This window comes from Streptomyces sp. WMMB303, from assembly GCF_029351045.1.
Taxonomy (GTDB): domain Bacteria; phylum Actinomycetota; class Actinomycetes; order Streptomycetales; family Streptomycetaceae; genus Streptomyces.
In genome coordinates, this window is sequence record NZ_JARKIN010000001.1 from 1,195,638 (window position 1) to 1,252,219 (window position 56,582).

The following is a 56,582-nucleotide window of genomic DNA, read 5'->3' on the forward strand; positions in this document are numbered from 1 at the left end:
TCCTGGGCTGCCGCTCCGGCCGTGTCCCGCACCCGGGTGGCCATCGCGATCAGGAAAACGGCGCCGACGAGGCTGGTGACGACGCCGGTCGGCACCGCGACCGCGGTGTCCGCGGGCACGAGGGCACGCAGCAGCACGTCCGAACCGAGCACCAGCGCCGCTCCGGCCAGCCCCGCCGCGGGAATGCGGGCACGCGCCCGGGCGAAGGCGCGGTACCGGCGGGTGAGGGGGCGGACGAGGGCGGGGGCGCACAGTCCGACGAAGCCGATCGGCCCCGCGAGGGTGACGGCCGCGGCGGACAGCAGCGTCGCGAGGACGACGCCGGTGACGCGGGTGGCGCGGACGGGGACACCGAGGCCGCGGGCCGCGTCGTCGCCGAGGGCCAGGGCGTCGACCCGGCGCGCGGCCAGCAGCAGCCCGAGGAAGGCGACCAGGCCGATGGGCGCCAGTTGCAGCACACCGTCGAACCCGTGCTGTGCGATGCTGCCCTGCTTCCACTGGTAGAGGCCGTGGGTCTCCTCGGGGTAGAGCAGCAGCAGCGCCTGGGTGACGGCGGTCAGGCCGAGCGTCAGGGCGCTTCCGGCGAGCACGAGCCGTACGGTGCCCGCGCCCAGGCCGGACAGCCCGAGCACGACGGCGGCCGCCGCGAGGCCCCCGGCGAACGCGATGCCGGAGGAGGCGAACAGCGGGAGCGAGATGCCGGTGGCGGCGGCCAGCCCGAGCGCCAGGTAGGAACCCGCGTTGACCGCGAGGGTGTCGGGGGAGCTGAGCACGTTGCGGCTGACCGCCTGCAGGGCGGCACCGGCCGCGCCCAGTACGGCGCCGACGAGCAGCCCCGCGGTCATCCGCGGCAGCCGGGAGGCGATCACGACGGAGGCGTCGGCGGGGTCCGCCCGGCCGGTCAGCGCCTTCCAGACCTCGGGGGCGCCGACCGAGGCGGTGCCCTGGGTGATGTCGACGAGCGCGAGGCCCGCCACGAGCAGGAGCAGAGCGGCCGCCACCGCGGCCGCGCCCTTCCGGGCCGGGCCCTCCCGGGTTCCGGCCTCGGGGGGCGCGGCCGGCGTAGGAGGGCCGGAGGGGGTCGCGGTGACGGTCATGCGCTACTCCGCCAGAGCTTCGACGACCGCGTCGACGTACTGGTTCATCGACTCGGGACCGCCGAACATCCAGATGCCGTCGGGCAGCCGGTGCACGTTGCCCTTCTTGACGAAGGGCAACGACTTCCACACGGAGTCGTCGGCGAGGGCGCCGGTGAACGGTGTGCTGCTCTTGTCGTCGTCGTTGCCGATGTAGGCGAAGTGGACGTCGTCGTCGAGTTCGGTGAGACCCTCGACGTCGGTGCTGCCGAGGCCGTACGTCTTGTCGCCCTTGACCTTCCAGCCGTTCCTCAGGCCGAGCTTCTCGTTGACGGCTCCGGTGAGCGAGCCGCTGGTGAAGGGCCTGATGGAGACCTGGTTGGAGTTGACGTAGCCGTCGGCGAAGGCGTACTCGGCGCCCTCCAGACCGGCGTCGGCGAGGGCCTTCCTGCCGTCGGCGAGGTGCGCGTCGAAGTCCTTCTCGATCTTCTCGGCCCGCTTCGTGGTGCCGGTGGCCTTGGCGATCAGGTCGAGGTTGTCCTTCATGTGCCCGATCGGGTCGGAGGCGTCGGCGGACTGCACCTCCAGCACCGGGGCGATTCTGCGCAGCTGCTTGACGGCCTTGGGCGGCAGGTCGGTGCTGGCGACGACGAGGTCGGGCTTCAGGGCTGCGACGGTGTCCATGCTGGGCTCGCCGCGGGTGCCGATGTCCCTGGGCTCGTTCTTCAGCGGTGCCGCGGTGTCCCAGGTCCGGTAGCCCTTGACGTCGGCGACGCCGACCGGGTCGACGCCCAGCGACACCAAGAGTTCGACCTCGTGCCACTCGGTTCCGACGACCCTCTTGGCGGGCGCGTCGAGTTCGACCTTCTTGCCGGAGGCGCCGGTGAGGGTGACGGGGTCGCTCTTCTTCCCGTCGTCGTCGGCCGCCGGCTCGGTGGTGCCGCAGGCGGTCAGGGTGAGTGCCGCGGCGACGGCCGCGGCGGTCAGGAGGAGGTGTCTCATGCGGTGCGGAGCCTCTCGTTTCGCGAGTGGTGCCGGCCGATCGCGCGGGTGCGCAGCCGGCCGGTGCGGGGATCGGTGTCGACGTCGATGCGGATGCCGTAGATGTCGGTGAGCCGCTGGGGCGTCAGCACGTCCTCGGGGAGGCCGTCGGCGGCGATCCGCCCCGCGTCCAGCAGGACGATCCGGTCGGCGACGGCTGCGGCCTGGTCGAGGTCGTGCAGGACGGCGCCGACGGCGACACCGTGGTCGTCGGCCAGGTCCCGGACGAGGTCGAGGAGTTCGACCTGGTACCGCAGGTCGAGGTAGGTGGTCGGCTCGTCGAGGAGCAGCAGTCCGGTGTCCTGGGCGAGGCAGCTCGCCAGCCACACCCGCTGGAGCTGGCCTCCGGAGAGGTGCTCGGCGCCCCGTTCGGACAGGTCCGCGAGGCCCGCCAGGGCCAGCGCGCGGTCCACGGCGGCCCGGCCGTCCGGATCCGCCTTGCCCCAGCGGCCGCGGTAGGGGTAGCGGCCGAACTCGACGACGTCCCGTACGGTCAGTCCGCTGGGGGTGGGCCGCCCCTGGGTCAGCAGCGTGACCCGGCGGGAGAACTCGCGCGGGGTCAGGGCCATGCCGTCGGTTCCGCCGTCGAGGGTGAGCGTCGCGCTCCGCGGCCGCTGCAGCCGGGCGAGGGTGCGCAGCAGCGTCGACTTCCCGCTGCCGTTCGGCCCCACCAGGACGGTCACGACGCCGGGGCGCAGCGTCAACGAGGCGTCATGGACGACGTCGACGCCGTCGTAGGCCACGGTGACGCCCGTGGCGGACAGCTCATGACCGCGGGGGCGCCGCGCCTTCGGGGTCTCTTCACCGGCATTCACCCGGCAAAGGTTAGCCTACCCTTACCACCCCTTCGGAGCGGGGTACTCCGTATACGCCGGACGACAACGCGCCGATCCCGGACCGAGCGGTACCGGGCCCGGGGACCCCGCCGCCCCGGCGGACCGGTCGACGCGGTGCGCGGGCAGCCGCTGCCCGAACGGATTCTCCCCGCCGCCCGGTCGGTCCAACCACCGCAGCGGACTACCGCTCCCGCGCCGCCTCTCGGCCCCCGCCGGCGCCGTCCGCGGCCCCCCGGGCGTCGCCCCGCTCCGCTGGCACGCCCGGCGCCGGGCCCACCACACCCCGGACCACGCCCAGTTCGACGGCGTCCTGCGGGCGCAGCCGCAACTCCTCGGCGGTCCGCCCGACCTGGTCGGGGCCGCGTTTGAGGATGGCGGCGGCCGACTCCGGGGCGATGACCGAGAAGTAGCTGTCGGGCGTGGCCCACAGGCTGCCGGGCGCCGCCAGGGCGAGGGCGCCGCCCGAGCCGCCCTCGCCGATCAGGAGGGAGGTGAGGGGGACGGTGGCTTCGGCGACGGCGGAGAACACCTCGGCGATGGCGGGGCCCGCGCCGGCGCGCTCGTCCTCCGGCCCGTTCGCGGCACCGGGGGTGTCGACCAGCGTCAGGACCGGGATACGCAGCCGGTCGGCCAGCCTGATCAGCCGTGCCGCGGTGCGGTAGCCGGCCGGACGGGTGGGGGTGCCGCACTGCGCCGCGTAGGCGACCGTGCGACCCGCGAGCCGCCCGAATCCGCACAGCACTCCCGGATCGGTACCGCCGCAGCGGTCCCCGCTGATCTCCTCGCGTCCGGTGAGGCAGGCGTCCAGATAGGCGGCGGCGCGGGGGCGGCCCGCCGCACGGGCCCGCGTGACGGCTTCGGCACCGCTTGCGGGCAGCCGCCCGCCGGACGGTCCGGGCAGGGCGCCCGGCACCGGAACGGGCTCGGGCCGGGGCCGGCCGCCCGATACCGGGGCGAGCAGGGTGAGCCAGCGGGCGAGCACCCCGGGAAGCTCCGCCTCCGGCACGATCCGGTCGAGATGCCCGGCCGCGCGCTGGGCCTCCGCGGTGTACGCGGCGGGATCGGCCCCGGCGGGCCGTACCCGCGAGCCCGCGAACGCGGCCTGCGCTCCGGGCAGCGCGAGCACCACGTCGGCGCCCGCGGCCAGGGTGGCCCAGCCGCCGCCGGTCGTCGGGTCGCGGACGACCGCGAACTGCGGCAGTTCGGCCGCGCGGGTCAGCGCGCTCTGCCGGGCCACCCGCTGGAGCTGGACGAGAGCCCGCATCCCCTCCTGCATCCGGCTGCCGCCGGTGGCGACCAGGGTGACGAGAGGCAGCCGCAGCTCTCGCGCCCGGGTGTGGGCCGCCTCGATCCGGTCGCCGGTGCGCTCCCCCAGGGAGCCACCGAGGTAGCCGAACTCGAAGCAGAGCAGTACGGCGTCCCGCCCGCCGATCCGCCCGGTGCCGCACACCACCGACTCGTGCTCCCCGGTGCGCTCGTGCGCCCGCGCACGCATCGCGTCGTAACCGGGCCAGCCCAGCGGGCCGTCGGCCAAGGGCGGGTCGGCGCCGGCCGACGGCCCGCCGGGGTGGCACTCGCGGAAGCCGGTCGCCAGCCGGCCGAGCAGCGTCCGCGCACTGGTTCCGGGTCCGGTGGAGCTCATGCGTCCAGGCTGGGGCACGCACGCCCGTCTGTCAGCGGGGCCTGCCGCGCATCGGGTCCGGTCCCGGGTCAGCGCACCACGCGCCCCCGCAGCACGACGTGGCTCGGGGCCTGCAGGACGCGGACGTCGGCGCGCGGGTCCGCCTCGTAGAGGACGAAGTCGGCGGGCGCCCCCTCGGCGAGGCCGGGGCGACCCAGCCAGTCCCGGGCGGCCCAGGTGCTCGCGGCAAGCGCGTCCAGCACCGGTATACCCGCCGTCACCAGTTCGGCGACCTCCTGGCCGACCAGCCCGTGCGCCAGCGAGCCCCCGGCGTCGGTACCGGTGAAGACGGGGATCCCCGCGTCCCAGGCGGCCCGTACGGTGTCGTAGCGGCGGGCGTGCAGGGAGCGCATGTGGGCGGCCCAGCGGGGGAACTTCTCCTCGCCACCCGCGGCGAGAGCCGGGAAGGTGGCGATGTTGACCAGGGTGGGCACGATGGCGACGCCGCGCTCGGCGAAGAGCGGGATGGTCTCCTCGGTCAGTCCGGTGGCGTGCTCGATGCAGTCGATCCCGGCCTCCACCAGGTCGCGCAGCGAGTCCTCCGCGAAGCAGTGCGCGGTGACCCGGGCGCCTTCCTGGTGCGCGGCCGCGATGGCCTCCTCGACGGCCCAGCGCGGCCAGCAGGAGGTCAGATCGCCCTCGTCCCGGTCGATCCAGTCGCCGACGAGCTTGACCCAGCCGTCGCCGCGCCGCGCCTCCCGGCGCACGTACGCCGCCAGGTCTCCGGGCTCGATCTCGTGCGCGTAGTTGCGGATGTAGCGGCGTGTACGGGCGATGTGGCGGCCGGCGCGGATGATGCGGGGCAGTTCGTCACGCTCGTCGATCCAGCGGGTGTCGGAGGGCGACCCGGCGTCGCGCAGCAGCAGCGCGCCCGCCTCCCGGTCGGTGAGCGCCTGCTTCTCGCTGGTCGAGTCGTCCACCGGGCCGTGCGCGTCCAGCCCGACATGGCAGTGCGCGTCCACCAGCCCCGGGAGCACCCAGCCGGTCAGCACGTCGGGCCCGGTGCCGGCGGACGCGGCGGGCCGCCGGTAGGTGACGTGCCCGTCCACCACCCACAGCTCGTCCCGTACGTCCTCGGGTCCGACCAGCACCCGCCCCTTGATATGCAGACTCGCGCGCTCGCTCATGCCCGCACTGTACGAGTGCGGGGCACCTCGGCGTCCAGAGCACCCGGAGCCGAGCGGTCCGACGGGAGACGGGGGCGTGAACATCGGCGGGCCCGAAAGCGAAGAATGCGAGCGACGGATCCGCCGAAAAGGCAGACACACCGCCGGCTCCAGCCTTACGATGCAATCCGGGCTACATTTCCGATGAAGCCGTCCTTATTCTTCTGCCCGCTTTCCGCAAGCTCAAACGCTAAGATTTTGTTACTTGCGACTCGCCAATCCCGGGTCCGCACCGACGACGTTATAGCACTGTGACGTACTCCACAGGTCGACTGCTATATGCGGACACATCCGCTTAAATTCGGGCCGATCCCGGCGGGTCTGCGCGCCCGCACGCCCGTGCGCGATAACATACGGACCCCCTTCCGCGTAACCCCTCTCCCCCGTGCAGTTTCAGATTCTGCTGGGTAAATTGAATTCACATGACCGCCGCACAAGCAGACCATGCAGGTGCCCACAGAGACTTTCTCGAAATGCCGGAGGGACTGAAGCTCGACACACCCCGTGTGGACGACGGAGCCGCGATCTGGCGCATCGCCCGCGACTCGCAGACCCTCGACCTGAACTCCTCGTACAGCTACCTGCTGTGGTGCCGCGACTTCGCCGCCACCTCGGTGGTCGCCCGCGATGGCGCGGGCGAGCCGGTCGGTTTCATCACCGGCTATGTGCGCCCCCAGCAGCCGCGCACCCTCCTCGTCTGGCAGGTCGCCGTCGACGAGGCCGCCCGCGGCCGCGGACTCGCCGCCGCGATGCTGGACGGACTGACGCTCCGCGTCGCCGAGGAGCTCGGCATCGACACCGTCGAGACCACGGTCACCCCGGACAACACCCCCTCCAACCGGCTGTTCACCTCCTACGCACAGCGCCACTCGGCCGCGGTCGCCAAGGACGTGCTGTTCGACGCCGCCCTCTTCCCGGAGGACGGCCACCTGCCGGAAGTGCTGTACCGGATCGGCCCGGTCGTGTTTCCCGGCGCATCGAAGCGCTGACGTATACGGCCGCACCCCGGCGGGTAGGCACCGTCGCCGACCGCCCATAACCAGACTTTCTTCGCACACGACTCACTCCCTGGAGCAAGCTGTGACCATCACCCCGCCCGACCTCAGCGTCTTCGAAACCGTGGAGTCGGAGGTGCGCAGCTACTGCCGTGGCTGGCCGACCGTCTTCGACCGCGCGCAGGGTGCGCACATGTACGACGAGGACGGCCACACCTACCTGGACTTCTTCGCCGGAGCGGGCACCCTCAACTACGGCCACAACAACCCGGTGCTCAAACGGGCGCTGCTGGACTACCTCGAGCGCGACGGCGTGGTGCACGGGCTGGACATGTCCACCAGCGCCAAGCGCGCGTTCCTGGAGACCTTCCAGGAGCTGATCCTCAAGCCGCGCGGCATGGACCACAAGGTGATGTTCCCCGGCCCGACCGGCACCAACGCCGTGGAAGCGGCGCTGAAGCTGGCCCGCAAGGTCAAGGGCCGCGAGTCGATCGTCTCCTTCACCAACGCCTTCCACGGCATGTCGCTGGGCTCGCTCGCGGTCACCGGCAACGCGTTCAAGCGCGCGGGCGCCGGCATCCCGCTGGTGCACGGCACCCCGATGCCGTTCGACGACTACCTCAACGGCACCACCGAGGACTTCGTCTGGTTCGAGCGGCTGCTGGAGGACCAGGGCTCCGGCCTGAACAAGCCCGCCGCCGTGATCGTCGAGTCGGTGCAGGGCGAGGGCGGCATCAACGTCGCCCGCGCGGAGTGGCTGCGGGCCCTGTCCGAGCTGTGCGAGCGGCACGACATGCTGCTGATCCTCGACGACATCCAGATGGGCTGCGGCCGCACCGGTGCCTTCTTCTCCTTCGAGGAGGCGGGCATCAAGCCGGACATCATCACCCTGTCGAAGTCCATCGGCGGCTACGGCATGCCGCTGGCGCTCACCCTGTTCAAGCCGGAGCTGGACATCTGGGAGCCGGGCGAGCACAACGGCACCTTCCGCGGCAACAACCCGGCCTTCGTGACCGCGACCGCCGCCCTGCAGACCTACTGGGCGGACGGCCAGATGGAGAAGCAGACGCTCTCCCGCGGCGAGCAGGTCGAGGCGCAGCTGAAGGCCATCGCCGAGGAGCACCCCGAGGAGGTGGCCGACTACCGCGGCCGCGGCCTGGTGTGGGGCCTGGAGTTCCACAACAAGAGCCGCGCCAACGCGGTGGCCAAGCGCGCCTTCGACCTGGGGCTGCTGATCGAGACCTCGGGGCCGCAGAGCGAGGTGGTCAAGCTCCTGCCCTCGCTGACCGTCAGCCCCGACGAACTGGACGAAGGGCTGCGCATCCTGGCCCGGGCAGTCCGCGAAACCGCCTGACCCGCATGGATCGGCCCGTCCTGGCTACCCGCCGGGACGGGCCTCTTCCGTAGTGGACACCGCCGGAAGAGCGTTCCGCCGGAATGGACACAAGGAGGCTCTTCCGTCTGCACACAGAGAAAGGCACCATCACGCCGTGATCATTCGTTCCTTCAAAGACATCGAGAACACCGACCGACACGTCAAAGCGGCGTCAGGCACCTGGGAGAGCAAGCGCATCGTGCTCGCCAAGGAGAAGGTGGGCTTCTCCCTGCACGAGACCGTGCTCTACGCGGGCACCGAGACCTCGATGTGGTACGCCAACCACATCGAGGCCGTGCTCTGCGTCGAGGGCGAGGCGGAACTGACCAACGACGAGACCGGCGAGAAGCACTGGATCAGCCCGGGCACGATGTACCTGCTCAACGGGCACGAGAAGCACACGATGCGTCCGAAGACCGATTTCCGGTGCGTGTGCGTCTTCAACCCTCCGGTCACCGGCCGGGAGGACCACGACGAGAACGGTGTCTACCCGCTGCTGACCGAGCCCGACGAGGGCTGATTCCGGGGCAGAGCGGCGACGCGCCGCAGTACGGCGGGGCACCTGCCCCGCCGTACTGACACGCTGAGGCACAGCCCCACCGTGCTGGGGGACCGTTCGCCGGTCCACTTCGGCCGTCCCGGCCGTTTCGCCATGAACAGGGCCGTACGAGAGGAGAGGAAGGCACCACCATGACCACCGCACCCGAGCGCACCGCCGACCTGTACCCGACCCGTGGAACCACCGAGGTGGCCATCCCGCGGATGGACCCCGTCGTGTGGTCCGAACCGGGTACTCCGGGGCCGATCGAGGCCGCGGAGCTGGCGTGCTTCGAGCGGGACGGGTTCCTCGCCGACGATCAGCTCGTCGGCCCTGACGAGGTCGACGTGTTGCGCGGGGAACTGGAACGGCTCACCTCGGATCCGGAGATGCGGTCCGACGAACGCTCCATCGTGGAGCCGAAGTCGAACGAGATCCGGACCGTGTTCGAGGTGCACAAGATCAGCGAGGTCTTCGCCCGTCTGGTGCGGGACCCGCGAGTCGTGGGCAGGGCACGGCAGATCCTGGGCTCGGACGTCTATGTCCACCAGTCCCGGATCAACGTCAAGCCGGGCTTCGGCGCCACGGGATTCTACTGGCACTCCGACTTCGAGACCTGGCACGCGGAGGACGGCATGCCGCACATGCGGGCCGTGTCGGTCTCGATCGCGCTGACGGAGAACTACGACACCAACGGCGGTCTGATGATCATGCCGGGGTCGCACCAGACCTTCCTCGGCTGCTCGGGCGAGACGCCGAAGGACAACTACAAGAAGTCGCTGCAGATGCAGGACGCGGGGACGCCCTCCGACGAGTCCCTGACCAAGTTCGCCGAGGCCCACAGCATCAAGCTGTTCACGGGCAAGCCCGGCTCGGCCACCTGGTTCGACTGCAACTGCATGCACGGCAGCGGTGACAACATCACTCCGTACCCGCGGAGCAATGTGTTCATCGTCTTCAACAGCGTCGAGAACGAGGCAGTGGAGCCGTTCGCCGCACCCGTCCGCCGCCCCGAGTTCATCGGGGCGCGGGACTTCACTCCGGTGAAGTGACGCGGCCGGTGCCCTGATGGTGCGGGGGCGGGACCCGCGGGTCCCGCCCCCGCACCATGCGGGTACGGGCCGCTGCGGCGCGGGGCCGTACGAACAGCCGGGGCATACGGGTGCCGGCTCCGGGTCAGCCCGCCAGCAGATCGAGCAGCCGGTCCACATCCGCTTCGGTGTTGTGCAGATGGAAACTGGCGCGCAGATTGCCCTCCCGGGCCGCGACCGCCACCCCGGCAGCGGCCAGCTTCTCGACGGCGTGCCCGAGACCGGGTACCGCGACGATCGCCGAATCCCCCGGCACGGGTTCGTATCCGCCGGGCAGTCCGGCGACCCCCGCGCGGAACCGGGCGGCGAGCGCCCGGTCGTGGGCGCCGATCGCCGCAGGGCCGCCCAGCTCCTCGACGAGGGCGAGCGAGGGCACCGCGCCGAGGTACGGCAGGAAGGCGATCGACTCCGTGTACGCCCGGGCGTCCGGGGCCAGCCGGGCGATCGGGCCGTAGCAGTCGTCCCACGGCGAGGCTCCCGCCACCCAGCCCGCGTGCAGCGGCAGCAGCGCTCCTTCCTCCTGCGCCTGCGCGGAGACGACCAGGAACGACGCGCCCCGCGGGCACAGCAGCCACTTGTAGGCGTTGCACACGACGTAGTCGTAGTCGTCGGCCTCGACGGGGAACCAGCCCGCGGCCTGTGTGGCGTCCAGCAGCACTCGCGCGCCGTGCGCGCGGGCGGCGGCCCGGACGGCGGGCAGGTCGGCGATCCGGCCGTCCGCCGACTGCACCGCGCTGAGGGCCACCAGCGTGGTGGAGGCGTCCACCGCCTCGGGCAGGTCCGCCAGGGGCGCGGTGCGCAGCGTCACGTCGTCCCGCACCGTGAACGGGTTGACGACGGAGCTGAAGTCGCCTTCCGGGGCGAGCACTTCCGCACCGGCGGGGAGCGAGGCGGCGACCAGTCCGGTGTGGGTGGAGACCGCGCTGCCGGCCGCGACGCGGGCCGGCGTCGTCCCGGCGAGCCGCGCGAAGGCGGCTCGCGCCGCGTCGGCCGCGGCGTAGTAGGCGGCATGGTCGATCCGGCCGGCCGCCATGTCGGCGGTGGCCGTCGTGAGCGCGGCTGCGGTACGGGCGGGGAGGAGTCCCTGGGACGCGGTGTTGCAGTAGGTGACCTCGGGCTGGAACTCGGCGGCGAGTACACGTTGGTCCATCCGCCCAGTGTCCCGGGCCCGGTCGGCGGGGTCCACCGGTTACCCGGCGGCGGCCCCGCGCGCGGCCCCGTCCGCCGCCGGCCGCTCCCGTACGCCGTCGACCCGGCGGGGCAGCCCCAGCGGATTGGCGTCGCGCAACTCGGGTGGGAGCAGCGCCTCGGGGGTGTCCTGGAAGACGACCGGCCGCAGCCAGCGCTCCAGCGCGGTGGCCCCCACCGAGGTCGAGGTCGAGGTGGTGGCGGGGTACGGCCCCCCGTGGTGCTGCGCCGGGGCGACGGCGACACCGGTGGGCCACCCGTTCACCAGCACACGCCCGGCCAGCGCGGTGAGCCGCGCGACCAGCCGGGCGGCACCGCCGCCGCCGGCGGCGGCCTCGTCGGCGCCGAGGTGCACGGTGGCGGTGAGGCTCCCCTCGATCCGGCCGAGTACGGCCTCGGTCTCGGTCTCGGTCTCGGTCTCGCCGGCGTACCGGACGGCGACGGTCACCGGGCCGAAGCACTCCTCGAACAGCAGCTCGTGCTCCGCGCCCAGGTCGGCGGCGGCGACGGCGAACAGTCCGGGCCGCACGGTCCGCTCGTCCTCGCCGGTCCCGGCGGCGACCGGCGTCGCGACGGAGGCGAGGCCGGCCCGCCCGGCGATGCCCGCCAGGAACGCGTCCCGCATCCGGTCGTCGAGCAGATGGCCGGGCGCGGTGGCGCGCAGCGTGGCGGAGAGCGCCGCCAGCAGTCGGTCGCCGTCGGCGCCTTCGGGCACCAGCACCAGGCCGGGCTTGACGCAGAACTGGCCGGTGCCCAGGGTCATGGAGCCGCCGAGCCCCTCGCCGATCTGCTCGGCACGCTCGGCGGCCGCCGCGGGGGTGACCACGACGGGGTTGAGCGAGCCGAGTTCGCCGTGGAACGGGATCGGGCGGGGCCGGGCGGCGGCCGCGTCGAAGAGGGCACGGCCGCCCTTGACCGAACCGGTGAACCCGGCGGCCGACACCCGGGGGTGCCGCACCAGTTCGACGCCCGCCTCGAACCCGTGCACGACGGAGACGACGTCCTCGGGGAGCTGTGTGTCGGCGGCGGCGGCGCGCAGTGCCGCCGCGCACAGCTGGGAGGTGGCCGGGTGGTCGGGGTGCGCCTTGACCACGACGGGGCAGCCGGCGGCGAGGGCGCTGGCGGTGTCGCCGCCGGGGACGGAGAAGGCCAGCGGGAAGTTGGAGGCGGCATAGACCGCGACGACGCCGATCGGCAGCTTGTAGCGGCGCAGATCGGGACGCGGCGGAGTGTGTGCGGGGTCGGCGCGGTCGATGATGACGTCGAGGTGTCCGCCGTCCTCGACCTCGTCGGCGAAGGCCCGCAACTGTCCGGTGGTACGGCCCAGTTCACCGGTCAGCCGGGGCAGACCCAGGGCGCTCTCGGCGTCCGCGGCGGCGACGATCCGCTCGCCGTCGGCCTCCAGGCGCTGCGCCGCGGCGCGCAGGAAGGCCGCGCGGGCGGCCCGGTCGGCCAGCGCCGGGAGCGCCCGGTGCGCGGCTTGCACGGCCGCGTCCACATCGGCCGCCGTGGCCTCCTCGGCGACCCGTTCGCGCTGCTTTCCGGTACGGGGGTCGACGCTCCACACTGGTGCTGCTGCCACCGGGGTCCTCCTGGTCTGGCGGATCGGCTCCCCCGCGGGCGCCCGGCGCGTGCCGCCCCCCGCAGAGTGTGTTCGGTATGCTGAACGAAATCCCTGTGGATGAATTCCTTCCGGACTGTAGAGCTGCGCGAACAGAGGGGTCAAGGTCGATGCCGGGTACCGAAGCCGGGGGATCGCAGGTCAAGTCGGCCGTACGGACGGTGGAACTGCTGGAGTTCTTCGCGGAGCGGCCGGGGATGCACACCCTCGCCGCCGTCCAGACCGCGGTCGGCTACCCCAAGTCGAGCCTCTACATGCTGCTGCGCACTCTGGCCGACCTCGGCTGGGTCGAGACGGACGCCACCGGCACCCGGTACGGCATCGGGGTGCGGGCGCTGCTCGTGGGCACGTCGTACATCGACGGCGACGAGGCGGTGGCCGCGGCCAAGCCCGCGCTCGACCACCTCCTGGCCGACACCACCGAGACCGTCCACCTGGCCCGGCTGGACGGCACCGACGTCGTCCACCTCGCCGTCCGGCAGTCCCCGCACCATCTGCGCCCGGTCGCCAGGGTCGGCCGCCGGCTGCCCGCGCACTCGACCGCGTCGGGCAAGGCGCTGCTGGCGACGCACTCGGACGAACAGGTACGCGCACTGCTCCCGGAGACGCTGGAGCGGATCACCGCACACACCCGCACCGACCGCGAACACCTGCTGGCGGAGCTGCGGCTGGTGCGCGAACAGGGGTACGCGCTGGACCGCGAGGAGAACACGCCGGGGCTGCGCTGCTACGGCGTCGCCATCCCCTACCGCACCCCGGCCCGGGACGCCCTCAGCTGCTCGGTGCCGGTGGCCCGGCTGACACCCGAGCACGAACAGACGGTCAAGCATGCGCTGTTCGACGCCCGCGACCGGCTGGTGTACGCCACCCGCACCCTCTGACGGGCCGGCCGGCCCGCCGGGCGACTACCCCGGTCCCGCGGACTCCCCCTGTGCGACGAGCCGGGTCAGCCGTCCGGGGGAGCCGGTTCGCCGCCCGGGCGGATGCCCGGCCGCCGCCGTGCCCGGAATCGTGACGGCCATGACGCACGCCAGACCCGTCCTCGCCACCGTCGCGGTGACCGCCTGCCTGCCCTATCTGACGCTGAAGCTGAGCTGGCTGTCGGGCGGCAGCACCGGCATCCCGGAAGGCAGCCCGCTGCATGACGGCGGCACCGCCATGTGGCTCGTCAACGCGCTGACCGTCGCCATGGACGGCACCGTCGTCCTGCTGGTGCTCGCGCTCACCCGGCCCTGGGGACGGCGGCTCCCCGCCCCCGTCCCCGCCCTGCCCCTGTGGATCGCCTGCGGACTGCTGGGCCCGATCGTGGTGGCCTTCCCGGTCCAGGCGCTGTCCGGACTGCTGGGCGTCGCCCCCGGCGGGGACGGTGACACCGACGGGAGCGACGCGGTGCTGGAGAGCTGGGTGTGGACGGTCGTCTACTCCGGCTTCGTCGTCCAGGCGCTCGCCCTGGGAGCCCTGTTCGCCCGCTACGTACGCGACCGCTGGGGACCGCTGCTGCGCTCCCCGCTGCACCGGCATGTACGCGGCCGGCGGTCCGGTACGCGGAGCGGGTGCGCGTTCGCGGCGGCGGTCGCGGTCTCGCTGCCCGTTCTGGCGGGACACGCTGCGCGGCTGGCCGACGAACACGCCGACAACCGCGTCACGGACGCGACGTTCCTGCTGTACACGGTGACGGCACTCGCCGCGGTGGCGAGACTGCTGCGGGCGGGCGGCTCGGAGCGCCCCGCCGGGGCCGCGCTGTGGCCGACCCTGGCCGCGGCCTGGCTCGGCTCCGGGGTACTGGCCTGCTGGGGCGGCTGGCTGCTGCTCGGCGCCCTCTCCGGCGGCGGCCGGGCGCTGGGGCAGCAGGCGAGCGGCGCGGCCCTGCTCACCTATGCTTGCCAAGCGCTCGCCGGGCTGCTCCTCGCAGCCCTGGCGGCCCGGCAGGTACACCACCGCGCGCACCTGCCGGCAGCCGGAGCCGCAGACACGGCGGTGCGGGGCTGAAGCCGGTACGGACGGCGGGGGGAGCGAGGATGGCCGGACCGCCCGGGGGCCGAGTGCGGGTCCTGGCACTGCGCTGGGTACATCTGCTGCAGGGCGGCGCGCTGCTGATGCCGTTCTTCCTGCTGGTGAACGTGGGCATCGGAGTCGTGCGGCCCGGCTCGGCCCGCCTCCTCGACGGTGCGCTCGGCCCGCAGTTCCTGACCTTCGGCCTCTGCCTGCCGCTGGTGGCGGCGGCCGGACTGCTCCCCGTCGTCCGGGCGCTGGAGTCCGCGGCCGCGCGCACGCTGTGCGGGCTGCCGGACGGGGCACTCGCCCACGGCCCGGCCGGCTCGTGGGCGGCGCGACGCCGCTGCGCGGGCTGGTTCACGCTGCACGCCGGCGTCGGGGGCCTGCTGAGCGGGGCTTCGCTGGCCGTCCCGCCGATGGCCCTGGTGCTGCTCGCCCACCCGCTCTTCCCGGTACTGCGCAGCGAGCGGTGGGCCTGGCCGTGGGCGCACGCGGGCAGCGCGCTGTGGACGGCTCCGGTCGCCGGCCTCGCGCTGCTCGCCGCCCTGGCGGCAGCCGTGCACGGCGCCGGGGCGCTGCTGGCGCGCTGCGCTCCGCCGCTGCTGGGGCCGACACCCGCCGACCGGCTGGCCGCCGCCGAACGGCGCGCAGCCGACCTGGCGGCCCGCAACCGGCTCGCCCGCGACCTGCACGATTCCGTCGGGCACGCGCTGAGCGCGGTCGCGCTCCAGGCGGCCGCGGCGCGCCGGGTGCTGGACAGCGATCCACAGTTCGTCCGGACCGCGCTGGCCGCGATCGAGGAGACCGGCCGGAGCGCGGTGGCGGAACTGGACGGCGTGCTCGGCGTGCTGCGGGCCGGGGAGAGCGGACCGGCGCCGGGGCCCGGACTGGACACCGGTCTGGAGGCCCTGATCGCCCGCTCCCGGGCCACCGGCACCCGGATCGAGCTGCGGGTGGACGAGTCGCTCGGCCCGCTGGCCGGGCTGGACGCCCAGGTGTCCGCCGAGTCCTTCCGGGTGCTGCAGGAGGGGCTGAGCAACGCGCTGCGGCACGCGCCGGGCGCCACGGTGTCCGTGCGGCTGGAACGGCAGCGCGCCCCGGAGGGCGAGATGCTGACGGTGACGGTCGAGAACGCGGCGCGTACGGTGCGGGAACCGCACCGTACGGGCGGACGGGGCCTGGCCGGGATCTCCGAGCGCGCCGCGCTGCTGGGCGGCACCGCGCAGGCGGAGGACGCGGACGGCGTGTGGCGGCTGACGGCCCGCCTCCCCCTGGCCCACGCGGCCGGCGGAGAGCACCGGCGGGCGGACGTCCCGGGGAACGGCACGGAACGGGAGAGCACTCCATGACATCGGCGGCATCGGCACCCCTGCGGGTCCTGCTCGCGGACGACGAGCACATGGTGCGCACGGCGCTGCGGGCGATCCTGGCCGCCGAGCCGGGGATCGAGCCGGTGGGCGAGGCGACGGACGGCGACGAGGCCGTCTCCGCGGTGCGCGCGCTGCGCCCCGACGTGGTGCTGATGGATGTGCGGATGCCGCGGGTCGACGGGATCCGCGCCACCGAGCAGCTGGTGCGGACCCTGGGTGAGGAGGCGCCGCGGATCCTGGTCCTGACCACCTTCGAGAACGACAGCTACGTGTACGACGCGCTTCGCGCCGGGGCGCACGGCTTCCTCCTCAAGCGGACGACCGCCGAGGACCTGGTGGCCGGGATCCGGCTGGTCGCGCGCGGCGACTCGCTGCTCTTCCCCGCCGCCGTGCGCGCGCTCGCGGCCCACCACGCCGACCGGCGCCGCACGGCGGCGCTCACCGCGCGGCTGACCACACGTGAGACCGCGGTGCTCGGCCTGATGGCCCGGGGGCTGACCAACGCGGAGATCGCCCGGCAGCTCGCAGTCGGTACCGCCACGGTGAAGACGCATGTGGCCGGGGTGCTGGCCAAGCTGGGGGCGCGGGACCGCACCCACGCCGTCATCCTGGCCTACGAACACGGTGTGGTCACCCCGGGCGGGGGAACACCACGGACGGGCAGCTGAGAATGTCCCGAGAAGTCCCCCTCGGGCGGAACCCGCATCCTGCCGGAGTGCGTTCGTGGGCGGCCAGCCGGTCACCGGATCCGAGCGCGCCGGGGACGGCGGTAACGGGCCGGCGGCCCCCGTCGCGCGGAGGATCATGGAGGCGGCGCTGCGGTGACCCGGCCCGCCCCGCCCGTGCGGCGGGCCCGGGGACCCGGGCCGTGGCATGCCGGACCGCACCGGTGGCGGGGCGGTGTCTTGACGGGCGGTGCGGCCCTTCGTGGCGTCACCTGCCCCTGGTGGCGGCACCTGTGTGCCCGCGTCGAACGGGCACCCTGCCGAAGTGCCGCCGGACGACCGGATGGAGACCGCACGTGCCCGAGAGTCCTGCGGCTGGTTCCACGCCCCGCACCGTACTGCTGACCGGCGCCGCCGGGGGCCTCGGCACCCGGATGCGGGAGCTGCTGCCCCACTACGGCTGGAACCTGCGGCTGCTGGACATGCACCCGGTCGCGGACGCACCCGACGCCCACGTACTGGACCTGGGTACCGCGGACGCCGACGCGCTGCGCACCGCGGTCCGCGGCGCGGAGGCGATCGTGCACCTGGCAGGGATCTCCCTGGAGTCCACGTTCGAGAAGATCCTCGCCGCCAACATCCGGGGGACGTACGCGCTCTACGAGGCGGCCCGCGCCGAGGGCGTGCGCCGCGTCGTCTTCGCCTCCTCCAACCACGCGATCGGCTTCACCCCCGTCCCCGCGGACGGCACAGCGCTGATCCCGCCGGACACCCCGCACCGCCCCGACACCTTCTACGGGCTCTCCAAGTCCTTCGGCGAGGACCTGGCGCAGCTCTACCGGGACCGGCACGGCATCGAGACCGTCTCCATCCGCATCGGCTCCTGCCAAGCGGCGCCGGCCTCCGTACGGGAGCTGTCGACCTGGCTCAGCTTCGGCGACTGCGCCCGGCTCCTGCACGCCGCGCTGACCGCACCGGACGTGGGCCACACGGTCGTCCACGGCTCCTCCGCGAACACTCGGCTGTGGTGGGATCTCGCCCCGGCCCGCGCCCTGGGCTACGCGCCGCGCGACGACTCGGAGCGCTACGCCGCAGAACTCGTGGCGCTGCACGGGGAGTTGGACACCGACGATCCCGATCAGGCACATCTGGGGGGCGAGTTCTGCACCCGCCCGCCGAGGTGGCCGCACTGAGCCGCACCGCGTGAGGGACCGGACGGGCGAGGAGGGCCACCGGCGGGGCAGGCATGATGGATCCGCAACCGACCAGCCACGGGGAGGCCCCTGAGATGCTCGCCACACCGCTCACCCAGCTCGCCGATCCGGATGACGCGGGTTCGGACCTGCTGTCCGACCTCACGCACTCGGGCGTACTGAGCTGGATCGTCCTCGGTCTGGTCGCGGGCACGGTCGCCAAGATCCTGCTGCCCGGCCGCGATCCGGGCGGTCTCGTGGGCACCGTGCTCATCGGTATCGCCGGGGCGTTCATCGGAGGCTGGCTCTCCGCCACCTTCCTGGACCGTCCGATAGCCAACAACGTGGTGGATCCCGGCCTCTGGATCGCCGCCATCGCCGGGGCGCTCGTGCTGCTGATCGTCTACCGGCTGCTCTTCGGCCATTCCCGCGACCGCCGCTGACCGGCGCGGGCCCGGGCGCAGGCCGGCACCCGGACCCGCGCCGGGGGCGCGGGCGGCTCCCGGAGGGGTGCCTCCGGGCTCTCCCGGTCCGGGTGGTTCGGAAGCGGAAGCGGGTGGGTGGTAGAAACGCGGAGGCATACATCCCTCGCGTGAAAGGAGACGCCATGTCGTCCAAGCGTCGGCGCAAGAAGAAGGCCCGCCGCGGCAACGCGGCCAACCACGGCCGCCGTCCGCAGTCCTGAGTGCGCGGCTCCCCGCGTGCCGCACCGGCACGCGGGGAGCCCGCCCGGTGGTCCGCCGCCGACCGCTCCCGAGGGCTGGGCTCCCGTGTCCTCCCGGCGGCCGGTCTCGTTAGGCGGCTGTGAGCACTCGAACCTCCGCCCGGCCTCTCGTCCGTACCGCTGTGGCCGCGGCCGCGCTGGCGGTACCCCTGCTGACCGCACAGGCGGCGCCCGCCGCCGACTCCGCGAGCGCCCCCGCCGACTCCTCGCCCGGCAGCTCGCACACCGGGCCCGGCTCCGACGGCGGCGCCCAGGGTGTCTTCCTGTCCGTCTCCGGCTCCGGGGATTCCTGGATCCGGGGCGTCGTGCTGCACTGCGAGCCGGTGCCGCACGGACACCACCCGAGGGCCGCGGAGACCTGCGCGGCGCTCGACGCGGCGCACGGCGATCTCGACGCACTGCCCGCCGGCAGCGGCCGCTGCACCATGCAGTACGACCCGGTGACCGTCGCCGCCCGTGGCAGCCACCGGGGGCAGGCCGTGAACTGGAAGAAGACGTTTGCGAACGCCTGCGTGATGCATCAGGCCACGGGTCCCGTCTTCGACTTCTGAGCGGGCCCCGGCAGAACGCCGGGGTCGCACTCCGCCACGCTCCCGGCACCGTGCTCCCGGCCGGGCGCGCGGCGGCTCGACGCGGTGAGCCCTACAGCGCGGCGGCGCCGGGCTTCACCATGCCGCGTACCGTGCGCGAATCGACGTACTCGCCCAGCGCCGTCATCTCCCACTCGCCGGAGAACTGGCGGATGAACTTCGCCATCAGCACGCCCGTCCGCGGCTCGGACTGGGTCAGGTCGAACCGGACCAACTCCCCGCCCCCGCCGTCGAGCAGTCGGCAGTACGCCTTGGCGACGTCCGTGAACTTCTGGCCGGAGAAGGAGTTGACGGTGAAGACCAGCCCCGTCACCTGGGGCGGGATGTCGCCGAGGTGGACGGTGATCACTTCGTCGTCCCCGGCGCCCTCGCCCGTGAGGTTGTCGCCGGAGTGCTGGATGACACCGCCCAGAATGGCCAGCTTGCCGAAGTAGCAGGCGTCGACCTTCTTGCGGTTGGCGTCGTAGGCGATGACCGAGGCGTCGAGGTCGATCTCCTTCGCCCGCTTCCCGGCGCGGAAGACAGGCTCCCAGCCGAGCCCCATCCGGACCGAGGTGAGCAGCGGCCTGCCCCCCTTGACCAGCGAGACCGTCTGATTCTTCTGCAGACTCACCCGCCCCTTGTCGAGGTTGATCTTCCCCGCTCCGGCAGGAGCGGCCGGGGCGGCGGGAGCCTGGGGTGCCGCGGGCGGGGCGGGAGCGGCGACCGGCGGCGCTGCGGGTGCCGCGGGGGCGGCAGCGGGCGCGGGCGGCGCTGCGGGCTCCTCCACCTGCACGCCGAAGTCGGAGGCGATTCCGCCCAGACCGTTGGCGTATCCCTGGCCGACGGCACGCACCTTCCAGGCGCCGTTCCTGCGGTAGACCTCCACCACCAGCAGCGCCGTCTCGGCACCGAGCTGCGGCGGGGTGAAGGTGGCCAGCACCGCGCCGGTACCGGCGTCCCGGACCGTGGCGGTGGGTTCGGTACCCGCGAAGGTGGCGCCGGGGGCGTCCAGACTCGCGAGGACGGTGACCTTGTCGATTCCGGCGGGCACCGCGCCGGTCTCGACGGTGATGGTGTCGGTGGCGCCGCCGGTGTGGGTCACCCCTGGAGCGGTCGGCTGGTTGTAGAAGACGAAGTCGTCGTCCGAGCGGACCTTGCCCTCCGGGCTCAGCAGCAGTGCCGAGACGTCGAGCTTGCTGGGTGCGGTTACCTCCACCGCGACGCGCTGCGCGGTCAGTGGGAGGTTGGAGCCGGGAGTCATTGCCGTCATGCCCGGGTAACGACCGGCCGGGCTTTGCGGTTCCTTTGCCGTGACCGAGGTGTACCCGCCCGGGGCCGCGTCACGAGCCGGGCACGCGGGGGCCGCCGGGCTCGAGCCTTTGCGGTCGGCCCGCGCGGCGGCGCTCCGCGGCGGCGCACGCCCCTCGCCCCCGCCCGCTCAGGAGTACAGTGGCATAGACAGACCTGTTTACCGCAGCGCGTGCGGGCCGGCAGGACAGGCTGTCGACGAAGGGAGCGGCGAGCAGTGGGGACGGGGACAGCGGAATCGGCGGCGCGGCCCGCCGCCACGGAGGAGCTGACGCCCGGCGCCCGGCGGATTCTGGACGCGGCGAGCGCCCTCTTCTACGAGCGCGGCATCACGGCCGTCGGCGTCGACCTGATCGCCAAGGAGGCCGGCACCACGAAGAAGACGCTCTACGACCGCTTCGGCGGCAAGGATGCGCTGATCGCCGCGTATCTGAGCGAGCGGGACCGGCGCTGGCGCTCCTGGCTGACCTCGTGGGTGGCGGCACACGCCGCGGACACCGGGGCGGGTGCACAGTTGCTGGCCACCTTCGACGCGCTGGCGGAGTGGACGCAGCAGCACAATCCCCGCGGCTGCGGGTTCGTCAACGCCGCGGCGGAACTGCCCGATCCCGCGCACCCGGGGCGCCGTGTGATCACCGAGCAGAAGCACTGGATGCACGGCTACCTCCGCGAGCTCGCGGTCGCCGCCGGTGCGCGGGAGCCGGAGCGGTTGGCCGACCGGCTGGTCGTGCTGCACGAAGGCGCCATGGTGATGCGCGGCCTCGCGCTCGTGGACGACCCGGTCGGCACCGCGCGTGCCCTGGCCGAGCCGGCCCTTCGGGAGGCGCTCCCCGGGCCCGACACCGGCGGAGCGGCCGGACCGGCACGCCCCTGAGGCCTCGGCAGGACGCAGTGCCCGGTCCTGTCGGGCGGCCCGGCACGACGACCGACCTGCGCAGCGCCCCCGCGTTCCGAGGTGCATCGCGGCGGCCGCGGGCGCAGCCTGGAACCATGAGTGCGTTCGTCGTCGTCCATCCGCCCGCGCCCGGCGGCGGTCGCCGCGTCAGTGTGCACGGCGAGACGCTGGGCACCGCCTACGGCCTGACCGACTTGATCGAGTACCTTGCCCGTGCCGGTCTGGACATCGCCACCGTCGACCTGTACGACGAGTCGGTCATCGAGTGGCAGGGCGGCAACCATCTGATCTGGGGGCGCGCGGCGGAATGAGGCCGCGCGCCGCGGGGTAGGCGGGGGCGACGAGGCGGGAAGACGGGGGTGCGGGGCGTGCGGAAAACGCGGCAGCAGGAGGGCCGGAGCGGGGGCGCGCCCGGCGGTGCCGGGTTCCCGTGGCGGTGGCTGGTACCCGGAGTGCTGGTACTGGCGGGGCTTCTGGTGTGGGGGATCATGGTCTACCCCCGGCTTCCGCACCAGGTGCCGCAGCATTTCGGCAGCAGCGGAGTGGACCGGTACGCGGACAAATCGGTGGGCACCGTCTTCCTGCCCGTGCTGGTGTACGCGGGCGCGCTGGCGCTGCTGGCCGGGACGGCACTCGCCACCTTGCGGATCACCCCGGTTCGCGAGCTGCCGCCGGGACGACCGACGTCGAGCCTGGTCAACCGGCCGCAGACGACACAGGGAGCGCTGGGCCTGGCCCGGGCGCAGCTCTTTCTCGGCTGCTGCCTCGGGGTGACCATCGCCGTGGCCTGCAGCCTGATGTGGGCCGTCGAACGGCCTGCCGAGGGCGAGCCCCGGACCGGGACGTTGCTGCTCGCCCTGCTGCCGTCCGCGCTCGGCACCGCCGCCGTTCTGGCCGCGGCCTTCCGGGACCGCCGACAGGGGTCCGGCCGGGCCGCGAAGCCCGGCGCGGAGTGACCGGCGGCCCCGTGCCGCCTATCCGGGGCCGGCCACCCCCTCCGCCGTCCGCAGCTGCAGGGCCCGGAGGTCGCGGCTGGTGGAGATCAGCTCCTTGGCCTCCTGCTCGGTGCTGACCATCGGCTGCGAGCCGTGCAGCGGCACTCCCGCGGTCTCCGGCATGAAGCGCACGGCGAGCAGCCCGATGAGCCCGCTGACCATCAGATAGCAGCCGGGCACCAGGCTGTTGCCCGTCGCGCTGACCAGGCCCTCGGTGACCAGTGGGGTGGTCCCGCCGAAGGCGGCCACCGAGAAGTTGAAGCCGATCCCCATGGCGGCGTAGCGCACGCTGGTGGGGAAGAGCGCGGGCAGCGTGGCGGCCGACGGTGCGGCGAACCCGGCCAGCAGGGTGGCCAGGACGAGCACGCCGAGCGCGGGCAGCAGCCAGCCGTCCGAGCGCAGCAGCAGGAAGGCGGGGACGGCCAGCACGATCTGGCCGACGGCGGCCCAGCGGTAGACCGGGCGCCGCCCGATCCGGTCGCTCAGCCGGCCGACGAAGGTGATGAGCACCACCACCCACACCATGCCGACCAGCACCAGTACATCGGAGGTGGTGCCGTCCCGGCCCAGCACCTCGGTCTGGTAGGTCGGCAGATAGCCGGTGACCATGTAATTGGTGACGTTGTAGAGCAGCACCAGGCCGACGCAGACCAGCAGCGGCTCCCAGTACCGGCGCAGGATGGTGCGGAACTCCTGCCGCTGCTCGCGCTCGGCGACGGCTTGGTCGTGCTCGTCCAACTGCTGCTGGAAGGCGGGGGACTCCTCCAGCTTGAGCCGCATGTACAGGCCGATCAGCCCCAGCGGCCCGGCGATCAGGAACGGGATGCGCCAGCCCCAGGCGAGCATCTGGCCGTCGGTCAGCGCGACGTTGAGCACGGTGACCAGGACCGAGCCGAGGGCGTAGCCGACGAAGGTGCCGAAGTCGAGCCAGCTGCCGAGGAATCCGCGCCTGCGGTCGGGCGAGAACTTCGCGATGAAGGTGGTGGCGCCGCCGTACTCGCCGCCGGTGGAGAATCCCTGCAGCATCCGCGCGAGAAGCAGCAGGATCGGGGCCGCGATGCCGATCGTGTCGTAGTCGGGGATGAACCCGATCAGGAAGGTGCCGAAGGCCATCAGGATCATGGTCGCGGCGAGCACCTTCTGCCGCCCCAGCCTGTCGCCGAGCGGCCCGAAGAAGAGACCACCCAGCGGGCGGACGACGAAGGCGGCGGCGAACGTCGCGAACGAGGCGAGGAGTTGCGCCGCGTCGGAGGCGCCCGGATAGAAGACCTTGCCGATGGTGGCGGCCAGATAGCTGTAGACCCCGAAGTCGAACCACTCCATGCAGTTGCCGAGCGCGGAGGCGCTGACCGCCCGCTTGAGCATAGGCTCCTGGACGACCTGGACATCGTCCTTGGTGAACGGGCGGCCCGTACGGCGCAGCCTGGAGACCAGTTCGTCGCGCACCTGTTGGGGCAGCGCCGCCACCGCCTGCGGTACCTGCCGGGCTGCCGCCGTGCCCCCGGACTGCCGCTTGGGGCTCTCTGTCACGTCGTTGTTCACACCCTTTGTTCCGGATAGCCGTAAAGGCCCGATCTGCTCGATCGTACGGAACCGCGGGAGCGGATCCCGGGAGCGGGTTGCCGGACTCGCCGCACCTCACACGCCGTCCGCGGTGCGGGCCTCCCCGCACCGCCCGGCGTCGCGTGCGGTATCACACCAGTAGTCGGCACGGAACGTCCGCCCGGCGCACGGAGGCGGGGCAGGGGCGGCGGGGCGGGGCAGGGCAGGGCAGGTGCACCGTGGAGGAGGGAGCGGACCCCGCCCGGGCGGGGTCCGCGGGCGGTCAGCGGGAGCGGGCCTTGAACGCGGCCTTGCGGGCGTCCTTGGCGATCCGCTTGTCCGGGTGCACCCGCCCCATAGTCTCCAGCACGTCCCCGGTCGCGGGGTGCTCGACCCGCCACGCCTTGTCGAAGAAGCCGGTGTGCTGGTCGACCAGATCCCGTACCAGATCGCGCAGTTCATCCGGTTCACCGGCGGTGGCGACCTGGGCGGCGATGGTGTCGATGGTCAGCCAGAAGACCATCTCCTCGTCGGGCTGCGGCACATCCCGGGCGCCGCGCTCGGCGAGCCAGACCCGGGCGAGCCCACCCAACTGCCGGTCCTCCAGCACCTCGCGCAGTGCCGGCTCGGCCTCTGGGCCGGCGAGCGAGAGCGCCTGCTGGCAGGCGAGCCGCCGGACCGGCGCGGCCTCGTCGCCACCGCGTGCCGCAGCGAGCAGCTCCCGCGCGGCCGCCAAGGTGCCGTCGCCGCCGGTGGATCCGCCGGCGTTCCGGGCCGCGAACCACCCCTGGATCTCGCTGTGCGCGTTCTCCTCCGTGTAGACCGGCAGTGCGGCCAGCAGCGCGTCCGCTCCGGCGTGCGCGAGGTCGCCGACCGCGGGGACATCCAGACCGGCCTCGCGCATCCGCTCGCGCACCCCGTACAGGCCGAGCGCGGTGAGCCGCACCATGCCGTAGCGGGAGACGTCCTCCTCGTCCGGCTCGGCGCCGGACTCCGCTGCGCCGTAGGGCTCTTCGCCCTCGTCCTCGCGGGTGAGGGCCTCGTCGACCGGCTGGTGGACGACCAGCCCGGTCGGCTCCAGCATCCGGAACTGCTCGTCCAGCCGCATCATCGTGCTGGAGACCTCTTCGAGCACGTCGTCGGTGGGCTCGTCCATGCCCTCGGGCACGGTCATCGAGGCGGCCAGCACCGGCAGCGGCACCATCGACCCGGCGGCGACGGCGGGGTCGGTGGCCGTGAGCAGGTAGAGGTTGCCCAGAGCGCTGTCCAGGGCCTCGGCCTCCTCCTCCGGGTCCCAGTCCAGCGCGTCGAGGTCGATGGCGTTCGGGTCGATCTCGCCGTCCGCGCCGACGGCGCCGTCGATACCGTCCAGCAGCTCCTCGAAGCTGGGCGTGGCGGCGTCCGCGAGCACCGTCTCCAGGCCACTGCGCCACAGCCCGAGGATCTCCTCGGGAGCGGGCGCGGGAGCGCCCTGGTCACCGGTCAGGCCACCCAGCTCCGGCTCCGGCGCGGCCGTGCCCACCGGATCGTCGCTGCCCAACCCGTCGGCAGCCCCGGCGCCCTCTCCGGAGTCCTCGGAGTCCTCGAATTCCTCGACCGCCAGCAGTCCGGTGTCCACCGCGAAGTTCCAGGCGTCGGCGGCGAGTGCGGGGGCCTCCTCGTCTCCCGACAGGCCCAGGTGTGCGGCGGCCTGCTTGAGCTGCTCGGCCAGCAGTTCGCCGCCGGCGCCCACCGGAATGCCCGCGCCCGCAGGGCCGCCGGCGCGCGCCCAGCGGGTGAGTTCCACAGCGCGCGCCAGGAGCGGTGCGGCCAGTGCGTCCCGCGCCAGTTCGGCATCGGAGGGCAGCCGTACGGGCGGCAGGGTGGGACGGTCGTCACCGGTCATGTGCGGGTTCATCTCCTACAGGTGCTACGGGTTGCCGGACGGTGCGGGCACCAGCGTAGACGGGTTCTGTCCCCGGGTGCCCGAATCGTGCAGCAGCCACGTAACAAGGACGGGGACGGCGCCGGCCCTGGCGGGCTCGCCTGTTCGACCACCGCCGGTCACCGGCGGAGCCGGGCCCGCCGCCGAGCCGGTGTGGTCGCCGGTGGCGTCCCGGTTCCGGCCACGTCGGAGCCGCCCGACGGAGCCCGGAAGCGGGCCGGATCCGGTCGGCCGCACACGGCCGGGCGGCAAGGGCGGCAAGGGCGGCAACCGGTGCTCACCCGCCGCGGCCTCCCTGCCCGGCGGAGGGAGCGGCCTCGGACGGGGCGGCCTCGGAGGAGTCCTGCGGCATCAGCTCCGCGAGTCGGTGCGCCTCCTCGATGAGCGTCTCGACGATCTTCGATTCGGGTACGGTCCTGACGACCTCGCCCCTGACGAAGATCTGCCCCTTGCCGTTGCCGGAGGCGACGCCGAGGTCCGCCTCCCTGGCCTCCCCGGGGCCGTTCACCACGCATCCCATGACGGCCACGCGCAGCGGGATGTCCATGTCCTTCAGCCCGGCCGTGACCTCGTCGGCCAGCTTGTAGACATCGACCTGGGCGCGTCCGCAGGAGGGGCAGGACACGATCTCCAGTCCGCGCTGCTTGAGGTTCAGCGCCTCCAGGATCTGGAGGCCGACCTTGACCTCCTCGGCGGGCGGCGCGCTCAAGGAGACCCGGATGGTGTCGCCGATGCCCTGGGACAGCAGCGCGCCGAACGCGACGGCCGACTTGACGGTGCCCTGGAAGGCCGGGCCCGCCTCGGTCACGCCGAGGTGCAGCGGATAGTCGCACGCCGCCGCGAGCTGTTTGTACGCCTCGACCATGACGACGGGGTCGTTGTGCTTGACGGAGATCTTGATGTCCCGGAAGTCGTGCTCCTCGAACAGCGACGCCTCCCACAGCGCGCTCTCGACCAGCGCCTCCGGGGTGGCCTTGCCGTGCTTCTGCAGCAACCGGCGGTCGAGTGACCCCGCGTTGACCCCGATCCGGACGGGGGTGCCGTGGTCCTCGGCGGCACGCGCGATCTCGCGGACCTTGTCGTCGAACTGTCTGATGTTGCCGGGGTTGACGCGCACGGCCGCGCAGCCGGCCTCGATGGCGGCGAACACGTACTTCGGCTGGAAGTGGATGTCCGCTATCACCGGGATCCGGGACTTGCGCGCGATCGTGGGCAGGGCGTCGGCGTCGTCCTGGGTGGGACAGGCGACGCGGACGATCTGGCAGCCGGACGCGGTGAGTTCGGCGATCTGCTGGAGGGTCGCGCCGATGTCCGACGTGCGGGTCGTGGTCATGGACTGGACCGAGACCGGGGCGTCGCCCCCTACGGGTACGGCCCCTACATGGATCTGACGGCTGGTACGGCGTGCGGCCGGCCTCGGCGGCACCGTGGGCAGTCCGAGAGCGACAGGCATGACAGTTCCCCAAGATGGTCGGCCGGTCCGGGCGGACCGGGTGGCGGCTGCCGGCTGTGCGCCGCGGGCTCATCCCCCGCCGGGTGCGGGCGTGATCTCACCGGCCAGCGGGGTCCGCGGGACGCGGCCGGTGACCGGGTCGGCGAGCCGGCCGGGCATGGCGAAGACGACGTCCTCGGCGAGCCCCTGCTGGAGTTCGACCTGATCGAATCCGAGTGCGGCGAGCCTGCTGAGAAGCCCGTCGACGAGGATCTCCGGAGCGCTGGCCCCGGCGCTGATGCCGACCGACGCCACGTTCTCCAGCCAGGCCGCTCGCAGGTGCTGTGCGTCGGGCACCAGATGGGCGGCGGCGCCGTGGTCGCGGGCCACCTCGACCATGCGCAGCGAGTTGCTGGAGTTGCGCGAGCCGACGATCAGGACCAGGTCGTTGTCGCGGGCCAGATCCTTGACGGCGTTCTGCCGGTTCTGGCTGGCGTAGCAGATGTCGTCACCGGGGGTGATCAGGTCGGTGAAGCGGGCGCGCAGGGCCTCGACGACGCGTGCGGTCTCGTCGAACGAGAGGGTGGTCTGGGTGAGGACGGCGACCGGGGTGTCATCGGGCAGGCCGAGGCGGCGCACCTCGTCCTCGGTCCCGACGACGACGATGCGGTCGGGGGCCTCGCCGAGGACGCCCTCGATCTCCTCGTGTCCCTCGTGCCCGACGAGGAGGATCGTGCGGCCGGCACGGGCGAAGCGCACCGCTTCCTGGTGGACTTTGGAGACCAGCGGGCAGGTGGCGTCGATGACGTCGAGCTGCCGGCCGGCGGCGGCGGTGCGCACTCCGGGGGAGACGCCGTGCGCGGAGAAGACACAGACCGCGCCGTGCGGGACCTCCTCCTCGCTGTCGACGAAGACCGCGCCACGTGCTTCCAGCTCGGAGACGATGTGGTGGTTGTGCACGATCTCCTTGCGCACGTACACCGGCGCCCCGTGCATGTCGAGCGCCCGCTCGACGATGCCGATCGCGCGCCGTACCCCCGCGCAGAAGCCCCGCGGCTGGGCCAGGACGGCGTTCCCCGCACTCATGTCGCGTCACCTCCGGCCGGTGCGGGGACGGCGGAGGCCGCCCGGCGCGGCGTACGCGCGTCCAGTCTCAGCCGCAGTCGGCGCGGATGGTAGACGGTGGCCAGCGGAACCGGGCGGATGTCCATGCCGGGCTCGCAGGTGACCCGCCAGCGGCCGAGGATGGTGGCGAGCCCCAGGGCGGCCTCGGTGCGGGCGTAGAGGTCGCCGATGCACTTGCGGGCCCCGGTACCGAACGGCACGTAGGCATGCCGGGAGGCGGGCGCGACACGGTCCGGGAGCCAGCGGTCGGGATCGAACGCCGTGGGGTTGTCGAAGGCGTCCTCGAACTGGGCTACGGCGGCGGGGCTGAAGACGACGGTGGAGCCGGCGGGCAGCCGGCGGCCGGCGAGTTCGGTCGGGGCGGCGGTGAGCCGGGTGAACAGCCAGGCCGGTGGGTGCAGTCGCAGCGTCTCGGAGATGATCCGGTCGGTCAGGGAGAGCTCGGGCAGGTCGTCCCACTGCGGGGCACGCCCCTCCAGGACGGTGTCCATCTCCTCGTACAGCGCGGCCTCGATCTCCGGGTGCTGGGAGAGCAGGTAGAAGACCCAGGTGAGGGTACCGGCGACGGTCTCGGTGCCGGCTGCCATCACGGTGATGACCTGGTCGTGGATCTCCCGGTCCGCGAGCCGGCCGCCGTCGTCGTCGCGGGAGGCGAGCAGGGCGGCGAGCAGGTCGTCGCGCTCGGTCCCGTCCGCCCGGTAGTCGTCGATGAGCTGCTGGGTGGTGGCGTGCAGGAAGTCCAGGTTGCTCCGGTAGCGCCGGTTGGACGGCAGGGGCATGCGGCGGACCGAGGCCGGCAGGAACATCTGCCGGAACAGACCGTTGAGCACGACGTCGAAGGAACGTTCCACCTGCGCCGCCAGCTCGGGGCTGACGGGTGTGGAGTACAGGGTGCGGCCGACCGTGCGCAGGGCCATGCCGTACATCTCCTGGAAGGCGTCGACGACCATGCCGTCCTGCCACCGGGACGCCGTGGCCTCGATCTCGGCGTGCATCGCCTCGGAGTAACGCTTGAGCTGGCCGCGGGTGAAGGCGGACTGCATCAGCCGGCGCTGTCGCCGGTGATCGGCGAACGGGCAGGTGACCAGGCCGTTGCCGGCGATGTCGCGGGCGCGGTCGTAGAAGACGCCGCCCTTGTCGAAGATGCGGTCGTTGGTCAGAACGTGCCGCAGCAGTTCGGGATGGGTCGGTACGTAGGCGCTGGTGGGGCCGATCTTGATCTCGACCAGGTCGCCGTGGGCCGAGAGCGACGTCATGAAGTTCACAGGGTGCCGCATCATCTGGAGGGCGTGTCCCACCACGGGCAGGGCCCCGGGCGCCGTTCCCGCTGAAAAGGTGCTCTCCTCGGTCATCCGATTCTCAACTTCCCGTGTGTGCCGATGTGTCGTCCCCCTCCGGCTCGGAGGGCAGTGTCCGCCGCGACGGCCGGACGAGGGTGCGCGGACCGCTAGCGGGCGGTGCTCCCGAGTTCCTCCAGGTAGCCCCGGGAGCCGGCGGCGAGTGCGAACTCGGCGTCATAGCGGCCCGAGGAGCGATGCCAGTCGTAGGAGCCGCGGATCACCGGACGTATCGCGTCGGTGCGGTAGCGCTCCAGCGCCTCGCGCTCGTCGGCATCGAGCCGGTAGATCTCCCCCAGCCGCGGCAGGCAGGACTCGAGCAGCAGGAACTGCTCCAGCCGGGCGTGCACCTCGTCCTGGAGGTGGGCGATGCTGCGGCTCCTGGACCAGCCGTGCTCCCGGTGCAGGATCAGCACGAGGTTGTTCTGCTCGCCCCGCGCCTCCTCCTTCTCCAGCGAGGCGATGTCGTTGAGCATCAGGTTGACGTCGACGGCGACCTGGAGCATCGCGGACAGCAGTGTGCTGTCGAAGACCCGGTGCGGCACCTCGAAGCGGCCCGCGCGCTCGGCGAGGTCCACCGTCGGCTGCACGCCGATGGTGTGCCGCCGCATGCCCAGGTACTGTGCCGCCGAGCCGCACGGCCGGTTCCAGAAGCGGCTCGCCGCCTCGTCGATGTACCCGTCGAAATAGTTGCGCCAGTGCCGGGCGCTGCGCGCACACCAGGCCGGGGTCATGCCCTCGCGGGTGCGCCGCCAGATGTCGGCGAAGCCGTGGGCGATCGGCGGCGCCTCCTCCGGCAGCGGGCCGTCCAGCGCGGCCGCCACCGCACCGGTCAGCTGTCCGGCCTGCTCGGGGTCCTCGCCGCGCGGCCCGTCGAAGAGGTCGTCGAACAGGAAGAACCACGACATCAGATCGACGCCCAGGTCGAGGTCGGCGCCGGTGGCGTGCGGGTAGAAGCGGGAGGCCAGGTCGGCGTAGCTGCCCCGCAGATGACGTTCGGCGGCCATGTCGGACTTGATCAGACCGAGTGAGCGCGGCCACGCCAACTGCTCCGCCTCGGCCCGGGCATGGTCGGGGCTCTGCCGGCCCGGCAGGGGTATTCGGATGTCGATGTCCTGCGGCATGGGGAAATCCTTCTCGTGGGGGATCGGGCTCGATGCCGTGCGGGAAGAGGGAACGGGAGATCGGGGGTTGCGGGACGGATACGGCGGGCCGGGCCGGGTCCTCACCCGTCCCGGTCGACGACGAAGCGCCCGAGCGCGAGCAGTTCGTCGCGCGCGCCGGCGTCCAGGTCGATACCGAGCAGCGCGTCCTCGGCCAGCTTCATCCGCCGGGCAGCCTCGGCCAGGGCCCATTCGCGGCCTCCGGCCCCGTCGATCAGTTCGGCCGCGCGGCGCAGTTCCTCCTCGTCGGGTTCGCCGGGTGCGGACAGCCAGGTGGCCAGCTCGACGCCGAGCGTGCCGCCCTGCTGGAGCGCGTAGCTGACGGGCAGGGACTTCTTGCGGGCGCGCAGATCGGAGTGGACCGACTTTCCGGTGACGGCCGGGTCGCCCCAGATACCGAGGACGTCGTCGGTGAGCTGGAAGGCACGGCCCACCTCGTCGCCGTAGCGGGCCAGCGCGTCCACCGTCGCCGTCGGCGCTCCGGCGAGGACGGCGCCGATCGCGGAGCTCGCCGACAGCAGCGCGCCGGTCTTGTCGGCGGCCATCTCGAGGCACTCGTCGACCGTGACGTACGGGCGCCGCTCGAAGGACAGATCCTGGACCTGGCCCCGGATGAGGTGCCGGGTGGTACGGGCCAGCAGCCGGGCGGCGGGCGCGGCCGTCTTAGTCCCGGCGTCCAGCAGCACCTCCTGGGCGAGCGTCAGCATCGCGTCACCGGTCAGGATCGCGCTGGAGGAGCCCCACAGCTTCCACACGGTGCGCTTGTGGCGGCGCTCCTCGTCGCCGTCCATCAGGTCGTCGTGCACGAGAGAGAAGTTGTGCACCAGTTCCACGGCGACGGCGCCGGGCAGGGCGACCTCCGGGGAGGCGCCGACCGCCTCGGCGGACAGCAGCGCGAGCGCCGGTCGGACGGCCTTGCCGGCGTCGCCGCTCGTGGGCGCCCCACCTGCGGTGATCCACCCGAAATGGTAGGCCGCCTGGTGTCGTGAGCGGTGGTCCAGTCGGTCGACGGCGGCGCGCAGTGCCGGGGTGATGGTGGCCCGGCTGTGGGTGAGGCACGGGGGCGCAGTGCTCATACGGCGACCTCCGCGCGCCAGGGATCGGCCGGGTCGTCGAAGATGCTGACGACCTGCCGCATGAGGCGCCGTTCGGCGGGGTCGAAGGGCTGCTTGGCGTGGACGGTGCCGAGCTGGTCCCACATGACGATGTCCCCGGGCTGCCAGGCGTGGGCATAGGTGTACTCGGGCCTGCCCGCGTGCGAGAGCAGTTCGTCGAGCAGCTTGCGGCTCTCGTCGGGGGCCAGGTCCACGATCCGCTTGGTGTTCAGGGTGCTGACGTAGACCGACTGGCGGCCGGTCCGCGGATTGCGGGCGATCAGTGGGTGGACGGTCGAGGTGCCGTCCTCGGGCTGGATCCGTCCGCTGCGCTCGCCGAGGGACACCTCGCCCTGCAGCTCTTCCTCGATGGTCCCCTCGTACCCGGTGCGCAGGCCGTGCCGGACCCGGTAGGAGTGCAGGCGCCGGCGCTCCTCGGGCGACAGCGCCTCGTACAGCGCGTACATGTCGGTGAAGAGGGTCTGTCCGCCGCCGGAGGGCGGCACTTCCAGGGCCTCCAGGAAGCCGACCTGGGAGACGCGGGGGCGGAAGGAGTAGTCGGTGTGCCAGTCCATCCAGGCGGCGTCCCCGACGCCGATCTTGCGGCCGTCCTCCGTCAGATTGGAGACGATCAGGATCTCGTTGTGATCGGGATGGGCACCGCTGGTCAGGCCGGTCTTCGGGATGTACCCGAAGCGGCGTCCGAAGGCCAGGAACTCCTCGTAGGAGGGGGTTTCGTGGCCGCGGAAGACGAGTACGAGATGCTTGTCGAGCGCCGCCCAGATCTCCTCGAACTGGGCCCTGCCCATGTCGCCGGTGACATGGGAGCCGTGCACGACGGCGCCGAGAGCGGCGCCGGGGATCGGCGTGACGTCCATGGGCGTTTCCGCCTTTCGTGGAACGGTGGGGTGGTCAGCGCAGTTCGAGGCCGGCGAGGTCACCCGCCTCGCGCCAGCGCCGCAGGATGCTCACGAACTCCACGGAGCCGCCGCCGTAACTGGAGTTGAGCAGCGGCAGCCCGCCCGGATCGCCCTCGTTGTTGTACAGGCCGGGTGTGCAGTTCTCCAGGAAGTCGATGTCGCTGCTGGCCAGCCGGAGGATCTCCTCGACCCATTCCTTCTCACCGGTCCCGGACGCCTCCACGACCCGGTGGCCGCGCTCCTCCACGCACTTGACGATGTGCGCGAGGTGCCGGGCCTGCTCGCCCAGCATGTAGGCGATGTTCACGTGCCGGCCGGCCTGGATCTTGGACAGGATGAAGCAGTTGGGGAAGCCGTTCACCTGCAACCCGTGCAGGGTGTGCGCGCCGTTCGCCCACTTCTGCGACAGCTTCAGGCCGTCGCGGCCGACGATGTCGTAGCCGGCGCGGTCGGTGTACGGGACGGCGAACTCGTGCTCGTATCCGGTGGCGAAGACCAGGCAGTCGAGCGGGTACTCCCGGCCGTTCGCGACCACCCCGGCCGCGGTGAGCCGCTCCACGCCCTGCCCCTGGGTGTCGACCAGGGTCACGTTGGGCCGGTTGAAGGTCTGCAGGTAGCTGTCGTGGAAGCAGGGCCGCTTGCAGTACACGCGGTAGTACGGCTTGAGGGCTGCGGCGGTGGCGGGGTCGGTGACGAAGCTGTCGATGCGGGCGCGCAGTTCCTCCATCTTGCGGAAGTCCGCCTGCTCGGCCGCGAGCGCCCGCTCCTTCGGGTCGCCCCCGGTGTCGCCGGTGGGCAGGATCGCGGCGGCCAGCTTGGCCGTGGTCTGGGTCCAGCGGTCCTGGACCAGGTCCTCGTCCTGCGGGATACCGGAGGTCAGCGCGTGGAAGTTCTCCATCCGGCGCTGCTGCCAGCCCGGTTCGAGGCTGTCCGCCCAGTCCGGCTCGGTGGGCCGGTTGCCGCGGACGTCGACCGCCGCCGGGGTCCGCTGGAAGATGACGAGCTGTTCGGCCCACTCGGCGAGGTGCGGGGCGATCTGGACCGTCGTCGAGCCGGTGCCGATGACGCCGACCGTCTTGTCCGTCAGCCCGGTCAGGCCGCCGGTGCTGTCACCGCCGGTGTAGTCGAAGTCCCAGCGGCTGGTGTGGAAGGAGTGTCCGGCGAAGGTCTCCAGGCCCGGCAGCCCGGGGAGTTTCGGGCGGTGCATCAGGCCGATCGACATGGCCACGTACCGGGCCCGGATGACGTCCCCGCGGTCGGTGCTCACCAGCCACTTCCCGGCGGTCTCGTCCCAGCGCAGCTCGGTGACGGTGGTCTGGAAGAGAGCGTCGCGGTAGAGGTCGTACCTGCGGGCGATCTGCTGGAGGTGCGCGAAGATCTCGGGGCCGGTGGAGTACTTCTCGGTGGGTATCGTCCCGATCTCTTCGAGTATCGGCATGTAGATGTAGCTCTCGACGTCGCACCGGACCCCGGGGAAACGGTTCCAGTACCAGGTGCCGCCGACATCGCCCGCCTCGTCGATCAGCCGGATGCGCTCCAGGCCGGTCTCCTTGCGCAGGTGCGCGCCGGTCAGCAGGCCGCCGATGCCGGCGCCGACGACGGCGACGTCCACCTCGTCGGTGAGCGGCTCGCGTTCCTTGCGCTCGGTGTAGGGGTCGCGCGCATAGCGGCTGAAGTCCCCGCGTGCGAACTGGTAGGTACGGCCGGCGCTGCGCTTGTCGCGTTCCTGCCGGTACTTCTCCCTCACCGCTTCCAGGTCGATGGCCGGTGTCTCGTCGCTACGGTCGTCGCTGTCGGCGCGGGCCACAGCTACTCCTCGGGGGAAGGGGACGGAAGGGGAACATGACGCCACACCTCGTCGAACTGGGCACGCAGCCGCTGCGCGGCGTCGGGGTTGCTGAACAGGTAGAACCGGTCGGTGCCGAGGGCTTCCCAGACGAGCCCGGCCACGTCCTCGGCGCTCACCGACGTGTCACCGCCGGCACCGCGCGGGGCGGCCAGGCCCTGCACCATGGGGGTGTCGACCCGGCCGGGGCACAGCACCGAGACCCGGATCCCGGTGTCCCGCAGGTCGGCCCGCAGGCTGCGGGCGACGGCGAGGTCGGCGTGTTTGGAGGCGGCGTAGGCCGCGCTGCCCGCGCCGACGACGAAAGCGGACATCGAGGCCGTGTGGATCAGATGGGCCGGGCGGCCGCGCTCCAGGAGCCGGGGCACGAAGGCGCGGGCCACCAGGACGTGCGCCCAGTGGTTGGTCTCGAAGACCTGCCGCATCCGCTCCAGCGGCACCTCCCACAGCGGCTGCCCCACGGGACCGAGCACCCCGGCGTTGTTGCACACCACGTCGACGCCGCCGAACCGGTCGAACGCCGTGTCCGCGAGCCGGTCGACGGCGTGCGGATCGGTCAGGTCGGCCGTCAGCGCCGTGACCCGGACGCCACCTGCGGCGAGTTCGGACGCCCGGCAGTGCACTCCCTCGTCGATGTCCGCCATGATCACGCTGACGCCGGCGCGCGCGAAGCGGGCGCTGAGGGCGAGGCCGATGCCGCTGGCGGCGCCGGTCACCACGGCCGTCCTGGTCTGCAGGTCCACTGGGCTCTCTCCGCTCTGCGCGCGGGGTGCGGCGAAGGGCAGCGCGCTGTTGCTCGCGAGAAGGTCCGTTCCGGTGGCGCCGTTCGGGAAGGAGGATGTCAGCGGGGGTCGGGGAGCTTCAGACTGATCACGAGGACGGTCGCTGCGAAGCACATCAACAGGGCGAGGACGAGCACGGCCGCCGTCGCCGTCGAGAACGGACCGTCCAGGGAGACGAAGAGGGTTCCGCCGACGGTCGTGCCCAGCGCGGTCGCCATCTGCTGACTGGTCACCAGCACACCGCTGCCCATGCCGGCCTGCGCGGGAGGTACGTCGGCGAGGATCATCCGGAACAGCGTGGGACCGATCAGCGCCGCACCGGCACCGAAGAGGGCGATCCCGATGAGCACGAGTGTCAGGGAGGGATGCGGCCAGCCCAGCCCCATCACCAGCGCCAGCAGCACCAGACCCGCGCCCTGGACGAGGGCGCCCAGGGCGACGATCCGGCCGCCCAGGACCGCCACGATCTTCGGGGTGAACCGGGCCACCGCGAAGAACGCCACGGCGAACGGCGCCAGTCCCCCGCCGGAGGCCAGCCCGTGGAACCCGAAGTGTCCCTGCGCGATCAGCGCGTAGACGAAGAGGAAGGCACCGAAGCCGGCCTGGAACGGCACCACGGCCGCGAGCCCCCTGCGGGTGCCCGGATGGGACAGCACCGTCGGGGACAGCAGCGGTGAGCCGCCCCGCGCCTCCAGTCCGCGCTCGACCCGCACCAGCGCCCACAGTCCCACCGCGGCGACCACGAGCAGCGCCCACAGCCACAGCGGCCAGTCCAGGTCGGGCCCCGCCACGACCACGGCCAGGACGCAGACCATGGTCGCACCGAACAGCAGGGTGCCCGCCGGGTCGAACCCGGGCCTGGTCCCGGCCCTGGTCGCGGGGACCCGCCGGATCGCGAGCAGTGCGACCACCCCGACCGGCACATTGATCAGGAAGACCGACCGCCAGCCGATCCCGGCCACGTCCAGCGAGACCAGCAGCCCGCCCAGAATCTGCCCGACGACCATGCCGAGGGCCGCGGTCACGCCGTACATGGCGATCGCGCGGGCCCGCTCGCGGCCCTGGCTGACAGCCTGGATCGTCGCCAGCACCTGCGGTACGAGCATGGCAGCGGCGGCCCCCTGCAGCAGCCGGGCCGTGACGAGGAACTCGATGGTCGGGGCGAGTCCGCACAGCGCCGAGGTGACGGTGAACGCCGCCAGCCCGTACGCGTACAGTTCCCGCCTGCCGAAGGCGTCGCCCAGCCGTCCGCCCAGCACCAGGCCGAGGGCGTAGGTGAGGCCGTAGCCGGACACCACCAGCTCCAGCGCCGCCGGGCCGCCGTGGAGATCCGCACCGATCGGGTCCAGCGCCACATTGACGATGGAGGCGTCCACGATGGACAGCGCGTACCCGAGGAGGACCACCACGAGGGCGACACCGCCGAGCCCCGCGGCGGCCGGTTCCGGGCCGGCGGAGGACGCCGGCGTCGCGTCGGGCTCCTTCGGCGGGGAGAGTCCCTCGCGATGCGTCATGTGCTGCCTGCCCAGGGGTGCGTGGGGGACGGTGGGAGAGAGTGCGGGGCCGACGTCACTCGACGGCGGTGGGAGTGCCGGTGATCTTGGACATGATTCCCTTGGAGGCGTCCTTCGCGGACTCCGGCCAGGGCGTCAGCGCGTTGAACCCGCGGTGCGAGGAGGCGGGCTGGACGCGGGTGTCCATCGACATCCGCATGCGGGCCGGATGCGCCGAGACGTTCGGGATGGACTTGTGGCACATGAAGGCGTGGAACAGGAGCACGTCGCCCGGCTCCATGGGAGAGAACAGCAACTGCCCGTCCCCGCCGAACTCCTCCGTCGGGACACCGCGCACGGGGTGGCCGAAGCGGCGGAAGTTCTCGGTGACGACGTGCTCGCGCGGGCCCTTCTTGTGACTGCCGTCGGCGAGGGCGACACCGCCGGTGTCCCGGCTCGTCGGGAGCAGGGGTATCCAGGCGGTCCGGAAGTCCTTGTTCGGGCCTATGTAGAAGCCGTCCTGGTGCAGCGGCGTCAGGAAACTCGGCTCCTCGGAACCCGCGGCGGACGGGTAGTAGCGGATCGTCGTGGAGGCGAAGACGAAGACGGGCTCCCCGAAGACCTTCTCCCAGACCTTGACGGTCGAGGGGTGGTTCCACAGGTCGTCGTACTTGACGTAGTCGTGCATCGCCACCTCGTCGACCGCCTCGAAGGAGTCGATGGTGAGGTTGTCGAGCGTGGTGCCCGGAGCGGCGTGGCCGAGTCCGATCAGCCCCTCGAGCATCTGCTCGGCGGCGGTCCGCACGAGTTCGGGGTCCAGGGCGCCGCGCAGGAAGACGTAGCCGTGCTCGTCGTAGAACCGGTCGAGGGCCTGATGGTCGTCGAGGAGGGGCGTGCAGTCGACGTAGTCGCTGAAAGTGTCCGTCATGGTTCCTTGTCCTCGTGATGTGGGGAAGGAGCATTGAACGTCCGAACAGGCAGGCGTCTTCGATGGTGCCGGGTGAGGCGAGGTGACGAGAGGTGACCACCGGATCGGCCGGCGCCGACATCCAGAGGGTCGGGGCTCGGCTCGGCTGCGGGGCGCGGGCACCGGCGGTCAGAAAGTAACGGGGATCTCATCGAACCCGCCGGTGATCCGGTGCTCCTGCCAGCGCAGCTCCTCCTCGGGCACCGCGAGCCGCAGATCGGGCAGTCTGCGGAACAGCCGCTCGAACACCGCGGTCAGTTCGATCCGGGCCAGCACCCGGCCGATGCAGTGCCGGGTGCCGTGACCGAACGACAGGTGCGACTTGGGCCTGTCCCGGGTGATGTCCATCAGGTCGGGGTCGGGGTACGCGTGTCCGTCGATGTTGGCTGCTCCGATGGCCAGCAGCACTGCGTCCCCGGTACGGATCACTGTGTCGCCGACGGTGATGTCGCTGTGCGCGTAGCGGGGTATGAGCGCGTTGGACCCCTTGCCGCCGACGGCCAGCCGGAGGATCTCCTCGACCGCCGCGGGGGCGAGTTCGGGCTTCTCGGCCAGCAGGGCGCTCTGCTCCGGATTGCGCAGCATCAGCAGAGTGCCCAGGTCGATACGGACGATGGTGGTCTCGTAGCCGAACAGCAGCACGGCGTTGCCCAACTGGGCGATGTACTCGTCGGACAGCGAGCCGTCCTTGGCGGCGATCAGCTCGGACAGGATGTCGTCGCCCGGCTCGGTGCGCTTCCGCGCCACCAGTTCCGTCGTGTAGTCGACGACCTGTTGGAAGGTGTGCGCCGAGTGCCGGCCGTCGTCGCTCTGGTCGAAGGTGCCTCGCGCCCACTGACCGAACCGCTCCCGGTCGGCCAGCGGTACTCCGAGCAGATCGCAGACCACCATGGTCGGCAGCGGAAACGACAGCGCGCGGTGCAGATCGGCGGGCCGGGGGCCGGCGGCCAGTTGGTCGAGCAACTCGTCCACGTGCTGCTCGATCCGGGACTTCATCATGCGCATCCGGCGCGTGGAGAACCGGGGGACGAGCAGCTCGCGCATCTGCGGATGGTCGGCGGCCTCGGTCTCGTGGTCGTCCCCGGCCATCAGCGCCATCATGGTGCTCCGGGCCGTGGTCTTGGGCTGCCGCGCCGGGTAGGGGTTGCTGAGACCGAGTCGGCGGTCGGCCAGCAGCGCCCTGACCTCGTCATAGCGGGTGACCAGCCAGGCCTCCTCACCGGCCGCCCGCACCGGGGTGATCGGCCCTTCATGCTGCAGCGCGCGCATCCGGGGCGCGACACCGAGCACGGATGGGTTGTCGAACGGTAGTGTCGGCAGTTCCTTCATGTCCCCCGTCCTCCGGAGTCAGGCATGGATTCGTCGGACATCCGTGCACGCCGACGGCATCGGTGACGTCGGGTGCACGGCGCACCCGGTCGACGGGCGCGCGAAGATGTCGGCCGCCGGTTCGGCGGACGATCATTGCTGACGTGCGGGTGGTGCAGGCGCCGGATCGGCCGGTGACTACAGAGACGATCCGACGAGCAGTGCCAGGTCGATGAGACGGTTCGAGTAGCCCCACTCGTTGTCGTACCAGCCGACGACCTTGACCTGCGGGCCGGACACCCGGGTGAGACCGGCGTCGAACACGCAGGAGGCCGGGTCGCCCACGATGTCGCTGCTGACCAACGGCGCGTCCACATAGGACAGCACGCCCTTGTACGGCCCCGCGGCCGCCGCCGCGTACGCCTCCTTCACCTCGTCCACCGTGGTACCGCGGCGGGTGGTGACCGTGAGGTCGGTGACCGAGCCGGTGGGCACGGGCACCCGCAGCGCGAAGGCGTCCATCCGGCCGGCGAGTTCCGGGAGGACGAGGCCGATGGCCTTGGCGGCGCCGCTGGAGGTCGGCACGATGTTCATGGCCGCGGCCCGGGCCCGGCGCAGGTCCTTGTGCGGGGCGTCCTGGAGGTTCTGGTCCTGCGTGTAGGCGTGGGCCGTGGTCATCATGCCGCTGTCGATACCGACTGCGTCGTGCAGCACCTTGGCCAGCACGCCGAGACAGTTGGTGGTGCAGGAGGCGTTGGAGATGATGGCGTGGCGTTCGGGGTCGTAGTCGCCGTCGTTGACGCCCAGGACCACGGTGATGTCCTCGTCCTTGGCCGGCGCGGCGATGAGGACCTTCTTGGCGCCGCCTTCAATATGTGAACGCGCCTTCGCGGCGTCGGTGAAGATACCGGTGGACTCGATCACGATGTCCACTCCGAGGTCGCCCCAGGGCAGGTCGCCCGGGTCGCGCTCGGCGAGGACCTTGACCGTCCGGTCCCCCACGCGGATGGCACCCGCTTCCGCGGTGACCTCCTCGGGGAAACGGCCCAGGATCGAGTCGTAGGCGAGCAGATGAGCCATCGTGGGCACGTCACCGAGGTCGTTGACCGCGACGACCTCCAACTCCGAGCCCCGCGCAGCCGCCGCACGGAAGACGTTGCGACCGATGCGTCCGAAGCCGTTGATGCCGATTCGCACAGTCATGGGCGTGTTCCTCACCTAGCGCTCTAGAAGTCTTTGACGCGCCGTTGCGCCGAGGTGCACTGCAGGCCGTGTGCCCGGACGAGGCTCCGGCACGCGATCAAGCACGAGCTTATATAAGTTTGCGATACATTTCCAGGGTGGCTCACGCTCAGCGTGCCGACTGCGCAACCTACTTGGGAAGCAGTCGACCCTTACTCGGGCGTTCGAGAAGTGCAAGCACTGCCCCCTCCGGTTCCTCGGTGCGGGACCTGCCGCCGGCGTCAGCGCCCCTGCCGGACACCTCCGCCCCAGCGTCCCGCGGCGGCTGACCGGACCCGCCGGGAGGACCGAGGCCGCCACCAAACTGTCACGACCTTGACAACCGGCGTCGGCCCGCCATGCTTTACGCGCGTAGAGAATGCCCGTGACCGCGTCCACCCTCCCCACCCCCCGGAGGCCCAGGTGCCGTTCCGCTCGCTGTTCCTGCCGCTCCGCTCCGCACTGCCGCCCCGCCCACCGTTCCGGCGGCTCGGGGCCGCACCGGCCGCCGTCGCCGCCGCCTGCTGCGGGCTGCTCGTCCTGCCCTCGTCCGCCGGGGCTGCCGACGCGCCCGGCGCCGTCGGCGCGCACGCTCCGCGGATCCACGACATCCAAGGCCGCACCCGGCTCTCCCCGTTCGCGGGCCGGGAGGTCACCGGGGTCCCCGGCATCGTCACCGGGGTCCGCGACTTCGGTGCGGCGCGCGGCTTCTGGCTGCAGGACCCGCACCCCGACCGTGACCGGGCCACCAGTGAGGGAATCTACGTCCACACCGGAGGAGACAGCCCAGGAGTCGAGGTCGGGGACGCGCTGCGGGTCACCGGCGAGGTGCAGGAGTACTACCCGGGCGGCAAGGAGGCGGGCAACCAGTCGGTCACCGAACTGAGCGGCGCCACCTGGCGGACCACCGGGCACCGCTCCCGCGGGAGACTGCCGAGGGCCGTCCGGCTCACCGCCCGCTCGGTACCGGAGGCGTACGCGCCGGACGCGGATGAGGGTCCCCCCGGATCCGGAGGATCGGGGGGAGGCAGCATCGAGAACCGGCCGCTGCGTCCGGGCCGGTACGCGCTGGACCGCTACGAGTCGCTGGAGGGCATGCGCGTCTCCGTGCACGACGTGCGGGTCACCGGCCCCACCAGCCGCTACCACGACCTGTGGGTGACCACCGACCCGGACCAGCCCGACTCCGCGCGGCGGCACCCTCTACGGCTCCTACGAGGATCGCAACGGCGCCCGGATGAAGATCTCCTCGCTGCTCCCCCTCGACACGCACCCCTTCCCGAAAGCCGACGTCGGCGACGCGCTGAGCGGCACCACCGAAGGCCCGCTGGACTACGAGCAGTACGGCGGCTACACGCTGCGCGCCACCGGACTGGGCGAGCACAGGGACAACGGCCTGGAGCGCGAGCGGACCCGCGAGCAGCGCCGGAACGAACTGGCGGTGGCGACGTACAACGTCGAGAACCTCTCCCCCGCTTCCGAGCCCGCCAAGTTCGAGCGGCTGGCCGAGGGCCTGGTCACCAACCTCTCCTCCCCCGACATCGTCACCGTCGAGGAGGTCCAGGACGACTCGGGACCGCAGGACGACGGCACGGTCGGCGCCGGCCGGACCCTCACGAAGCTGACCGAGGCCATCCGCGAGGCGGGCGGGCCCTCCTACGCGTGGCGCCAGATCGACCCGGCGGACAAGGCGGACGGCGGACAGCCCGGCGGCAACATCCGCGTGGCGTTCCTCTACAACCCCGCCCGGGTGTCCTTCACCGACCGGCCCGGCGGCGACGCCACGACGCCGGTGCGGGTCCTGGACCGGGGCGGCGAGCCCGCGCTGTCCGCCTCACCGGGCCGGATCGCCCCGCGGGACACCGCCTGGGAGGACAGCCGCAAGCCGCTGGCGGGCGAGTTCCGCTTCCGGGGCCGCACGGTCTTCGTGATCGCCGACCACTTCAGCTCCAAGGGTGGCGACCAGCCGATGGAAGGCCGCTTCCAGCCGCCCGCCCGGCACTCGGAGCAGCAGCGCGTCGCACAGGCCGAGGTGGTCAACGGTTTCGTGCGCACGCTGCAGGACGTCGACCCGGAGGCCGTGGTCGTGGCGGGCGGCGACTTCAACGACTTCCCCTTCTCCCCCACCCTGCGCACGCTGCGCTCGGGCCACGCGCTGACCAGCCCGCTCGACCGACTGCCCCGCGACGAACGCTACGGCTACGTCTACAACGGCAACTCCCAGACCCTGGACCACCTGCTGACCAGTCCGGGCGCCGGGCGGACCGAGTACGACATCGTCCACATCAACGCGGAGTTCGCCGACCAGATCAGCGACCACGATCCGTCGGTGGTCCGGATCACGCGCCGCTGAACCGGCGCGGTCCGGAAGCTCCGCCCCGGGGGCCGCAGGGCCGCGCCGCGTCGGAGCGCTCGGACCGCGCCGGGGAGCCGCTCCCCGGCGGGACGGTCAGGCCCGCCGGGGCGGCTTGCCGCCTCCGGGCCCGTACGGCGGCGGAACAACGGGCTGCGCGCCGTGCGGAGGCGCCCCGGGCACGCCGCGGGGCGGGGAGCCCGGTGCGCCGTAGGGCGGTGCCGGAGGGGTGCCGTACGGGGAGCCGGGCGCCGGGTCCTGCCGACCGGCAGGGCCGTGGGGCAGCCGTCCCCCGGCACCCGGCGCCCCGCCGGGGCCGGGCCGGGTTCCGGTCAGGTCCCGTACCAGCAGGGTCGCGCCCGCGACGGCACCCGGCATCAGCGGAACGGCGAGCAGCGGCACCAGGAAGGCCAGCGCCAGCGGCACTCCGAAGCCCAGCGCGAGGGACTTGCGCCGGCGCAGCATCGCCAGCCGCTCCCGCACCGGAACGCCCCGGCGCTGCAGTCCGACGGAGGCGAGTTCCAGGGTGAGGAAGAATCCCGCGACGCAGAAGCCGAGTGCAGGGACGACGCTCTGCCCGATCACCGGCACGAAGCCGAGGAAGAAGAGCGGGACCGTGAACAGCAGCGTCCGGAAGAGCACATAGCCGCTGTCGCACAGCGAGGTCCACAGCTCCCGCCACAGGGGCTGGTCGACGACGTGTTCGGGCAGCCCGCCCGCGCTCTCCTCGACCCGCTCGGAGAGCTTCTCGTAGAACGGGTCGCCGATCAGCAGGGTGACCGCCGCGAACGTCACCACGGCCAGCATCAGTACGGCGCACCACAGCATGACCGCGAAGACGCCACGGGTCAGGGCGCGGCCTGTGGCGTCCCAGTCGTCGGCGAAGGGGGTGGCCCACGCGGCGAGGTCATCCGCGGAGAACGCGAGCGCGGTGAGGGCCGCCGCGTAGAGGACGAGGGTGATCAGTGCGGGCAGCAGCCCGAACCCGAACCACCGCCCGTGGGTGAGCACCCACCGCTGTCCCCGCCCCAAGTACCGCAGCCCGGCCCCAAGATCACGCATGTCGGCAAGCCTACGGCCTGCGGAACCGGAGCGGGACGGGTGCCGCCACCGCCCTCCCGATCGGTTGCGCAGTTGTGACGCCTGCGCCGCGCCGCCGGCGGTGACGTGGCGGCGCAGGCGCGGGCGGGCCTCAGTTGTGGCTGTGCAGTGCCTCGTTCAGTCCGCCCCACGAGCCGCTGCGCTGCAGGGCCTCGACGGCGCCGGTGACCGAGTTGCGGCGGAAGAGCAGGTTGCCGGCGCCGGACAGATCCAGCGCTTTGACGATCTTCCCGTCCGGCAGGGTGACACGGGTACCGGCCGTGACGTAGAGGCCGGCCTCGACGACCGAGTCGTCGCCGAGCGAGATCCCGATCCCCGCCTCGGCACCGATCAGACAGCGCTCGCCGATGGAGACGACCTGCTTGCCGCCGCCGGAGAGAGTGCCCATGATCGAGGCGCCGCCGCCCAGGTCGGTGCCGTCGCCGAGGACGACGCCCGCGCTGATCCGGCCCTCGACCATGGAGGTGCCCAGGGTGCCGGCGTTGAAGTTGCAGAAGCCCTCGTGCATGACGGTGGTGCCCTCGGCGAGGTGCGCGCCCAGCCGGACCCGGTCGGCGTCGCCGATCCGGACGCCCTTGGGGATCACGTAGTCGGTCATCCGCGGGAACTTGTCCACGCTGGTCACCGCCAGGTGCGCGCCCGAGGCGCGGGCGGCGAGCCGGGCCTCCTCGACCTTGTCCACCGGTACCGGACCCAGGTTGGTCCAGGCGACATTGGACAGGTGTGCGAACTGTCCTTCGAGGCTGAGGCCGTGCGGGCGGACCAGCCGGTGGCTGAGCAGGTGCAGGCGCAGGTACACGTCGTGCGCGTCCAGCGGCTTGTCGTCCAGCGAGGAGATGACCGTACGGACGGCCACGACCTCGACCCCGCGGCGGGGGTCCTCGCCCAGGGCCTGCGGAGCGCTCTTTCCGAGCAGCTCGGCGGCGCGCTCGGCGCTCAGCCGCTCGCTGCCGGCCGGACCGGGCTCGGGAGCGAGTTCCGGCTGCGGAAACCAGGTGTCCAGTACGGTCCCGTCGGCAGCGACGGTGGCGAGGCCGGCGGCGACGGCCCCGGGGGTGTCGGCGGAGGTGGGTGCTTCGGTCATACCTCGAACGCTATCCGGCCTCGGCCCGCGGTGACGAACCGGTCCACAGGCCGGGCGGTGCTACGGACGGTCACCGGCCGCTGACGGGCCCGGGTCACCGATCACCCGGGCGAGCGTCGAGCGGACCTCTGCGCGGTCGAAGGGCCGGTCGGTGAGCAGGACTTGCAGCAGCAGTCCGTCGATCAGCGCCGCCAGCGCCCGCGCGGTGGCGGGGTCGGCGGTGTGCCGGCCGACCACCTCGACCCAGTCGTCGATCCAGGCCGCCGCGACCGGCTGGAGCGGCGGGCGGCGCAGGGCGGCGAGGTAGAGCTCGTACTCCAACCGGATGCGCCCGTGCGCTCCCGAGGCGTACTCCTCCAGGATCCGTACCATCGCGTCCAGCAGCGATTCCTGGTCGGACAGCTCCCGGTCCCAGGTCTCGATCTCGGACTGCGGCCCGCAGGTGACCTGCTGGAGCGCCGCGACGAGCAGATCGTCCAGGCTCCCGAAGTGGTAGGTGGTGGAGCCGAGCGGCACGTCCGCTTCGGCCGCGACCGAGCGGTGACTGAGTGCCGAGATGCCTTTCAGCTCCACCAGGCGGATCGCGGCGTCGATGATCCGCTGCCGCCGCTCGGGGTCGTATCGCCGTCCCATCAGTGCGCACCTCCCAGGTTGAGCACCACGACTCCGCATATCACCAGCAGCAGGCCGAGGATCTTCGCGGCGGTGACCGACTCGCCGATGAACACCATGCCGATCAGCGCGATCGCGGCCGTCCCGGCACCGGACCAGATGGCGTAGGCGGTCCCCACGGACATGCTCTTGAGCGTCTGCGCGAGGAGCACGAACGCCACCAGATAGCCGGCCGCCGTCAGGAGCGAGGGCACCAGTCTGCTGAAGCCCTCGCTGTACTTCATCGCGGTCGTCCCCAGTACCTCCGCGAGAATCGCCGCCGCCAGCGTCATATACGTCATACGTACGAGCGTACACAACGTTGCGTACGGCCGTACATAAAAAAGTTCCGACCATGCGAACGGCCGCGCACCCGAGGGTGCGCGGCCGTCGCCCGCGGTCGCGGAACAGCTGCCGGAGCGCTCAGACGTTGAAGCCCAGCGCCCTGAGCTGCTCGCGCCCGTCGTCAGTGATCTTGTCGGGGCCCCACGGGGGCATCCAGACCCAGTTGATCTTGAGTTCGTTGACGATGCCCTCGGTCGCGGACTGCGCCTGGTCCTCGATGACGTCGGTCAGCGGACAGGCCGCCGAGGTGAGCGTCATGTCGATGGTGGCGATGTTCGCGTCGTCGACGTGGATCCCGTAGATCAGGCCGAGGTTGACGACGTCGATACCCAGCTCCGGGTCGACGACGTCCATGAGCGCCTCGCGGACCTCTTCCTCGCTCGCGGGCTTGGTGGTCATCTCGGTCATGCCGTCTTCTCCTTGGCCGAGTCGGCTTCCCCCGGCTCCTGCGCGCTCGCGTCCGCCCCGCTGAACGCCTTCGATGTCGCGTCCTTCCACGCCATCCAGCTCAGCAGCGCGCACTTCACCCGCGCCGGGTACTTCGAGACCCCGGCGAACGCCACGGCGTCCTCCAGCAGGTCCTCCATGCTGTCGTCCGGCTCGAGCTGACCCTTGGACTGCATCAGCTCCAGGAACGTCTCCTGGATCCTGCGGGCCTCGGGCAGTTCCTTGCCGACCAGCAGCTCGTTCAGCACCGAGGCGCTGGCCTGGCTGATGGAGCAGCCCTGCCCCTCGTACGACACATCCTCGATGGTGTCGCCGTCGTACCGCACACGCAAGGTGATCTCGTCACCGCACGTCGGGTTGACGTGGTGCACCTCGGCATCGCCGTCGCGCAGCCCGCGCCCGTGCGGATGCTTGTAGTGGTCCAGGATGACTTCCTGGTACATCGAGTCCAGCTTCACCGACAGCCCCTAAGCGAAGAAATTCCGTACGTGTTCCAGCCCGTCCGCCAGGGCGTCCACCTCGGCGGGCGTGGAGTACAGATAGAACGACGCTCGCGTGGTGGCAGGAATTCCGTACCGCAGGCAGACCGGGCGGGCGCAGTGATGGCCCACCCGCACCGCGATGCCCTGCTCGTCCAGCACCTGGCCGACGTCGTGCGGATGGATGTCACCCAGCGTGAAGGAGATCGTGGCACCGCGGTCCTCGGCCGTGGCGGGGCCGATGATCCGCAGGTCCGGGATCTCCTGGAGCTTGCGCACCGCGTACTCCGTCAGCGCCTGCTCGTGCTGGTGGATCCGGTCCATACCGATCGCGCTGAGGTAGTCGACGGCGGCGCCCAGCCCGACCGCCTGCGCGATCGGCGGGGTGCCCGCCTCGAACTTGTGCGGCGCCGGAGCGTACGTCGACGAGTGCATCGTGACGGTCTCGATCATCTCCCCGCCGCCGAGGAACGGCGGCAGGTCGTTGAGCAGCTCCTGGCGCCCCCACAGCACGCCGATGCCGGTGGGGCCGCACATCTTGTGGCCGGTGAAGGCCACGAAGTCGGCCTGCAGCGCCTGCACGTCCAGCACCATGTGCGGGGCCGCCTGCGAGGCGTCCACCACGACCAGCGCACCGACCTCCTGCGCCCGCCGCACGATCTCCTCGACGGGGTTGAAGGTGCCCATGATGTTGGAGACGAGCGTGAGCGCGACCACCTTGGTGCGCTCCGTGATCAGCTCCTCGACCCCGGCCATGTCCAGCCGACCCTCGTCGGTGAGCCCGAACCACTTCAGTTTCGCGCCGGTGCGCTGCGAGAGCAGCTGCCACGGAACGATGTTGGAGTGGTGCTCCATCTCCGTGATGACGATCTCGGTGTCCCGCTCGACGCGGTAGGGCTCGTCGGCCCAGCCGAGCATGTTGGCCACCAGGTTGAGCGACTCCGAGGCGTTCTTGGTGAAGATCACCTCGTCGCGGCTGGGTGCGTTGATGAACGCGGCGACCTTGTCGCGCGCGCCCTCGTACAGCGCCGTGGCCTCCTCGGCCAGCACATGCACGCCGCGGTGGACGTTGGCGTTGTGCTTCTCGTAGTAGTCGGCGAGGGCGTCGAGCACCTGCGTCGGCTTCTGCGAGGTGGCGGCGTTGTCCAGATAGACGACCTTCTGCCCGTCGTGCACCAGGCGGTCCAGGATCGGGAAGTCCTTACGGATCGCCTCGGTGTCCAGCAGACCCGGGAGCTGTGTCACGCAGTGGCACCACCCTTCACGTACTCCTCGTAGCCCTCTTCCTCCAGCTTGTCGGCCAGCTCGGCACCGCCGGACTCGGCGATCCGCCCGTTGGCGAAGACATGCACGTGGTCGGGCTTGATGTAGCGCAGGATGCGGGTGTAGTGCGTGATCAGCAGGGTGCCCACGTCGCCGGTCTCCCGGACCCGGTTGACGCCCTCGGAGACGACGCGCAGCGCGTCCACGTCGAGGCCGGAGTCGGTCTCGTCCAGGATCGCGATCTTCGGCTTCAGCAGCTCCAGCTGCAGGATCTCGTGGCGCTTCTTCTCACCGCCGGAGAAGCCCTCGTTGACGTTGCGCTCGGCGAACTTCGGGTCGATGGAGAGGCGCTCCATGGCCTCCTTGACCTCCTTGACCCAGGTACGCAGCTTGGGGGCCTCGCCACGGATGGCGGTGGCGGAGGTGCGCAGGAAGTTGGAGACGGAGACACCCGGGACCTCGACCGGGTACTGCATGGCGAGGAAGACACCCGCGCGGGCGCGCTCGTCGACGGACATCTCCAGGACGTCCTCGCCGTCGAGCTTCACGGAGCCGCTGGTGACGGTGTACTTCGGGTGCCCCGCCAGCGAGTAGGCCAGCGTGGACTTGCCGGAGCCGTTCGGCCCCATGATCGCGTGCGTCTCGCCCTGCTTCACGGTCAGGTCGACGCCGCGCAGGATCTCGTTGGGGCCGCCCTCGGTTTCGACGGAGACGTGCAGGTCGTTGATCTCAAGCGTTGCCATGGGGACTTCAGGACTCCTGTGTGACGGAGACGAGCACTGCCGCATCGGGGCCGTCTCCTTCGATCTTGACGGGGTACACGGGGACGGGGCGGGTGGCGGGCAGCCCGGAGGGCTTGCCGGTGCGCAGGTCGAAGCGGGAGCCGTGCAGCCAGCACTCGATGGTGCAGTCCTCCACGTCGCCCTCCGAGAGCGACACATTGGCGTGCGAGCAGATGTCGTTGACGGCGAACACCTCACCCTCGGTGCGCACGAGGGAGACCGGAACACCGTCCAGCTCCACCCGCAGCGGGGTGTCCTCCTCCAGGTCGCCCAGCGAGGCGGCCCTGACGAAGCTCTCGCTCATGAGACCGATGCCTCCAGCTCCGCCTCGATCCGGGCGATGAGGCGCTCCTCCACATCCGGGATGCCGACCTGCTGGACGAGCTCGGCGAAGAAGCCGCGCACCACCAGCCGGCGCGCCTCGCGCTCCGAGATGCCGCGCGCCATCAGGTAGAAGAGCTGCTCGTCCTCGAAGCGGCCGGTCGCCGAGGCATGGCCGGCGCCGACGATCTCGCCGGTCTCGATCTCCAGGTTGGGCACCGAGTCGACGCGCGAGCCGTCCGTGAGCACCAGGTTGCGGTTGAGCTCGTAGGTGTCGGTGCCGGTGGCCGCCGCCTGGATGAGCACGTCACCGATCCACACCGCGTGCGCGTCGTCGCCCTGGAGCGCGCCCTTGTAGGCGACGTTGCTGCGGCAGTTGGGAGTGTCGTGGTCGACGAGCAGCCGGTGCTCCTGGTGCTGTCCGGCGTCGGTGAAGTACAGGCCGTACAGCTCGGCCTCGGCTCCCGGGCCGCCGTAGCTGACCCGGGGGTTGAGGCGCACCAGGTCGCCGCCGAAGGTGACCACGACCGACTTGAAGGTCGCGTCCCGGCCCACCAGCGCGTTGTGCTGCGAGCAGTGCACGGCGGTGTCGTCCCAGTCCTGCACGGAGACGACGGTCACCTTGGCGCCGTCGCCGAGCACGAACTCGACATTGGCCGAGCGCACCGCGTCACCCGTGTGGTCGATGACGATGACGGCCTCGGCGAAGGCGCCGATGTCGAAGACCGTGTGGCCGTAGGTCACGCCGCCCTCGCCGTGCAGGGAGACCCGCACCGGCTCGGTCAGCACCGCGCCCTTGGGCACCGAGATGACACTGGCCTTCTCGAACGCGGAGAACGCCTGCGCCGCCACCCGGTCCACCGGCTTGCCGGCGCGGCCGACGCGCGCGTCGTCCCGTGACACCTTCTCGACGGTGACCCCGTCGGGCGCGGACACCTCGGTCTTGACCGAGCCGGTCGCCTGCGCCGTACCGTCGTGCAGGCCCTTGAGCCGGTCCAGAGGAGTGAAGCGCCACTCCTCCTCGCGGCCGTGCGGCACCGGGAAGTCCGCCACGTCGAAGGACGGCGGAGCGCTCATCCTGGTGGCGGTGGTGGACTCTGCGGCCACCGCGATGGATCCCGTGGTGTTGGAACCGACGGGGATGTTCTGGGCCTCAGCCATGGCTGTCGTGTTGCTCGCTTTCTGCCTCTTTGTGTGCGCCCGCCTCCGGGGGCTCGGACCCGGTGCCGGCGTTCGATCGTGCTCGCTCCCTCGTCATCCGGGACCCGCGCGCGTTCTCCCTTTCGGCACCGGCGCCCCCTTCGGCTCGCTCACCTGGTCGGAGAAGGGGTCACGGATGACTCGGAACGGGGGCCGGGCGGCGTCAGCCGACCGCTCCTTCCATCTGCAGCTCGATCAGCCGGTTCAGCTCCAGCGCGTACTCCATGGGCAGCTCCTTGGCGATCGGCTCGACGAAGCCGCGCACGATCATCGCCATGGCCTCGTCCTCGGACAGCCCGCGGCTCATCAGGTAGAAGAGCTGGTCGTCGCTGACCTTGGAGACGGTCGCCTCGTGGCCCATCGTCACGTCGTCCTCGCGGACGTCGACGTAGGGGTAGGTGTCGGAACGCGAGACGGTGTCCACCAGCAGCGCGTCGCACAGCACGTTGGACTTGGAGCCCTCTGCGCCCTCACCGATCTCGATGAGGCCCCGGTAGGAGGTCCGGCCGCCACTGCGGGCCACCGACTTCGAGACGATGTTCGAGGAGGTGCGGGGCGCCATGTGGACCATCTTGGCGCCCGCGTCCTGGTGCTGGCCCTCGCCCGCGAAGGCGACGGACAGCGTCTCGCCCTTGGCGTGCTCACCCATGAGGTAGACCGCCGGGTACTTCATCGTCACCTTGGAGCCGAGGTTGCCGTCCACCCACTCCATGGTCGCGCCCTCGTAGGCCACGGCGCGCTTGGTGACCAGGTTGTAGACGTTGTTCGACCAGTTCTGGATCGTCGTGTAGCGGCAGCGGCCGCCCTTCTTGACGATGATCTCGACGACGGCCGAGTGCAGCGAGTCCGAGTCGTAGATCGGCGCCGTGCAGCCCTCGACGTAGTGCACGTAGGCGTCCTCGTCGACGATGATCAGCGTCCGCTCGAACTGGCCCATGTTCTCGGTGTTGATCCGGAAGTAGGCCTGGAGCGGGATGTCGACGTGCACGCCCGGCGGCACGTAGATGAAGGAGCCGCCCGACCACACCGCCGTGTTCAGCGCGGCGAACTTGTTGTCGCCGGCCGGGATGACGGTGCCGAAGTGCTCCTGGAACAGCTCGGGGTGCTCGCGCAGCGCGGTGTCCGTGTCCAGGAAGAGGACGCCCTGCTGCTCCAGGTCCTCGCGGATCTGGTGGTAGACGACCTCCGACTCGTACTGCGCGGCGACACCGGCGACCAGGCGCTGCTTCTCCGCCTCCGGGATGCCGAGCTTGTCGTAGGTGTTCTTGATGTCCTCGGGCAGGTCCTCCCAGGACTGCGCCTGCTTCTCGGTGGACCGCACGAAGTACTTGATGTTGTCGAAGTCGATGCCCGACAGGTCCGAGCCCCAGTTCGGCATCGGCTTCTTCTCGAAGAGCTTGTGCCCCTTGAGACGCAGCTTGAGCATCCAGTCGGGCTCGTTCTTCTTCTCCGAGATGTCGCGGACGACATCCTGGGAGAGGCCGCGCTTCGCGGCTGCGCCCGCCGCGTCGGAGTCGGACCAGCCGTACTCGTACTTGCCCAGCCCCTCGAGCTCAGGGTGAGCAGTCTCCGTAGGAGCGGTCATGCGGGGTTCCTCCCGGCGTCGTTCACGTTGGTGGCGTTGCTGGTCTTCGGTGGTCGTGCGGGGTTCCTGGCTGCCGGGGGCTGGGCCGCGGCGGTCTCGGGGTGCGGGTGGGGCCTGGGGATGAACGTCGTGCACACTCCGTCGCCGTGCGCGATGGTCGCCAGCCGCTGGACGTGCGTGCCCAGCAGCCGGGAGAAGACCTCCGTCTCCGCCTCGCACAGCTGGGGGAACTGCTCGGCCGTGTGCGCCACCGGGCAGTGGTGCTGGCAGAGCTGCTCGCCGGCCTGCGCGGGCGCGTCACGCGCGGTGGCAGCGTACCCGTCCGCGGTCAGCGCCTGCGCCAGGGCCCGCACCCGGTCCTCGGGCGCGACCCGCTCCAGGGCCTCCTGGTACTTCCCCGCCTGCGCCTCCACCCGGGCGCGCGCGAAGGCCGCGACCGCGGCCTCCCCGGCCTCGCCGTCCCCGGCGGTCCGGGCGATCCAGCGCAGGGCGTCGGCCGCGAGCTCGTCGTACGCCTGGTCGAAGGCGTCCCGTCCGCAGTCGGTCAGGGCGAAGACCTTGGCGGGGCGGCCCCGGCCGCGCGAGCCGTAGACCCGCTTGTCGCGGGGCTCCACGACGCCCTCGGCCACGAGCGCGTCCAGATGACGGCGGACGGCCGCCTGGGTCAGCTCCAGCCGCAGCGCCAGTTCGGCCGCGGTGGAGGGGCCGTGATCCAGGACGGAGCGAGCGACCTTGTTCCTCGTACCGTGCTGTTCATCCTGCGCCGAGGGGCCCGACGCGGCTCCGCCGGTGGCCGGTGCGGCCATCGGTCGGTGCTCCCGAGCCTGGTCCCTCTTTTTCACAACGTCATTGTTGCTTAATTCCGCCGACGCGGGCAAGCGACAGCTCTGACCAGCCCCGATGGAGTGCATCACGTAAGGCTGACCTAACCGGCGGGCCCACGTCCGCCGCAGCCCGCCGCAGGAGCGCCCCGGCCCGCTCCCTAGACTGCCCTGCATGCGAAGTTCAGCGGCCGTGGAGGTCGCCGGGCTGGTGAAGCGGTACGGCAGCAGGACCGCCGTCGACGGGCTGGACCTGACCGTCGCGCGGGGCACCGTCACCGCGTTCCTCGGCCCCAACGGAGCGGGTAAGACCACCACCGTCGAGACCTGCGAGGGCTACCGCCGGCCGGACTCCGGCACCGTGCGGGTGCTCGGCCTCGACCCGATCGCCCAGGGCGCCGAGCTGCGGCCCCGGATCGGGGTGATGCTCCAGAGCGGCGGGATCTACCCCACGGCCAGGGCCGAGGAGACGCTCCGCCATATGGCGGCACTGCACGCGCACCCGCTGGAGGTGCCGGCCCTGATCGAACGCCTCGGCCTGGGCGGCTGCGGCCGCACTCCCTACCGCAGGCTCTCCGGTGGCCAGCAGCAGCGGCTCGGTCTCGCGCTGGCCCTGGTGGGCCGCCCCGAGCTGGTCTTCCTGGACGAGCCGACCGCCGGGCTCGACCCGCAGGCCCGGCACGCCACCTGGGACCTGGTGCGCGAGCTGCGCGCCGACGGGGTGACGGTGCTGCTGACCACCCACGCCATGGACGAGGCCGAGGAGCTGTCCGACGACGTCGCCATCGTCGACGGCGGCAGGGTGATCGCCCACGGCTCCCCCGAGGAGCTGTGCCGGGGCGGCGCGGAGAACACCCTGCGCTTCACCGGACGCCCGGGGCTCGACCTGAAGTCGCTGCTCAAGGCCCTGCCCCCGCAGACCGGCGCGGCCGAGCTCAGCCCGGGCAGCTACCGGCTCACCGGCACGGTCGACCCGCAGCTCCTGGCCACCGTGACGTCCTGGTGCGCGCAGAACGGCGTCCTGCCCGACCGGATCTCGGTGGAGCGCAGAACGCTGGAGGACGTCTTCCTGGAACTGACGGGGAAGGAGCTGCGCTCGTGAACGGAACCGGAACCGGAACCGGAACCGGAACCGCCGGCGGCGAGTACGCACCCGCGCCGGGAGCCGCGCCGCTGCCGCGCATGGTGCGGGCGCAGGCGTGGCTGGAGACCCGTACCCAGCTGCGCAACGGCGAGCAGCTGCTGTTGACCGTCGTCATCCCGACGCTGCTGCTGGTGCTCTTCAGCTCCGTCGACATCGTCGACACCGGCCGCGGCTCCCGGGTCGACTTCCTGGCGCCCGGCATCCTGGCGCTGGCGGTGCTCTCCACCGCCTTCACCGGGCAGGCCATCGCCACCGGCTTCGAGCGCCGCTACGGCGTCCTCAAGCGGCTGGGCGCCTCGCCGCTGCCGCGGTGGGGGCTGATGACCGCGAAGACCTGCTCGGTGCTGGTGATCGAGGCCCTGCAGGTGCTGCTGCTGAGCGTGGTGGCGCTGCTGCTGGGCTGGTCGCCGCACGGCAACCCGGCCGCGGTGCTGCTCCTCCTGCTGCTGGGCACGGCTGCCTTCTCCGGGCTCGGGCTGCTGATGGCCGGCACCCTGCGGGCGGAGGCCACGCTGGCGGCGGCCAACCTGGTGTTCATCCTGCTGCTGGTCGGCGGCGGGGTCGTCGTCCCGCTGGAGAGGTTCCCGGACGCCGCGCAGAGCGCGCTGCAACTGCTGCCCATCTCCGCCCTCTCCGACGGGCTGCGCGAGGTGCTCCGGCACGGGACCGGGATGCCCTGGGGCGATCTGGGCGTGCTGGCGGTCTGGGCGGTATTGGGCCTCGGTGCCGCCGCGCGCTTCTTCAAGTGGGAGTGACGCCCACGGGCGGCCCCTCGTGAATGCGCGCACAAGCGGCCCTCTACCATGGCTTCGTGCCGAAACTGCTCGAACTCGTACGTAACCCCGTCGCGTACATCGCCGCGCGCTGGACCCCCTCGCCCTGCACCGTGGAGCGGGCGGCGCTGGCCGCGCTGCTGATGAGCATCGTCATCGTGGTGACCGGCGGCGCGGTGCGGCTGACCGGCTCCGGCCTGGGCTGCGACACCTGGCCCAAGTGCAGCGACGACAGCCTCACCGCCACCTCCGCCATGGGGGTGCACGGAGCCATCGAGTTCGGCAACCGCATGATGACCTGGGTGGTGTCGGCCGCGGTCGGTTGGACGATCATCGCGGTGCGGGCGGCGAAACCCGCCCGCAGGGGGCTGAGCCGGCTCGCCTGGGCGCAGTTCTGGGTCGTGGTGGGCAACGGCGTGGTCGGCGGCATCACGGTGTGGGTGAAGCTGAACCCCTTCGTCGTGGCCGGGCACTTCCTGGCCGCGACCGCGCTGCTGACCGTCACCACCCTCACCTGGCTGCGCGCGCGGGAAGGCGACGCGCCGCCCCGGCCGCTGGTGGGCAAACCGGTGCGCAGGCTCACCCACGTCCTGGTCCTCTTCACGGCCGGCCTGATCGTCGCGGGCACCGTCGTCACCGGAGCGGGTCCGCACGCGGGGGACAGCAGCGAGGTGGACCGGATGCCGGTCGCCGTGGAACTGGCCACCCGCACGCACGCCGCGTTCGCCTGGATGGTGGTGCTACTGGCCCTCGTCCTCGCCCTCGGCCTGCGCCTGATGGACGCACCGGCCGGGCCCCGGAAAACGGTGCGGAACCTGCTGCTGGTGCTGCTGGCGCAGGGCGCCCTCGGGTACGTGCAGTACGCGACCGATCTGCCCGAGATCCTGGTCGGGCTGCATCTGCTGGGCTCGACGCTGGTGTGGGTCGGGGTGCTGCGGGTGGTGCTCTCCACCCGGGAGCGCGGCCTCCCGGCGGCCGCCGGGGGCGCTGTCCCCGCCCCTTCCCGGGTCGCGGTGGCGAGCGCCGCTTCGGAACCGGCTCCGGCTCCGAGCCGCTGACCCGCACCCCGGTACCCCTCGCCGCCTCGGCTACTCACGGGTAGCATCTGGGGTATGGCAGCAGACAGCAGCAAGCGGGCGGCCCGCCTCGCCAAGCGGACCGGTGCGTTCGCGCAGCGGCACGGCGGGAGCGCCGAGGCGCAGATCGCGTACGTGGGACAGGTCGGCTTCCGGATCTCCCTGGTCGGTGCGGACGGCACCTGGGGCGATCTGATGGCCCCCTCCAAGGAGGTCGCCGAGGAAGCCGTACGGGCCGAGGGCGTCACCCTGCGGGAGAGCTTCGACGGGGAGATGGCCGAGCACATGCGCACCGGTCCCTACGAGTGGGAGCGGATGGCCGGTATCCAGCTGGGCGCGCCGGGCGGCCGCTAGCAACCGCGTGCCCCCTCCGGGGTCCACGCACGGAAGGCCGGACCCTTCCGGTGGCGGGAGGGTCCGGCCTTCCGTGCGTCGCGGTGCGCGGGGCGCAGCCGGGGAGCCGGAGGACGCCTCGTCCGTAGTGACGGGACGCGGGAGCGGCGCTCAGCGCAGGAAGGGGTCGATGGCGACCGCTGCGAAGACCAGCGAGACGTAGGTGATCGACCAGTGGAAGAGCCGCATCTCCTTGAGCTTGGCGCCGGTCAGCCCCGCTCGGGCGCGGGCCCGCAGCGCGTGGGCCTCCCAGAGCCACAGTCCGCCGGCCAGCACCGCGACGAG

At 72.1% G+C, this 56,582-nt stretch carries 53 protein-coding genes and 1 pseudogene (2 of these 54 cut by a window edge); 19 read left to right on the forward strand and 35 right to left on the reverse strand.

All coding sequences use genetic code 11. The annotated features are described in order from the left end of the window. From P2424_RS05480 to P2424_RS05500, 5 genes are all read right to left on the reverse strand, one after another. A protein-coding gene (locus P2424_RS05480) for an iron ABC transporter permease (RefSeq protein ID WP_276474656.1) crosses the window boundary here: on the reverse strand, positions 1-1,097 show its 5' portion. Its footprint begins 997 nt before the window's first position; only the first 1,097 of its 2,094 coding nucleotides appear in the window; its start codon is at positions 1,095-1,097; the stop codon falls past the left edge of the window. Between the two features lie 3 nt (positions 1,098-1,100). Then, positions 1,101-2,078: an iron-siderophore ABC transporter substrate-binding protein gene (locus P2424_RS05485; protein ID WP_276474657.1), complete on the reverse strand. Its 978-nt coding sequence runs from the start codon at positions 2,076-2,078 to the stop codon at positions 1,101-1,103. Then, a complete protein-coding gene (locus P2424_RS05490; RefSeq protein ID WP_276474658.1) occupies positions 2,075-2,932 on the reverse strand; it encodes an ABC transporter ATP-binding protein in 858 nt (285 codons plus the stop codon). Before P2424_RS05490 ends, P2424_RS05485 begins: the two co-directional genes overlap by 4 nt. A gap of 202 nt (positions 2,933-3,134) precedes the next feature. Further along, on the reverse strand, positions 3,135-4,595 hold the full coding sequence (locus P2424_RS05495; RefSeq protein WP_276474659.1) for a carboxyl transferase domain-containing protein: 1,461 nt from the start codon (positions 4,593-4,595) through the stop codon (positions 3,135-3,137). 68 nt (positions 4,596-4,663) lie between these two features. Beyond that, positions 4,664-5,761: an amidohydrolase family protein gene (locus tag P2424_RS05500; protein WP_276474660.1), complete on the reverse strand. Its 1,098-nt coding sequence runs from the start codon at positions 5,759-5,761 to the stop codon at positions 4,664-4,666. Positions 5,762-6,273: 512 nt separating this feature from the next. Between P2424_RS05500 and ectA the strand changes: the two genes are divergently transcribed. The 4 genes from ectA to thpD all read left to right on the forward strand — a co-directional run bounded on the left by ectA (position 6,274) and on the right by thpD (position 9,760). Further along, positions 6,274-6,789 (forward strand): diaminobutyrate acetyltransferase, encoded by a 516-nt coding sequence (gene ectA, locus P2424_RS05505; RefSeq protein WP_276474661.1) that lies wholly within the window; start codon positions 6,274-6,276, stop codon positions 6,787-6,789. Positions 6,790-6,880: 91 nt separating this feature from the next. Continuing rightward, a complete protein-coding gene (gene ectB / locus P2424_RS05510; protein WP_276474662.1) occupies positions 6,881-8,149 on the forward strand; it encodes a diaminobutyrate--2-oxoglutarate transaminase in 1,269 nt (422 codons plus the stop codon). Between the two features lie 136 nt (positions 8,150-8,285). Further along, a complete protein-coding gene (locus P2424_RS05515) occupies positions 8,286-8,690 on the forward strand; it encodes an ectoine synthase (protein WP_019358304.1) in 405 nt (134 codons plus the stop codon). A 170-nt stretch (positions 8,691-8,860) separates the two neighbouring features. Continuing rightward, positions 8,861-9,760, forward strand: coding sequence for an ectoine hydroxylase (gene thpD / locus P2424_RS05520; protein ID WP_276474663.1), 900 nt, complete (start codon positions 8,861-8,863; stop codon positions 9,758-9,760). A gap of 124 nt (positions 9,761-9,884) precedes the next feature. Here the strand turns inward: thpD and P2424_RS05525 are convergent, their stop codons facing one another. Both P2424_RS05525 and P2424_RS05530 read right to left on the reverse strand, forming a co-directional pair. Beyond that, on the reverse strand, positions 9,885-10,949 hold the full coding sequence (locus P2424_RS05525; protein ID WP_276474664.1) for an aminotransferase class V-fold PLP-dependent enzyme: 1,065 nt from the start codon (positions 10,947-10,949) through the stop codon (positions 9,885-9,887). A 39-nt stretch (positions 10,950-10,988) separates the two neighbouring features. Next, positions 10,989-12,569 carry an aldehyde dehydrogenase (NADP(+)) gene (locus P2424_RS05530; RefSeq protein WP_276474665.1) on the reverse strand — a complete coding sequence of 527 codons (1,581 nt, stop codon included), beginning with the start codon at positions 12,567-12,569 and terminating at the stop codon, positions 10,989-10,991. A gap of 149 nt (positions 12,570-12,718) precedes the next feature. Between P2424_RS05530 and P2424_RS05535 the strand changes: the two genes are divergently transcribed. From P2424_RS05535 to P2424_RS05565, 7 genes are all read left to right on the forward strand, one after another. Continuing rightward, a complete protein-coding gene (locus P2424_RS05535; RefSeq protein ID WP_276474666.1) occupies positions 12,719-13,489 on the forward strand; it encodes an IclR family transcriptional regulator in 771 nt (256 codons plus the stop codon). Between the two features lie 139 nt (positions 13,490-13,628). Beyond that, on the forward strand, positions 13,629-14,597 hold the full coding sequence (locus P2424_RS05540) for a hypothetical protein (RefSeq protein ID WP_276474667.1): 969 nt from the start codon (positions 13,629-13,631) through the stop codon (positions 14,595-14,597). Between the two features lie 29 nt (positions 14,598-14,626). Then, on the forward strand, positions 14,627-15,952 hold the full coding sequence (locus P2424_RS05545) for a histidine kinase (RefSeq protein ID WP_276474668.1): 1,326 nt from the start codon (positions 14,627-14,629) through the stop codon (positions 15,950-15,952). Then, complete coding sequence (locus tag P2424_RS05550) at positions 15,949-16,641, forward strand: response regulator transcription factor (protein WP_276474669.1); 693 nt, start codon at positions 15,949-15,951, stop codon at positions 16,639-16,641. Before P2424_RS05545 ends, P2424_RS05550 begins: the two co-directional genes overlap by 4 nt. 353 nt (positions 16,642-16,994) lie before the next feature. Next, complete coding sequence (locus P2424_RS05555; RefSeq protein ID WP_276474670.1) at positions 16,995-17,831, forward strand: NAD(P)-dependent oxidoreductase; 837 nt, start codon at positions 16,995-16,997, stop codon at positions 17,829-17,831. Positions 17,832-17,926: 95 nt separating this feature from the next. Continuing rightward, complete coding sequence (locus tag P2424_RS05560; protein WP_276474671.1) at positions 17,927-18,274, forward strand: GlsB/YeaQ/YmgE family stress response membrane protein; 348 nt, start codon at positions 17,927-17,929, stop codon at positions 18,272-18,274. Positions 18,275-18,635: 361 nt separating this feature from the next. Then, positions 18,636-19,106: an SSI family serine proteinase inhibitor gene (locus tag P2424_RS05565; protein WP_276474672.1), complete on the forward strand. Its 471-nt coding sequence runs from the start codon at positions 18,636-18,638 to the stop codon at positions 19,104-19,106. A gap of 91 nt (positions 19,107-19,197) precedes the next feature. On the opposite strand, the gene P2424_RS05570 is transcribed toward P2424_RS05565, so the two are convergent. After that, complete coding sequence (locus P2424_RS05570) at positions 19,198-20,397, reverse strand: TerD family protein (protein ID WP_276474673.1); 1,200 nt, start codon at positions 20,395-20,397, stop codon at positions 19,198-19,200. Between the two features lie 255 nt (positions 20,398-20,652). Here P2424_RS05570 and P2424_RS05575 point away from each other — a divergent pair, with 255 nt between their 5' ends. The 3 genes from P2424_RS05575 (at position 20,653) to P2424_RS05585 (ending at position 22,286) form a co-directional block, all read left to right on the forward strand. Further along, entirely contained in the window at positions 20,653-21,309 is a 657-nt protein-coding gene (locus P2424_RS05575) for a TetR family transcriptional regulator (protein ID WP_276474674.1), read from the forward strand. A gap of 116 nt (positions 21,310-21,425) precedes the next feature. Then, entirely contained in the window at positions 21,426-21,641 is a 216-nt protein-coding gene (locus tag P2424_RS05580; protein ID WP_276474675.1) for a hypothetical protein, read from the forward strand. 57 nt (positions 21,642-21,698) lie between these two features. Continuing rightward, positions 21,699-22,286: a DUF1648 domain-containing protein gene (locus P2424_RS05585; RefSeq protein ID WP_276474676.1), complete on the forward strand. Its 588-nt coding sequence runs from the start codon at positions 21,699-21,701 to the stop codon at positions 22,284-22,286. An 18-nt stretch (positions 22,287-22,304) separates the two neighbouring features. Here P2424_RS05585 and P2424_RS05590 read toward each other — a convergent pair whose 3' ends face one another. The 14 genes from P2424_RS05590 to gap all read right to left on the reverse strand — a co-directional run bounded on the left by P2424_RS05590 (position 22,305) and on the right by gap (position 40,461). Then, positions 22,305-23,855 (reverse strand): MFS transporter, encoded by a 1,551-nt coding sequence (locus P2424_RS05590; protein ID WP_276474677.1) that lies wholly within the window; start codon positions 23,853-23,855, stop codon positions 22,305-22,307. Positions 23,856-24,150: 295 nt separating this feature from the next. Continuing rightward, positions 24,151-25,752, reverse strand: a complete 1,602-nt coding sequence (locus P2424_RS05595; protein WP_276474678.1) for a hypothetical protein — start codon at positions 25,750-25,752, stop codon at positions 24,151-24,153. A gap of 316 nt (positions 25,753-26,068) precedes the next feature. After that, entirely contained in the window at positions 26,069-27,244 is a 1,176-nt protein-coding gene (gene ispG / locus P2424_RS05600) for a flavodoxin-dependent (E)-4-hydroxy-3-methylbut-2-enyl-diphosphate synthase (RefSeq protein ID WP_276474679.1), read from the reverse strand. 69 nt (positions 27,245-27,313) lie between these two features. Beyond that, positions 27,314-28,309, reverse strand: a complete 996-nt coding sequence (gene ispH / locus P2424_RS05605) for a 4-hydroxy-3-methylbut-2-enyl diphosphate reductase (RefSeq protein WP_276474680.1) — start codon at positions 28,307-28,309, stop codon at positions 27,314-27,316. Continuing rightward, positions 28,306-29,700 (reverse strand): pentalenene oxygenase, encoded by a 1,395-nt coding sequence (gene ptlI / locus P2424_RS05610; protein ID WP_276474681.1) that lies wholly within the window; start codon positions 29,698-29,700, stop codon positions 28,306-28,308. The genes ispH and ptlI overlap by 4 nt, the downstream gene beginning before the upstream one ends. Before the next feature lie 95 nt (positions 29,701-29,795). Continuing rightward, positions 29,796-30,809 carry a pentalenene synthase gene (gene ptlA / locus P2424_RS05615; protein WP_276474682.1) on the reverse strand — a complete coding sequence of 338 codons (1,014 nt, stop codon included), beginning with the start codon at positions 30,807-30,809 and terminating at the stop codon, positions 29,796-29,798. 101 nt (positions 30,810-30,910) lie between these two features. Continuing rightward, positions 30,911-31,924 (reverse strand): polyprenyl synthetase family protein, encoded by a 1,014-nt coding sequence (locus P2424_RS05620; RefSeq protein WP_276474683.1) that lies wholly within the window; start codon positions 31,922-31,924, stop codon positions 30,911-30,913. Further along, the gene (gene ptlD / locus P2424_RS05625; RefSeq protein WP_276474684.1) at positions 31,921-32,820 is read right to left on the reverse strand and encodes a neopentalenolactone/pentalenolactone F synthase; all 900 of its coding nucleotides are present in this window, start codon (positions 32,818-32,820) and stop codon (positions 31,921-31,923) included. Before ptlD ends, P2424_RS05620 begins: the two co-directional genes overlap by 4 nt. 34 nt (positions 32,821-32,854) lie before the next feature. Next, complete coding sequence (gene ptlE / locus P2424_RS05630) at positions 32,855-34,669, reverse strand: neopentalenolactone/pentalenolactone D synthase (RefSeq protein WP_276474685.1); 1,815 nt, start codon at positions 34,667-34,669, stop codon at positions 32,855-32,857. Positions 34,670-34,671: 2 nt separating this feature from the next. Then, positions 34,672-35,451: a 1-deoxy-11-beta-hydroxypentalenate dehydrogenase gene (gene ptlF, locus P2424_RS05635; RefSeq protein WP_276474686.1), complete on the reverse strand. Its 780-nt coding sequence runs from the start codon at positions 35,449-35,451 to the stop codon at positions 34,672-34,674. A 98-nt stretch (positions 35,452-35,549) separates the two neighbouring features. After that, a complete protein-coding gene (locus P2424_RS05640) occupies positions 35,550-37,004 on the reverse strand; it encodes an MFS transporter (RefSeq protein ID WP_276474687.1) in 1,455 nt (484 codons plus the stop codon). Positions 37,005-37,059: 55 nt separating this feature from the next. Continuing rightward, on the reverse strand, positions 37,060-37,911 hold the full coding sequence (ptlH, locus tag P2424_RS05645; protein WP_276474688.1) for a 1-deoxypentalenic acid 11-beta-hydroxylase: 852 nt from the start codon (positions 37,909-37,911) through the stop codon (positions 37,060-37,062). A gap of 168 nt (positions 37,912-38,079) precedes the next feature. After that, positions 38,080-39,279 carry a pentalenolactone synthase gene (gene penM, locus P2424_RS05650; protein WP_276474689.1) on the reverse strand — a complete coding sequence of 400 codons (1,200 nt, stop codon included), beginning with the start codon at positions 39,277-39,279 and terminating at the stop codon, positions 38,080-38,082. A gap of 177 nt (positions 39,280-39,456) precedes the next feature. After that, positions 39,457-40,461: a type I glyceraldehyde-3-phosphate dehydrogenase gene (gene gap, locus P2424_RS05655; RefSeq protein WP_276474690.1), complete on the reverse strand. Its 1,005-nt coding sequence runs from the start codon at positions 40,459-40,461 to the stop codon at positions 39,457-39,459. Between the two features lie 558 nt (positions 40,462-41,019). On the opposite strand from gap, the pseudogene P2424_RS05660 reads away from it, so the two are divergent. Continuing rightward, a pseudogene (locus P2424_RS05660) lies at positions 41,020-42,832 on the forward strand (endonuclease/exonuclease/phosphatase family protein). Between the two features lie 96 nt (positions 42,833-42,928). Here P2424_RS05660 and P2424_RS05665 read toward each other — a convergent pair. From P2424_RS05665 to P2424_RS05720, 12 genes are all read right to left on the reverse strand, one after another. Beyond that, positions 42,929-43,894 (reverse strand): EI24 domain-containing protein, encoded by a 966-nt coding sequence (locus tag P2424_RS05665; RefSeq protein ID WP_276474691.1) that lies wholly within the window; start codon positions 43,892-43,894, stop codon positions 42,929-42,931. Positions 43,895-44,024: 130 nt separating this feature from the next. After that, complete coding sequence (dapD, locus tag P2424_RS05670) at positions 44,025-45,017, reverse strand: 2,3,4,5-tetrahydropyridine-2,6-dicarboxylate N-succinyltransferase (RefSeq protein WP_276474692.1); 993 nt, start codon at positions 45,015-45,017, stop codon at positions 44,025-44,027. Positions 45,018-45,077: 60 nt separating this feature from the next. Then, on the reverse strand, positions 45,078-45,650 hold the full coding sequence (locus tag P2424_RS05675) for a TetR family transcriptional regulator (protein ID WP_276474693.1): 573 nt from the start codon (positions 45,648-45,650) through the stop codon (positions 45,078-45,080). Then, positions 45,650-45,970 (reverse strand): multidrug efflux SMR transporter, encoded by a 321-nt coding sequence (locus tag P2424_RS05680; protein ID WP_074998103.1) that lies wholly within the window; start codon positions 45,968-45,970, stop codon positions 45,650-45,652. Before P2424_RS05680 ends, P2424_RS05675 begins: the two co-directional genes overlap by 1 nt. Positions 45,971-46,091: 121 nt before the next feature. Then, positions 46,092-46,421, reverse strand: coding sequence for a metal-sulfur cluster assembly factor (locus P2424_RS05685; protein WP_027759495.1), 330 nt, complete (start codon positions 46,419-46,421; stop codon positions 46,092-46,094). Next, on the reverse strand, positions 46,418-46,918 hold the full coding sequence (gene sufU, locus P2424_RS05690) for a Fe-S cluster assembly sulfur transfer protein SufU (RefSeq protein WP_276474694.1): 501 nt from the start codon (positions 46,916-46,918) through the stop codon (positions 46,418-46,420). Before sufU ends, P2424_RS05685 begins: the two co-directional genes overlap by 4 nt. Positions 46,919-46,927: 9 nt before the next feature. Further along, entirely contained in the window at positions 46,928-48,184 is a 1,257-nt protein-coding gene (locus P2424_RS05695; protein ID WP_276474695.1) for a cysteine desulfurase, read from the reverse strand. After that, on the reverse strand, positions 48,181-48,945 hold the full coding sequence (gene sufC, locus P2424_RS05700; protein WP_276474696.1) for a Fe-S cluster assembly ATPase SufC: 765 nt from the start codon (positions 48,943-48,945) through the stop codon (positions 48,181-48,183). The genes P2424_RS05695 and sufC overlap by 4 nt, the downstream gene beginning before the upstream one ends. A gap of 7 nt (positions 48,946-48,952) precedes the next feature. Further along, positions 48,953-49,288: a non-heme iron oxygenase ferredoxin subunit gene (locus tag P2424_RS05705; protein WP_019358339.1), complete on the reverse strand. Its 336-nt coding sequence runs from the start codon at positions 49,286-49,288 to the stop codon at positions 48,953-48,955. Beyond that, positions 49,285-50,466, reverse strand: coding sequence for a Fe-S cluster assembly protein SufD (gene sufD, locus P2424_RS05710; protein ID WP_276474697.1), 1,182 nt, complete (start codon positions 50,464-50,466; stop codon positions 49,285-49,287). Before sufD ends, P2424_RS05705 begins: the two co-directional genes overlap by 4 nt. 202 nt (positions 50,467-50,668) lie before the next feature. Continuing rightward, positions 50,669-52,090, reverse strand: a complete 1,422-nt coding sequence (gene sufB, locus P2424_RS05715; protein WP_276474698.1) for a Fe-S cluster assembly protein SufB — start codon at positions 52,088-52,090, stop codon at positions 50,669-50,671. After that, positions 52,087-52,896, reverse strand: a complete 810-nt coding sequence (locus tag P2424_RS05720; protein WP_276474699.1) for an ArsR family transcriptional regulator — start codon at positions 52,894-52,896, stop codon at positions 52,087-52,089. Before P2424_RS05720 ends, sufB begins: the two co-directional genes overlap by 4 nt. Positions 52,897-53,086: 190 nt before the next feature. On the opposite strand from P2424_RS05720, the gene P2424_RS05725 reads away from it, so the two are divergent. From P2424_RS05725 to P2424_RS05740, 4 genes are all read left to right on the forward strand, one after another. Continuing rightward, positions 53,087-54,013, forward strand: a complete 927-nt coding sequence (locus P2424_RS05725) for an ABC transporter ATP-binding protein (protein WP_276474700.1) — start codon at positions 53,087-53,089, stop codon at positions 54,011-54,013. Positions 54,014-54,093: 80 nt separating this feature from the next. Beyond that, on the forward strand, positions 54,094-54,810 hold the full coding sequence (locus P2424_RS05730) for an ABC transporter permease (protein ID WP_276478838.1): 717 nt from the start codon (positions 54,094-54,096) through the stop codon (positions 54,808-54,810). A gap of 23 nt (positions 54,811-54,833) precedes the next feature. After that, positions 54,834-55,886 carry a COX15/CtaA family protein gene (locus P2424_RS05735; RefSeq protein ID WP_276474701.1) on the forward strand — a complete coding sequence of 351 codons (1,053 nt, stop codon included), beginning with the start codon at positions 54,834-54,836 and terminating at the stop codon, positions 55,884-55,886. A gap of 54 nt (positions 55,887-55,940) precedes the next feature. Continuing rightward, the gene (locus P2424_RS05740; RefSeq protein ID WP_276474702.1) at positions 55,941-56,258 is read left to right on the forward strand and encodes a hypothetical protein; all 318 of its coding nucleotides are present in this window, start codon (positions 55,941-55,943) and stop codon (positions 56,256-56,258) included. 150 nt (positions 56,259-56,408) lie between these two features. Here P2424_RS05740 and P2424_RS05745 read toward each other — a convergent pair whose 3' ends face one another. Then, on the reverse strand, positions 56,409-56,582 hold the end of the coding sequence (locus P2424_RS05745) for a heme o synthase (protein ID WP_276474703.1). Its footprint extends 771 nt past the window's final position; the window shows 174 of its 945 coding nt (coding positions 772-945); the start codon falls outside the window, past its right edge; the stop codon is at positions 56,409-56,411.

Excerpts from the sequence above, each read along its gene's own strand:
- P2424_RS05720 (WP_276474699.1), bottom strand. The coding sequence starts at position 52,896 with ATGGCCGCACCGGCCACCGGCGGAGCCGCGTCGGGCCCCTCGGCGCAG.
- thpD (WP_276474663.1), top strand. The coding sequence starts at position 8,861 with ATGACCACCGCACCCGAGCGCACCGCCGACCTGTACCCGACCCGTGGA.
- P2424_RS05500 (WP_276474660.1), bottom strand. The coding sequence starts at position 5,761 with ATGAGCGAGCGCGCGAGTCTGCATATCAAGGGGCGGGTGCTGGTCGGA.
- P2424_RS05570 (WP_276474673.1), bottom strand. The coding sequence starts at position 20,397 with ATGACGGCAATGACTCCCGGCTCCAACCTCCCACTGACCGCGCAGCGC.
- P2424_RS05485 (WP_276474657.1), bottom strand. The coding sequence starts at position 2,078 with ATGAGACACCTCCTCCTGACCGCCGCGGCCGTCGCCGCGGCACTCACC.
- P2424_RS05595 (WP_276474678.1), bottom strand. The coding sequence starts at position 25,752 with ATGACCGGTGACGACCGTCCCACCCTGCCGCCCGTACGGCTGCCCTCC.
- gap (WP_276474690.1), bottom strand. The coding sequence starts at position 40,461 with ATGACTGTGCGAATCGGCATCAACGGCTTCGGACGCATCGGTCGCAAC.
- P2424_RS05540 (WP_276474667.1), top strand. The coding sequence starts at position 13,629 with ATGACGCACGCCAGACCCGTCCTCGCCACCGTCGCGGTGACCGCCTGC.
- ispH (WP_276474680.1), bottom strand. The coding sequence starts at position 28,309 with ATGAGTGCGGGGAACGCCGTCCTGGCCCAGCCGCGGGGCTTCTGCGCG.
- P2424_RS05580 (WP_276474675.1), top strand. The coding sequence starts at position 21,426 with ATGAGTGCGTTCGTCGTCGTCCATCCGCCCGCGCCCGGCGGCGGTCGC.
- P2424_RS05665 (WP_276474691.1), bottom strand. The coding sequence starts at position 43,894 with ATGCGTGATCTTGGGGCCGGGCTGCGGTACTTGGGGCGGGGACAGCGG.
- dapD (WP_276474692.1), bottom strand. The coding sequence starts at position 45,017 with ATGACCGAAGCACCCACCTCCGCCGACACCCCCGGGGCCGTCGCCGCC.
- P2424_RS05560 (WP_276474671.1), top strand. The coding sequence starts at position 17,927 with ATGCTCGCCACACCGCTCACCCAGCTCGCCGATCCGGATGACGCGGGT.
- P2424_RS05535 (WP_276474666.1), top strand. The coding sequence starts at position 12,719 with ATGCCGGGTACCGAAGCCGGGGGATCGCAGGTCAAGTCGGCCGTACGG.
- P2424_RS05705 (WP_019358339.1), bottom strand. The coding sequence starts at position 49,288 with ATGAGCGAGAGCTTCGTCAGGGCCGCCTCGCTGGGCGACCTGGAGGAG.
- P2424_RS05730 (WP_276478838.1), top strand. The coding sequence starts at position 54,094 with ATGGTGCGGGCGCAGGCGTGGCTGGAGACCCGTACCCAGCTGCGCAAC.
- sufD (WP_276474697.1), bottom strand. The coding sequence starts at position 50,466 with ATGGCTGAGGCCCAGAACATCCCCGTCGGTTCCAACACCACGGGATCC.
- P2424_RS05680 (WP_074998103.1), bottom strand. The coding sequence starts at position 45,970 with ATGACGTATATGACGCTGGCGGCGGCGATTCTCGCGGAGGTACTGGGG.
- ptlD (WP_276474684.1), bottom strand. The coding sequence starts at position 32,820 with ATGGACGTCACGCCGATCCCCGGCGCCGCTCTCGGCGCCGTCGTGCAC.
- ectA (WP_276474661.1), top strand. The coding sequence starts at position 6,274 with ATGCCGGAGGGACTGAAGCTCGACACACCCCGTGTGGACGACGGAGCC.
- penM (WP_276474689.1), bottom strand. The coding sequence starts at position 39,279 with ATGAAGGAACTGCCGACACTACCGTTCGACAACCCATCCGTGCTCGGT.
- P2424_RS05735 (WP_276474701.1), top strand. The coding sequence starts at position 54,834 with ATGCGCGCACAAGCGGCCCTCTACCATGGCTTCGTGCCGAAACTGCTC.
- P2424_RS05495 (WP_276474659.1), bottom strand. The coding sequence starts at position 4,595 with ATGAGCTCCACCGGACCCGGAACCAGTGCGCGGACGCTGCTCGGCCGG.
- P2424_RS05620 (WP_276474683.1), bottom strand. The coding sequence starts at position 31,924 with ATGAGCACTGCGCCCCCGTGCCTCACCCACAGCCGGGCCACCATCACC.
- ptlI (WP_276474681.1), bottom strand. The coding sequence starts at position 29,700 with ATGACCGAGGAGAGCACCTTTTCAGCGGGAACGGCGCCCGGGGCCCTG.
- P2424_RS05725 (WP_276474700.1), top strand. The coding sequence starts at position 53,087 with ATGCGAAGTTCAGCGGCCGTGGAGGTCGCCGGGCTGGTGAAGCGGTAC.
- P2424_RS05640 (WP_276474687.1), bottom strand. The coding sequence starts at position 37,004 with ATGACGCATCGCGAGGGACTCTCCCCGCCGAAGGAGCCCGACGCGACG.
- ispG (WP_276474679.1), bottom strand. The coding sequence starts at position 27,244 with ATGCCTGTCGCTCTCGGACTGCCCACGGTGCCGCCGAGGCCGGCCGCA.
- ptlA (WP_276474682.1), bottom strand. The coding sequence starts at position 30,809 with ATGCCGCAGGACATCGACATCCGAATACCCCTGCCGGGCCGGCAGAGC.
- P2424_RS05685 (WP_027759495.1), bottom strand. The coding sequence starts at position 46,421 with ATGACCGAGATGACCACCAAGCCCGCGAGCGAGGAAGAGGTCCGCGAG.
- P2424_RS05525 (WP_276474664.1), bottom strand. The coding sequence starts at position 10,949 with ATGGACCAACGTGTACTCGCCGCCGAGTTCCAGCCCGAGGTCACCTAC.
- ptlH (WP_276474688.1), bottom strand. The coding sequence starts at position 37,911 with ATGACGGACACTTTCAGCGACTACGTCGACTGCACGCCCCTCCTCGAC.
- P2424_RS05550 (WP_276474669.1), top strand. The coding sequence starts at position 15,949 with ATGACATCGGCGGCATCGGCACCCCTGCGGGTCCTGCTCGCGGACGAC.
- P2424_RS05740 (WP_276474702.1), top strand. The coding sequence starts at position 55,941 with ATGGCAGCAGACAGCAGCAAGCGGGCGGCCCGCCTCGCCAAGCGGACC.
- sufB (WP_276474698.1), bottom strand. The coding sequence starts at position 52,090 with ATGACCGCTCCTACGGAGACTGCTCACCCTGAGCTCGAGGGGCTGGGC.
- sufC (WP_276474696.1), bottom strand. The coding sequence starts at position 48,945 with ATGGCAACGCTTGAGATCAACGACCTGCACGTCTCCGTCGAAACCGAG.
- P2424_RS05675 (WP_276474693.1), bottom strand. The coding sequence starts at position 45,650 with ATGGGACGGCGATACGACCCCGAGCGGCGGCAGCGGATCATCGACGCC.
- P2424_RS05545 (WP_276474668.1), top strand. The coding sequence starts at position 14,627 with ATGGCCGGACCGCCCGGGGGCCGAGTGCGGGTCCTGGCACTGCGCTGG.